This is a genomic window from Streptomyces sp. NRRL WC-3618 (assembly GCF_001280005.1).
Classification (GTDB): Bacteria; Actinomycetota; Actinomycetes; order Streptomycetales; family Streptomycetaceae; genus Streptomyces.
The window spans coordinates 1-55891 of the sequence record NZ_LGDW01000177.1 but is presented as its reverse complement, the minus strand read 5'-3'; the positions used below and the strand labels follow the sequence as shown (position 1 = coordinate 55891).

Genomic DNA, 55891 nt, shown 5'->3' with positions numbered 1-55891 from the left:
TCGGCCTTTCATCGAAAGACAGTTGATGGAGCGTCAGGCCCTCGCGTTCATTGAAGCCGACGCGCAGGCTCCAGTTCTGCCAGGTCAGCAGGTTGCCGTCGAGGGTGAAGCTGGGACCTTCGGGCTGGGTGATCTCGATCGGCTTGAGCGTGGTGCGCTGCGGGCCGGTCTGCTCGGCGTCGTCGAAGTTGCCCGGCTCGGTCGGGACCGGCAGCTGACGGTCGTCAACGATACGGATCACCTCGCGGCGGGTCAGGTCCACGAAAGCCACGAGGCCGTCCACCGGGTGTGCCCAGGGGTGGTCCTTGTCGTGGAACTGCTGGAAGCCCAGGACCCGTACGATCCGACGGCCCGCCTCGTCCGGATAGTCGTCGTACACGCCCGCCGACAGCGGAACGGTACGCACGCCGGCGGGATCGAGGCCGCGCCGTTCGAGTGCCTCGCACCACTCCGCGCTGTCCAGTGCGATCTTCTCGACCAGCTCGAATTCGGTGTCGATGATTGGCAGTTGCCCGTCGGTCTCTGGGTTGAGGACGGTCATCCGCTCCACGGTGGAGCGGGTCGCCGAGACGATCACGTCGTAGGAGGCGCCGCCCGTCAGGTCCAGCAGCAGGACGCGGAAGCAGCGGTCCACCGGGGCACCTGGAGTGAAGGCCAGCACGGCGGACTTGTCCGGCTCTTCCAGGCCGCAGAAGGCGAACCGAACGTTCTCCGTCAGCAGGCCGGCCACTGTCAGGGCCTCCTTGACCCGCCGGATCTCGTCCTCGGTGACGGGGCCCAGGGGGTGTGCGGCGTTCGTGCTCACGGTCGTGGTCGTGGTCATGACGGGTCTCCGTATCGGGGGGGGGAGTTCAGACGGCTTCGGCTTCGGGCACGGGCACGGGCACGGACACGGGTTGCGTGGCAGCTGTGGCTTCGGTGCGTCGGCTCCGCACGACCGAGAGCAGCGCGCCGATCGCGAAGAACACCGGGGGCACGGCTCCGATGGTCACCGCAAGGGCGGTCGAACCGCCGATCAGCAGGGGGAAGTTCACGGTCACCAGCCACAGGCACGAGCCCAGGCCCAGCAGCCCCAGGCCGGGCGCGAGCAGCGTCTGCCAGAGACGGCTGTCGAGCCGGGTGCGGCGGAAGAAGACGATGACCGAGAGGCAGGTCAGGCCCATGAGCAGCAGGGCACCCAGGGTCGCGGTGCCGGACATCCAGGCGAAGACCTGAGTGACCGGGTCCAGGCCCGAGGCCGCGCACACGGCCACCAGGACCACCGCGCTCGCCGACTGGAGCAGCGAGGCCGCGTGCGGGGATCCGTGCCTTTCGTGACGGCCGCCGCAGACGCGGGGCAGCAGACCGGAGTTGCCCAGGGCGAAGCCGTAACGGGCGAGCACGTTGTGGAAGGAGAGCAGGGCGGCGAACAGGCTGCTCAGCAGCAGGACCTGGGCGACATCGCCGGCGGCCGTGCCCAGATAGCGGGTGATCGTGGTGATCAGCATGCCGCTCGGATCCGCGCCGGCCGCCTCGACCGCCTGGGCCTCACCCCAGGCCGACACCACAGCCCAGCTGGACAGTGTGTAGAAGCCGCCGATCAGGAGCAACGACAGATAGGTCGCGCGCGGGATCGTGCGCTCCGGATCGCGGGCCTCGTCCCGGAAGACCGCGGTGGCCTCGAAACCGAGGTAACTGGCGATGGCGAAGACGATGCCGATACCCAGTGACCCGGACCCGATCCGCTCCGGCCGCAGGAACGCCGTCGACAGGCCGGACGGGCCGCCGCCGCGGACGGTGACCACCGCGTCCAGTGCGAGGACGATGCCCACCTCGCCCAGCAGCAGCACGCCGAGCACCTTGCCGCTCAGCTCGATGTTCCGGTAGCCGAGCACCCCCACGGCCGCCGCGGCGGCGCACGCCCACAGCCACCACGGCAGCGCCGGGCCGCCGTAATCGCGCACCAGCCCGTCCGCCACCACTCCCAGGTAGCCGTAGACCGCCAGTTGCACCAGGCTGTACGTGGCCAGGGCCAGATAGGCCGCGCCCTGTCCGGCGGTCCGGCCCAGCGCCTCCTGTATGTAGGTGTAGAAGGCGCCCGCTTGCGGCACATGGCGGCTCATGGCGCTGTATCCGACCGCGAAGAGCAGCAGGACGACGCAGCAGATCACGAAGGTGGCGGGGAAGGCGGCTCCGTCGCCCAGCAGGATGCCGAGCGGCACGACCCCGCTGACCGCGGTGAGCGGCGCGGCGGCGGCCACCACCATGAAGACGATCGAGCCGACGCCGAGGGAGCCGGTCAGGGCCGGAGCCCGGTCTGTGGACATGACACCTCCAGAAGGGGACGAGGGGGGTGCCGAAAGACTGGAAGGCCGTCGTTGCCGGGTGGTCACCCACACGTCAAACCCTCGCCACTCGCGTCAGGAAGACCACCGGCTCCGCTCTCGTACGCGGAGAATCACCAGCCCGGAATTCTCGTTCGCCGAAATGCGACAGTCATATGCCGGATACGTCCGGAGTCGCTGAGGCGGTCTACGGTGCCGCTCATGACGACATACCCGGAGCAGGTCGCGGCGGCTGCCGCCCAGGCGGCCGGCGTGCGCCCCGGACCCCGGCTGCCGGGTCTGGACCGGCGCAATCTCGGGCCGGTCCAGGTGTTCGCCCAGTCGGTGTCGGCCACGGCCCCTGCCGCCGCGATGGCCACCGCACCCGCGATGGCGGCGCTCAACGCCGGGCCCGGGGTCGTGTGGTCCTTCGTGGCCGCGACCGTCATCGCGCTGCTCATCGGATCGTGCGTCGGGCAGTTCACCCGGCGGATGGCGGCGGCCGGCTCGCTGTACAGCCTCGCCAGCAAGGGGCTGGGGCCCGCCGCCGGCTTCGCCTGCGGCGGCGCGCTCCTGGTCGGCTACGGACTGCTGGTCTCGGCGGCGCTCACGGGCTGCGCGGTGCACTTGCTGAAGCTGCTGGCCCGGATCGGGGCACCCGTGGCGTCCGGGGCAGCCGTGGCTGTCGTGATCGTTGTGCTGGGGCTCGCCGCGGCGTTCTTCGCGGTCCGGGGCATCCGGCTCTCGGCCCGGGTGGTCCTGCTCGTCGAAGGGGCGTCGATCACCCTGATCCTGGCGGTCTTCGGCCTGCTGCTCGGCCACGGCGTCTCCTGGCCGGCCGCCCCGCACCGTACGGAACCGGGTGGGGGTGGCATCGGCGGAGTGGCCGCGGGGGTACTGCCCGCGCTCGGGGCGTTCATCGGGTTCGAATCCGCGGCGGCCTTGGGGGTCGAGGCCCGCCGGCCCTTCCGGACCGTCCCCCGGGCGGTGCGGTGGACCGCGGGCGCGGCGGGGGCGATGTTCATCTGCGCGGCCGCCGTCCAGGTGCTGGGCTTCGCGGCCGTCCCCGAGGGCCTGGCAGGGCAGACGGACCCGCTCGGAGTGCTGGCCTCGGCCCAGCAACTGCCCTGGATCTCACCGCTGCTCGACGCGGGCATCGCCACCTCCTTCTTCGCCTGCGCCCTGGCGACCGCGAACGCCCTGGTGCGGGTGCTGTTCTCGATGGGCACCGAAGGCATCGCCCCGAGCGGACTGCGCCGTACACATCGCACCTACCGCACCCCGTACGTCGCCATCGCGATGGCGCTGCCGGTGACCACCGCGGTGCCGCTGACCGTCCTCGCCACGGGCACCCGCGCCGAGCGGGTGCTGGACCTGCTGCTCCAGGCATCGACGGTCGGCTACCTCGTCGCGTACCTGCTGGTCTGCCTGGCTGTGCCGTTCTTCCTGCGGGGCATCGGCGAGTCGACCCCCGGGCCGGTGGCCGCTGTGGTGGTCGTCGTGCCGGTGCTGGTGGCGGCACTCTGGGCATTCGCGGGTTCGGCGGCGGGGAGTTCGTACGCGGTGGTCTTCGCCGTACTGACCGGGGCGGGACTCCTCTGGTACGGGTGGCTGCGGCGGCGCCATCCCAGCCGGCTCGCGGGCATCGGCGTGTACGACGAGACCTCGTTCGCCGACCTCCTCGGCGGCGGCCCGGACCTGGCCCCGGACCGGCGAAGATGAACCCACTGCGTAACGCGCTGTCGGTCCTGGAGGAGGTGGCCGCCGCCGGCCCCGGAGTGACCGCCAAGGAGGTCTCCGCCGCCCTCGGGCTGGCGCCCGCGACCACCTACCGCCTGCTCAACCTGCTGGTCGCCGAGGAATACCTCGTCCGCCTTCCCGATCTGCGCGGCTTCGCCCTCGGCCGCCGTGCCGCCCGGCTTTCCGTACCGCAGGTGCCACGGCCGTGCACCGCTGCCCGCGCCGTGGTCACCGAACTGCGCCACCAGGTCCGCTGGGGCGTGCACCTGGCCACGTTCACCACCGGCCGCCTCGCCATTGCCGACCCCGACCCCGACCATCCGCCCACTGAGGAAGCCCTCTTGGCCCGCTATCCGCACGTCTCCTCACTCGGCAAACTGCTGCTCGCCGATCAGCCCGCCGCCCACCGCGCCGACGCACGGGAACTGCGGCGTTTCACCCCGCACACCATCACTGAACAAGCTGGCCTCGACCGCGAACTCTCAGCGGTGTCGGACGCCGCCGTCGCCCGCCAGCGCGGCGAACTCCGCCCGGACCGCGGCTGCCTCGCGGTCCCCGTACGCAGTCCCGCGACCGGCGTCCTCATCGCCGGACTCGCCCTTTGCGGTCCGCCCGACCGCATCGACGAACCCAACACCGGCCTGATCGCCCTCCTCCACGACCACGCCGCGCGGCTCGCCCCGCTGCTCTCGTGACGTCGCGGTTCCGCGCGCCGAATCGACAGCGGAGGAGAACGCGGCGGACGGACGGCGATCGCACATACGTACATGAAATACGTACTCCTACCGATGTGCCCCTGACAACTGTGCCGTTTCCTTGGGTTCATGACGACACCGAGCGTGAGAGCGCGGATGCCGAGGAGTGTCAGGCTGGCGGTGGTGGGGGTCTGGGTTCAGGCCGCGCTCAACCTGGCGGCGGGATTCCTGTTGCTGGCCGTCGTGAACGACGCGGTCGACCACGGTCAGGACGAAGGGGCGGGGCTTCTCCGGTTCGTGGCGGTGCTGTCGCTGCTGATCGCCGGGGCGCTGCTGCTGTGCGGCATGTTCGCGGGCAGTCGGTCGAACGGGCTGCGCGTCACGGTCATCGTCATCGAGGCGCTGAGCATGCTGAGCGGCGGGCTGGGGCTGCTCCAAGGGGGCGGCTTCTCGGTCGTCCCGGGCATCGTCTTCTCCCTCGCCGTGCTGCGGGGCTTCAGCTCCGCAGAGGCCAGGAACTGGTTCGACCAGTGAGGCGCGTACCCCGGGCGAATCGTTCCGCCCTGCCCGCTGTCGCCGCTCTCACCGTGGCCGTTCTGTTCGCCGGCGGCTGCTCGAGCGGCGACGACACCTCGCTTTCCGGGGATCCGTCCGAGAGCGCGACAGGGGTGTCCGAGTCGCCAACTCCCTCACCGACCCCGTCCCTCACTCCCGCGTATCCGACCGGAGCATCCGGCTGCCACTCCAACCAGGGGTGGACGACGGAGGAATCCACGGAATGGGTGCGGCGCTACGTCGACACGCCCGAGGACAACTACCAGGGAGGCGGGCTGAGGGTGGTCAGCCTGCCGGGATACAACGGCCCGCTCTGCCGGAAGATCACCGTGCAGATCGAGTTCTGGAAGCTGGTGTACGGAGTCGCGAACGGCGACGACGGCAATCGGCTGTCCGACGGCAGGAAACCCGACTACTACTTCGACATCAGCCGGGTGAAACGCGTCGAGCTCCATGTCGACGGGAGCGTCGACCAGACGATCGCCCTGCCCACGTCCCTCTACGCGACGGACCGCAGCCCCTGCGTGGGCACCCTCGTCTCGGTCACCGTGGGCAAGCCGCTGACGAGCAGGGAACTGCCCAAGGAGGTCGGGGTCAGCGGCTCGTCCCTCCAGCGCGACACGGTGGACTTCCGGTCGAAGCGGGTCGCCGACCACGAACTGACCGAGCCCTCGGCACCGCAGGTGTGCAGTCCGGACGGCAAGCCCACCGCCGACCCGGCCGATGTGCCCGCCCCGGGCTCCCAGCCGACGCGCCTCCTCCCGACCGACCTCTACCCGTCGCCCGACTACAGCTTCGACATCGACGACATCCTCCGCTCTCCCACGCCCTGAGCTTCCGCAGGGGACCTTGGGTGTGTTTCGAGCTGGTTTGGATTCTTACAGACATGCGATAGATAGCATCAACGGGCCCTGCCGCAAGGCTAGTTCGGCAGAGCCCCTCGACCTCACCATGGGGGAATCACATGCGTATACGCACTGCGGCCACCGCCCTTTCCGGCGCCCTCGTACTCTCGGCGCTCGTTCTTCCGGGTGCCGTCCAGGCGGCGGAGCGCCCTGAGGCGGCGACGGGTCTCAGAGCCTTCGCCTCGACGGGTGTCCTGCCGAAGGACGCGCTGGGCGGCACCACCTTCAAGAACGGGGTCGTCAACAAGGGCAAGGACGTCGTTCTCGGTGTGACGGGCAAGAAGGCCGTACCCGTCACGTTCACCGCCTTCGACAAGGAAGGCGTAGCCGTCACCCAGGCCGACCTGTGGCAGGGCACCGACAGTTCGAGCACCGACACCATCACCGGCGGCCTGCAGTCGGACGACAACCCCAGCTGCACGGAGACGCCGGTCCAGGACGGCTACAGCTACAGCTGCAAGACGGTCTTCAGCATCGACCCCGCGGTCGCCTTCAAGGACGGCAACGGCACCGCCGGGACCTGGAAACTCTTCCTCGGCGCCTACGACCTGTACGCGAACGCCAGTTACAACGACGACGTCGCCAGGACCAGGATCAAGCGCGCCGCCACGCTGACCGTCAACGCCTCCCCGGAGCCGGTGCGGCAGGGCAGGACCATCACGGTCACCGGCAAGCTGAACTACGCCAACTGGACCACGCACAAGTACGTGGGCTACGCGAACCAGCCGGTGCTGTTGCAGTTCCGCAAGAGGGGCGGCACCACCTACACCACCCTCAAGACGGTCAGGACCAGCAGGACCGGCACCTTGAGCACCACCACCAGGGCCGGCTCCGACGGCTTCTACCGCTTCGTCTTCGCCGGCACCACCACCACCGGCTCCGTGACCGCCGCCCCCGACTACATCGACGTCGTCAGGTAGGCGGGCCGGGTCGGTCCTCCTCCGCGCGGGCCTCCCCGAAACGGCTCCCGGGGCGGCGGCGGGCCATCAGCGTGGCCAGGGCGGTACGCGAGGAGACCCCGGTCTTGCGGAAGGCGCGGGAGACATGGGTCTCGACGGTACGCCGGCTGACGTAGAGCCGGTCGGCGATGGCCTGGCTGGTGAGCCCCTGCGCCACCAGCTCGGCTATCTCCAGCTCCCGGGCGGTCAGGGTGGCCAGCCGTCCGGAGAGTTCGGCGAGTTCGGGACGGTCCGGGGAGCCGTACGGGGCCTCGGAGCCGCCGCCGGGCGGACGGGTGGCGTCGGCGAGGCCGACCAGCATGCCGCTGCCGCCCGCCTCGGCGAGCCGACGTCCCCTGAGCCAGGCGTGCGTACCGCTGCGACCGCGGCCCGCCGCCGCTTCCAGCGGGGCGCCGAGCAGAAGGGAGTGGGCCTCCCAGAAGACCGCGCCGCAGCGGGCGCTCTCCGCCGCGGCCTCCGCGAACAGGTCCGCCGCCGCTGCCGTGTCCCCCTGGGCCAGCGGCAGATGGGCCGCGCTGCGCAGCGCGGAGGCCCGCTGCATCGGCAGCCCCAGTTGTTCCGCCTCCTTACGGGCCCGCTCGGCCCAGCCACGAGCCTCCCCGGTCTCGCCCGTCAGCAGCGCGGACGTGACCAGGATCTCCAGGTACAGCGGCCGCATCGAGGGCTGGATCCGCTGCAGTTCGGGGCCGCCGGCCTGGAGCATGGCGTCCCGGGCGCGGACCGGATCGCCGGCCATGAGCGCGGCCCAGCCGAAGATGCACCAGGCCGTGGAGGCCCACCAGTTGACCCCGGTACCGGCCGCGGCCACCGCTTCCTCCGCGACGGCGAGAGGGCGCGTATCGCCCGGCGGGCAGGCGGCGACGAGGGCCGAGGCCTTGCTCGCCAGCACGAACGCGAGCAACTGGTCGCTGCCGATACCGCGCGCTATGTCTTCGGCCTGGTCGGCGAGTTCCACCGCCGAGGAGACCCGGCAGGTCTGGACCCGGACATGGGACGCGCACAGCAGCAGATGGGGCACGACATAGAGCTGGCCGCTGCGGCGGGCGATGTCGAGGCCGCGCTCGGCGTGCCGCTCCGCGTCCGGGTACTGCTCCAGGAAGGCCTCCGCCCAGCCGAGCCGGGCCAGTGGTTCGCACAGGGCGGTGAGGTCGTTGTCGGGCAGGGAATCGACCAGGGCGGCGGCCTGCCGGGCGAGCCCGTGCGCCGCGGCCATGTTGCCCTCGTACGCCTCTCCCAGGGCGGCGACGGCGAGGACGCCCGCCTCTCCGATCTCGTCCCCCGTGGACCGGGCCGCCGCGAGGGCCGCCTCGACCTCGGTGCGCACCTGTGCGTACGAGGTGGCGCTGTCCAGGGGCGCGGCCGAGCCGAGCTCCAGGCCGAGCCGGACGACATGGCCCGGCGCGGGACCACGGGCCAGCTCGCGGCGCAACAGCGCGACGGCCTCGGTGCAGCGCCCCAGGTGACGTTCCACCAGTGCGCACAGGACGACCGCGCGCACTCTGAGGTCCTGGTCCTTGGCGGTGGTCGGGGCGCAGTGTGACCCCTGCTCGGTGGCGATCAGCTCCTGGAGCAGGTCGCGGCTCTCCCGCAGGCCACCGCACGCGGCCAGGGCGCGGGCCCGCCGCAGGGTCAACTCCCTTCGGCGGGCGGCGTGTTCGGGAGTGTGCGGCAGGTGGCGCAGGGCCACCTCGAGCCAGTGGGCGCAGCTCGCCGGGGCCGTTCGCGCGCTGCGTGCGGCGGCCTCGTCGAGCACGGCCACCGCTTCCGGGTCCCAGGCGGTCAGGGACTGTTCCACATGGTGGGCCCGCTCGGCGGCGGAGACACCGGCGCGGGCCAGCTCCTGCGCGGCGAGCCGGTGGATCTCGACGCGCCGTAAGAAGGGTGTGCTCTCGTGGACGAGGGTGCGGACGACCGGGTGCCGCAGGGTCAGCAGGCCCTGCGGGCCGGAGCGCAGCAGGTCGCGGCGGGCCAGGGCGTGGACGTCGTCGGTGAACGCGGCGCCGGAGCGGCCGGTCACCCGGCTCACCATCGCCGGGGTGGCGTGCTCGCCCAGGACCGCCACGGCCTCGACGATGCCGCGCCGGGAGGGGGCGAGCGCGGTCAGCTCGTCCAGCAGCAGCGTGCCGAGCCCGGGCGGCACCGAGGACTCGGGCGTCGTACCCCCGCGGTGGGCCTGAAGGAGGGTCAGGAAGTAGAACGGGTTGCCCTCGCTCGCGGCGTACAGCGCGGCGGTCTCGGCGGGCGGCAGGCCGGGGCCGGCCAGTTCGGCGCAGTCGCCCGCGCTCAGCGGCCGCAGTCCGAGTCTGACGACCGCGCCGGTGTCGAGCCCCCGGGTGAGCCTGGCGGCGAGGGACTCGGGGCTCTGACGGTCACGGCGGGTCACGGCCAGGACGACGGGGGCGTGCACGGGATGGCGTACGAGATGGTCCAGCAGCTCCTGCGACGCGGGATCCGCCCAGTGCAGGTCGTCCAGGGCCAGCAGCAGCCCGGACGGGGCGGCGAGCCGGGCGAGCAGGGCGGCCGTGGACCGGTGCAGTCCGAAACGGTCGACCGCGGCGCCGCTCTGCTGAAAGAGGGGCGCCACGGCGTCGGTCTCCTGGAAGCCGGCCGGCGCGTGCGGGTCGAGGTGGGCGAGCGCGTCGGTGAACACCTGGAACGGCATCTGCCGCTCGTACTCCGTGGCTCTGCCGCGCAGTACCGTCATTCCGCGTCGGCTCGCCCGCGCGCAGACCTCGCCGAGCAGCCGGCTCTTGCCGATGCCGGCCTCACCGGTGATGTCGACGAGCCGGGAACGGCTGCTGTCACGGGGCTCCGCGCCCCTCGCCGGGCCGCGTGCGTCGCGGGCCGCGCGGTCGAGCAGCTCGTCGAACAGGGCCAGTTCGAGGGACCGGCCCAGCAACGGAGTCCCGTGCCCGGCGTCCCCCATCGCCCCGTTCGCCCCCACAGTTGCCCCCTTGTGTCGATATCCCCCTCACACATCATTCACTTCTGGTGATCGTCGTAACCGCCGCGTCGGCGAACCGGAGGCTGGACGAGGCACGATCTCGACGACGCCGCCGAGGGCGCCCGTCAGAGCTGACGCAGTCCGGCCAGCACCCTCTCCATCAGTGCCAGGGTCGGGGCGTCGCCGGCGTCGGTCGCCGCCTCGTGGACGACGATCATCCCGCGATCCGCCAGGTCACCGAGGAGAACCTTGGCCACACCCAGCGGCACCGCGACGAGCGCCGCCACCTCGGCCACCGACATCGGTTCCCAGCACAGCTCGAGCACCGCGCGGTCCCACTGCGAGGCATCGACGGGGACACCGTTCGGATCGGTGGCGGTGACCAGGGTCTCGACCTCGAAATGGTGGTGCGACCTGGTCCGGCCGCCCGTCCACGCGTAGGCGCGGACGAATGAGGCCGGTGACCCCGGCGCCACGTGCCCGGCCTCCCAGGTGGCCGACTGGTGGTCCACCGGGGCAGCCGGCCCGTACGACTCGGGGGCGGGCGGCGGCGAGGCCGCGTCGCTCTCGTCGTACGCCGTGTCCTGCGGCGTGCCAGGCGTGTCGGAGGTCTTCCGCTTACGTCGTCCCGTGCCGAAGCTGAACGCGTTCATGACGTCGGCGAAGGTCTGTTCGTCCTCCGCTTCCGGATCTCTTCGAGGGCCGGACGGGCCTTCCCCGGTGCTCATGTTCTCCCCGTCCGGCTATCGGGCCGCAGTCTGCTGGAACTGCTGGAACTGCTGCAGTTCGGTACGGAGTTCCGGGGTCAGCATCTCGCCGACCTGGTCGACGAGCACGGTCATCTCGTAGGCGATCTGGCCGATTTCGCATTCCGGAGCCGCCAGGGCGACCAGGCACGAGCCGTCTCGGATCGACATCATGAGCATGTTGCCGTGCTCCATCTGGATCACCGTGCGCAGCGCGGTCCCGGTCTCCAGACAGTGGGCGGCAGCCTGGACCAGGCTGACGGCGCCCGCCGCGATGGTGGACAGCTGCTCGGCTCGATCGTCCGCCAGCTGGTCCGACGCGGTGAGCAGCAGTCCGTCGGCCGAGATCACGACGGCGTGCGCCACATTGGGCACTCGCTCCGTGAAGTTGGTGACCAGCCAGCCGAGCTGGCTCACCTCCGGGGAGTGGGTTGATGTCATGGGTTCGTCCTGCCCGTCGCCGATGGATTGTGCGTCTGATCGGGCTGCGCCCGACGGATGCCCGACTGGTAGCTGCTGAGGAAGCTGTGGGCGCGACTGGCGTTCCGGCTCGCAGCCGCCCCGTCCTCGGTGACGGGGGCGGGCGGCTCGGGCCGGGCCGGAGCGGACCGGGTACGCGGAACCCTCTTGGGCAGCCCGGACTCTGTGAGGCCGGCCGGCTGGTCGGGCTCCCGCACACCGTTCCCGGCCGGGCGTGGGACAGCAGGTGGCGCGGGGTGGCCTGTCGCCCTCGGGGCGCCGGGTGCCTCGGTCGAGGACGACGGGGCAGGTGGGGGCTCCTCCGTCGCGGCGCGCGGCGCCGGTGCGTTCACGCTGTTCCCGGTGCTGTGGGCTGCCGTCGCCGGTGCGGGGAGGTCGAACCACGGCGGTCCGGCGTGTGTTGGACGCGCGCCCTTGTCGGCCGGTACGGGCCTCGTCGCCGCGGCGGCGACGGCGAACGGCCGCTGCGGCGGGCGCGACGCGGCGGTCCCGCTGTCGGTCCGGCCGCCGTCCGTGCGGCCGCCGTCCCTCCAGCCGCCGCGCGTCCGCGTCGGAGCCATGGCAGAGGGGCGTTCAGCCATGATGCCCGGCTCGTCGGTGCGGGCCGGTGCCCGCGTCGTGACCAGCTTGGCCGGTACCAGCACTCGGGCCCGCAGTCCCCTGAGGCCGGGCTGCGAGCTCAGGTTGACGGCGATGCCGTGCCGACCGGCCAGGCGACCGACCACGAACAGTCCCAACTGCCGGGACGCGGGCGCATCCGTGCCGGCGTCCGTCGCCAGGCGCCGGTTCGCCTTGGCCAGTTCGCCCTCGCTCATCCCGATGCCCGCGTCCTCGATCTCGATCAGCAGCGAGCCGTCGGGCTGCCGGGCACCGCCGATGACGACCTCGGTGTGCGGTGGGGAGAACGCGGTGGCGTTGTCGAGCAGTTCGGCGACCAGCCGCCCCAGGTCACCGGCGATGTACCCGACCACCTCGACGGAAGGGCCGGGCTGCACGAGGACGCGCTGGTAGTGCTCGATCTCGGAGACGGCACCCCGCAGCACGGTGTCCAGCACCGCACCGTGGGAGGAGCGCACAAGGCTGCTGCCGCACAGGACCATCATGTTCTCGTTGTTGCGCCGCATGCGCGTCGCCAGGTGATCGAGCGTGAAGAGGCTGGCCAGTTGCTCCGGGTCCTGTTCGTGCCGCTCGAGCTGTTCCATCAGCAGCAGCAGCCGGTCCACCAGACTCTGGCTGCGCCGTGAGAGGTTGACCAGGGTGTTCCTGAGGTCACCGCGCAGCGCGGCCTGCTCCGCCGCCAGGCGCACGGCCTGCGAGTGCACCGTGTCGAACGCCCTGGCGAGCTGACCGAACTCCTCCGTGGTGTGGACGGGCACGATGTCGACGACGGCGTCCGCCTTCCGCCCCTCGCGCATGCTCTCGACCGCGGCGGGCAGCCGGCGTTCCGCCACATCGAGCGCCGTCGAGCGCAGGACGGACAGCGACCGCAGCAGATGCCTGCCGATCCCGAGTCCGATGGCGAGGGCGAGCAGGAGTGCGGCGAAGAGGATGACGGACGCCATGCCCGCGCGGTTGCTCGTCTGGTCCTGGAGCGTGGCCGACGATGTGCGCAGCTTGTGGAGGAAGCCGTCCGACACCTTGTCGACGAGCGCTCCGGTGGCCTTGGAGTCGCGGCTCCAGCTCTCGGCCGCGACAGGCAACGACAGGGTGGCCTTCTGCGTGGCGTTCTGCCGTGTGCCCGACGCGAGGGGCTCGGCCAGCACGGTGCTCACGACGTGCGCACGCCGGCTGACGGCGGGGCCGGCGACCGTCCGCTGGTATTCGCTCAGCTCCTTGGCGGTGGCCTGCGTCCGGAAGTCACCGAGCTTGTCCCGCAGCCGTACGTCGGCCTCCTGCAGCGCCTTGATGATCGCCGGGGCCGGCGGAGGGCGTCGGCCGGCCGCCTGGAGCAGGATCGCGTGCTCGAGGCGGATCTGCTCCTCGACAGCCTCCAGGTCGTACAACGCGGTGGCCGACCTGGCGAGTTGGGGGGTGCCGAACCCGCTGACGAGTGCCTGGTCCAGATTGAGCAGCCCCGTGATGATCGTGCCGTAGTCATTGAGCGTGGCCCAGGAACCGATGCGGCCGGACGCCACCTGTGCGCGCAGGGCGGGCAGTCGGTCCAGGAGGCCGGCGGCGTCGCGGTAACGATTCGCCGTGACGCCCGTGAGGGAGACTTCGTGCTTCCTGGTGGTGGCGACGGCGGTCCGGGCCTTGTCGAGACTCCGCGTCTGCTGCCGCAGACCGGCGTCGGCGGTGGTGTCGTCGGTGGCCTCGATGCTCAGCCGTTCGACGGACATGATGCGTTCCCGCTGCAGGGCGTCCAGCAGAGTCCGCAGCTCACCACGCATCTTGACCAGGCGTTGCATGTCCGCGTAGGAGCGGGCGCCCTTGACGTCGTCACGGATCTGCACGACGCCCAGGCCGACGGCGAGCAGGGCGGGTACGACCAGCACCGCCGCCAGCTTCACCAACAGCCGCCAGTTCCGCCATTGCACGAGCGAAGCCCACCGGGACGGCCGTACCGGGCGCGCGGCCGCATGCCTGGCCGCCGTCACGATATGAGCTCCGCACTCGGAACAGCTTGCTCGCAGATACCTGTCACGATGCTGTTTTCTCCCGGGTTTTCACCTGAGCAGGACGGGGACGCCCGGCAGCACAGGGTGGTGCCGGAGGGATGGCGTGACTGACTGCGGTGTCACGTCACGGTGGGCGAACCAAGGAGCAGGCATGTGCCCCGGGCAGGGGAGGATTGCATTTCACAAACTGCGGGACGGTTCGACCAAGGGCCCTCAACCGACCCGGCGACTTCGCGGGTGCGCCCAAGGAAATCCATTGTTCCGTCTCCCAGCTCTCGTATGCGAACCGATCCCCGCACGCCCTGTACCGACCTGTCAAGTGCTACGGGATCCAGGCGAGTTTAGGGCAGCAGGGCGAACGGCAACAATGCGGCCCGCCGCCCCGAGGTGCCAACGGACCAAACCGTTACGCACATGTTCTCCACATTCAGTGGTTCGGTCGGCGACGCCGTGCGCCCGCCGTCCCGTTCGGTAAACGTTGGTAAAAAGAAGATCAAGCCGCCTTCAGTTCGCAACCGCCGAGGGCATTGAATGGTCGAACGGTTCTCGGGGGCGCGTCAGGACACCCGTGTCGGTTCCGGCGCCCGCCGCGTGAGTCGTGGGGTGTTGGTTGACGGTGCGTCGCGTCTCACTACACTTTCCACCGCTCGGGGGCTCTGGCTTGCTCCTACCCCTCGCTCGCCGCAGGAGCGTCCACGCGTCGTCCTGCCGAATCCCAGGAAGAGGACCGTGACCAGACCGGCGGGGCCGCCCATCTTCGAAGCGCCCGAGCGGCCTGCCGGACGGGAGTTCATCGACCCCCGTCACGATGGCGAGCCCAACTACCCGGCGATTCAGCAGAGCGAGGAGTTCTCCCGGCTGCGCCGACGGCTCCGGTTGTTCGTCTTTCCGATGAGCGCGCTTTTCTTCTGCTGGTACATGACGTTCGTTCTGCTTTCCGCCTACGCCCACGAGTTCATGAGCCGGAAAGTCACCGGCGAAATCAACATGGGCACCATTCTCGGCCTGATGCAGTTCGCGTCCACGATCACGATCGTTCTGACTTACCGGCGATTCGCCCGGAAGAAACTTGATCCGGCAGTGGACAGGATCCACGAACTGGCAGGAGTCGACAGAGAATGACATGGCAGACAGCCGCCGGCGCGACCGGCAGCCCCATGCTCAATCTGAGCGTGTTCCTGGTATTCGTGGCCATCACTCTGTTCATCGTCTACAAGGTCACCAACAGGAACCAGACGGCATCCGACTACTACGCCGCGGGCAGCTCCTTCACCGGTGTGCAGAACGGCATAGCACTGTCCGGCGACTTCCTCTCCGCAGCTTCCTTCCTGGGGATTTCCGGGGCGATCGCCGTTCATGGCTACGACGGGTTCCTCTACTCCGTCGGCTGGCTGGTCGCCTGGCTGGTCGCCCTCCTGCTCATCGGGGAGAGGCTGCGCAACACCGGGCGGTTCACCGTGGGTGACGTGATGGCCTTCCGTATGAGGCAGCGCCCGGTGCGGGCCGCCGCGGCCAACGCCACCCTGGTGATCACGTTCTTCTACATGCTCGCCCAGATGGCCGGCGCCGGTGGACTGATGGCCCTGTTGCTGAACGTGCACACCAGGGGCGGGCAGGCGCTCCTCATCAGCGGCGTGGGCGTCGTCATGCTCCTCTACGTCCTGGTGGGCGGGATGAAGGGCACGACCTGGGTCCAGATCATCAAAGCCGTCCTTCTCCTGATCTGTGTGACTTTCATCAGTGTGTTCATCATCGGCAAGTTCGGATTCAGCTTCTCGGCCCTTCTGCGACAAGCCACGCAGAACAGTCCGTTGGGCGAACGACTGCTCGAACCGGGCAGTTTGTACGGCCATAACGCGACGAGCCAACTCGAGTTCGTCTCTCTGGCCCTGGCGTTGGTCCTCGGTATCTCCAGCCTGCCGCACGTGCTGATGCGGTTCTATACCGTGCCCAATGCCAAGGAGGCGCGCAGATCGGTGGTGTGGTGCTCCTGGTCGATGTTCACGTTCTACCTGGGAATCCTCGTCGTCGGTTACGGCGCCACAGCGCTGGTCGGTTCCGACGTGATCGTTCACGCCCCGGGCGGCGAAAACTCCGCAGCGCCTCTGCTCGCCTTCCGTATCGGCGGAGTTGTGCTTCTGGGCGTCGTTTCGGCGGTGGCCTTCGCGACGATTCTGGCGGTTGTGGCCGGTCTGACCCTGGCCGCTTCGGCGTCGTTCGCCCATGACGTCTACGCCAACGTGATACGGCGCGGTAAGGCCGATCCCCGGTCCGAGATCCGGGTGGCCCGACTGACAGCGATCGTGATCGGCCTCCTGGCCATCATCGGCGGCATCGTGGCCGACGGGCAGAACGTCGCCTTCCTCGTGTCGCTGGCCCTGGCGCTCGCCGCCTCCGCCAACCTGCCGACGATGCTCTACACGCTGTACTGGAAGCGCTTCAACACCTCGGGGACGCTGTGGAGCATCTACGGCGGTCTGGTGTCGTGCCTCGTGCTCATCGTCTTCTCACCGGCGGTCTCGGGCACCCCCACGTCGATCATCAAGGGCGTCGACTTCCACTGGTTCCCGCTCATGAACCCCGGCATCGTGTCGATCCCCCTCTCCTTCGTGTGCGGATACCTCGGCACCGTATTCAGCAAGCGCCCCGCGGATCCGGACAAGCAGGCGGAGATGGAGGTCCGGGCGCTGACCGGAATCGGTGCCCAGCTGTAGCCGCTGACCGCCGCTGTCGGTAGTGACGCGGGTCCGCCGGGTTCAGTCCGCGTCGGCGACGACGGAGCCGACGCGTTCGGCCAGGGTCGGGTCGCGGCGGACCAGGAGGGCGGCGTAGCCGACGGCGGCGACCAGGGCGGCCAGCGCCGCGTAGGGGAACCAGTTGTACGGAGCGGGCTGGCCCGGCTTGGCGAGGTAGTACAGCGGGACCAGGATCGCCAGGGTGCCGAGCGCGGGCAGCACCAGGTGCCGGACCACCCGGAACTCCTGCGGCCGGTACCTGCGGTAGTACAGCGGCAGGGCGATGTTGGAGGCCAGGTAGACCAGCAGGATCAGGATGGCGCCGAGGGTCGAGGACTCGGTGAAGAAGACCACCGGGTCCATCGAGCCGCCGCCGGATCCCAGCAGATGGCCCAGGCCCCAGCCGCCGATGATCAGCAGCGAGGTGGCGGCGAAGGTGATGATGGCGTTGTTCGGTGTGCGGCGAGTGGGGTGCACGTAGCCGAAGAAGGACGGGAGCAGTCCCTCGCGCCCGGCGTTGAACACCAGGCGGGCCTGGGAGTTGATGCCGGCGATCAGCACGCCGAGCGTGGAGGTCAGACCGCCCAGGTAGGTGAGGAACGCCAGCGCGCCGAGGGTGTGGTGGGCCACCGCGACGAAGGGGATCGGGGAGGCCCCGAGTCTGGTGACGTCGTAGTCGAAGCCGGTCACCGTGGCGTAGGCGAAGAGTACGTAGCTCACCGTCATGATCGCGATGGAGGAGAACACCGCGCGGCCGACGTTGCGCCGCGGATTCTCCGTCTCCTCGGCCAGCGCGGCCGAGTTCTCCCAGCCGACGAACAGGTACACCGCCAGGGGGAATCCCGCCGCCAGCCCCCTGAAGCCGTGGCTGATATGGCTGGGCAGGAACGGGTCGAGGGAGAGACGGCCGCGGTGTTCCACGAGTGCCGCGACCGAGACCACGAGCAGTACGAGCATCTCCACACCGAAGAAGTAGCCGGCCCACTTGGTGGAGACCACCACCCCGCGCAGCATCAGCCCCACGGCCAGCCCGGTGAGCAGCAAGGTCCAGATGATCCACGGCAGGTCCACGCCGGTGTAGTGGTACAGGGTGATCTGTACGAACCCGCCGGAGATGGCGATGACGGAGGCCATCGCGATGATGTAGCCCAGTCCCGCGAGCAGCGCGGTGGTCACCGCGCTGACCGGTCCGAAGGTCTTGCCCACGAAGGTGGTGAAGCTGCCCGCCGAGGGATGCGCCCGGGAGAACTCCGACAGTGTGTTGCCGAGCAGCGCGACCGCGATGCCCGCGGCGATGATGGTCAGCGGTGACGCCACGCCCGCGGTGGTGGCCAGGAAGGCGAAACCGAAGAAGAAGCTCATGGCCGGACCGACGTTGGCCATCGTGGCGGCGGCGATGTCCGCCATACCGAGGACGCCGCCACGCAACCGCTGCGGCGCGCCGCCGCCGGGACCCGGCGGGGGCAGGGGACCGGCTCCGGGGTCGGGCATGGCGGCTGCTCCTTGTGCGATGGGGCCTGATGGGTACGCGGGTTCTCGACGGTCGGGCGGCACGGACCGGGCGTCAGAGGTGCCGGGAACGCTGGTGTGCCTTCACCGCTCGCACGGCTGGATCGGTCGCACCCCGGCCCAGTTCGGCGAGCAGTTCGGCGTGGTAGTGGTTCTGCGCCCGTACCACCGCGGGTTGCGGTGCGGGCAGCAGCAGGCAGAGCCGGCCGAGCAGATCGGCGGCGAACTCGCGGATTCCGGCGCCGCCGAGCAACTCGGCGAGATCCAGGTGGAAGCGGGCCTCCAACTCGCCCAGGCGCGCCGGGTCGTCGGTCAGTTCCATCTCCTCGATCAGCGGCCGAAGCCCCTCCAGCCGCTCGGCCGGGACCTCACCCGAACTGTGCGCCACGAGACCGCATTCGAGCAGCAGATGGAAGGCGTCCAGCGAAGCCGCCTCCTCGGCGTCGTGCGTCACGGCGACGACGGTGTCCCAGTCCTGCGCGACGAAGGTGCCGCCCGCCCGTCCGCGCCGACGGTCGAGCAGGCCGTCCTGGCACATGCCCTCCAGCGCGCGACGTACGGTGATCTCGCTGATCCCCAGTTCCTCGGCGAGGACCCCGGCATCCGGGAGCCGGTCCCCGGGCCGCACGGAACGCAGGCGTACCCGCAGTGCGATCCTCGACCGGACGAGCTCGGATCCGCTCTGGCCCGAGCCGGGCAGGGCGCGGGCGTGTCCCACGCCGTTGACCGGCGTCGTCCGAGCCGGGCCCGGCTGGTTGTAGGGCCCGAACTTGCCCGCTGCGTTCACCACGACGCCACCCTAACGGCCTGCTGAACGCGGTCGCGGTCGGCGACGGCCGCGCTCCGGCGCGCCAGGTCGGGCCCGGTACGTGACCGGTGGTTCCCGGGACGGCGCCACGGTGTGGTGCATGAGGGCTCCCGGGGTGCGGGGAACGTCGGAGGAGGGTCCGAAGCAGCCCGGAACGGCCGGGCCACGGCGGTGACGCGGGTGTCACGCCGGGGGCGGCGGGCCGCGATGCAGGAAAAATTAGAGCAAGGTGAACAGTTAAACAAGACCCCGCTGTCGGCGGTCCCGGAGCCGGGGGAGAGGGGCGGTCCTGCGGCTGAGCCGTCATGGCCCTGAACAGGGGATTCGCACCTCGGCGGGCGCGTCCGCGGGGTGCGTGGACGGGGTGCGGGTGAGGGTCCGTGACGTATGGGCGCCCGGGGAGGGCGGCGCGCGGATGTCATCAGCTGGACGGCTGGACCTCTTGTTTTTTTTGATCGCCGTGAACTATTTTCCTGAACGTCACCGGCGGCCGATACGGCAGATACCGCCCGGCGGCCGTGGTCCACCATGCCCTCCCCGCGACCGTGATCGCCACCCCTTCGGCCCCGTTCCCGACCGGCACCCCACCCGCACCGCACGGCGGAATCCATACGGCCACCCCCGTCCGATCCCGTCGTAGCCTCCCCTGTCCCCGCCAGTCCCCTGGATGTCGAGATGACAACACGTCCCCCTGAGATCGCCCCCGACAAGCTGACCACCACCGAAAGCACCTCCGCGGGATCCGGCCTGCAGGCCGGGCTGAAGAACCGTCATCTGTCGATGATCGCCATCGGCGGTGTCATCGGCGCGGGCCTGTTCGTCGGCTCCGGCTCGGGCATCGCCGCCGCAGGGCCCGGCATCCTGGTGTCGTACGCACTCGTGGGCGCCCTGGTCGTGCTCGTGATGCGCATGCTGGGTGAGATGGCCGCCGCGAACCCGACCTCCGGCTCCTTCTCCGCCTACGCCGACCGCGCGCTCGGCCGCTGGGCCGGGTTCTCCATCGGCTGGCTGTACTGGTTCTTCTGGGTCGTCGTACTCGCTGTCGAGGCGACCGCCGGCGCGAAGATCCTGGAAGGCTGGATACCGGGTGTGCCGCAGTGGGCCTGGGCCCTGATCGTGATGATCGTGCTGACCGTCTCCAACCTCGCCTCGGTCTCCTCCTACGGCGAGTTCGAGTTCTGGTTCGCCGGGATCAAGGTCGTCGCGATCGCCGCGTTCATCGGGGTCGGTCTCCTGGCGGTCTTCGGGATCCTGCCGGGCACCCACAGCGACACCGCGGGGCTGTCCAACCTCACCGCGCACGGCGGCTTCCTGCCCAACGGACCCGGCACGATCCTCACCGGTGTGCTGATGGTGGTCTTCTCCTTCATGGGCAGCGAGATCGTCACGCTGGCGGCCGGCGAGTCCGAAGACCCCCAGCGCGCGGTCACCAAGGCCACCAACAGCGTCATCTGGCGGATCGGCGTGTTCTACCTCGGCTCGATCTTCATCGTGCTGACCCTGCTGCCCTGGAACTCCCCGGCCATCACCAAGGACGGCTCGTACGTCGCCGCCCTGAACTCCCTGGGCATCGCGCACGCCGGGCAGGTCATGAACTTCATCGTCCTCACCTCGGTGCTGTCCTGCCTGAACTCCGGCCTCTACACCGCCTCCCGCATGGCCTTCTCCCTCGGCCGCCGCGGTGACGCGCCCGCCGCGTTCGGCCGCACCAAGCGCAAGGGCGTACCGCAGGCCGCGATCCTCGCCTCGGTCGTCTTCGGCTTCGTCGCGGTGTTCTTCAACTACGCGTGGCCCGACACCGTCTTCCTGTTCCTGCTCAACTCCTCGGGTGCCATCGCCCTGTTCGTCTGGCTGGTCATCTGCTTCTCGCAGCTACGCATGCGGAAGATCATCGAGCGCGAGTCCCCGGAGAAGCTCGTCGTACGCATGTGGCTCTTCCCGTATCTGACCTGGGCCACCATCGCCGTGATCGTGTTCGTGCTCGGCTACATGCTCACCGACACCGCCTCCGGCGGCGGCCGGGACCAGGTGGTCCTGTCCACCCTGGTGGCCGGGGCCGTGGTCGCCTTCGCACTGATCCGCCAGCGGGCGAAAGCCCGACGGTAGGTGATCGTCGCCCCCTCGTAGGAGCCCTTGGCCCGCACCGGCCGCTCCTGCGAGGGGGCGACGCCGTTTCCGGCGTCGGGTCGCGAACGTCGGGTCGCGGCGCACAGGCATGCGTGCTGTCCTGGAATCAGCCGCCAGGAGTACACGCCTATGCGTCACATCCGGACTTCCGCCTTCGTGTCCACCCGGTCGCCCGCGCCGACCGGAGCGGGCGGAGGCCTGTTGCCGACGCGGGATCTCGCGACCGCCTGGTTCCTGATCGTGCTGATCGCGGTGCCCGCCTGGGCGCTGACGGTCGGGCAGGCCCAGGACATGGGGGTCGAGCCCGGCACGATGGGGATGGCGCTGCCGGTCTTCCTGCTGCTGTGGGTGACGATGATGGCGGCCATGATGCTGCCGTCCATGGCGCCGGTGGCCATCACATGGGTGCGCGGGATCGGCCGGCAGTCCTCCGGCTGGACGCGGACCCTGCGTACCGTCGAGTTCGTGGGCGGGTACCTGCTGGTGTGGACCGCCTTCGGACTGCTCGCCTACGCGGGCCTGGCCCTCACCGGCGGCCTGGTGGACGACCATCCGACCGCCGGGCGCTGGATCGGCGCGGTGACCTTCCTGCTCGCGGGCCTGTATCAGCTCGGCCCCCTCAAGTACGTCTGTCTGCGGCACTGCCGCGACCCCCTGAGCCAGCTGGTGCGCTACGCCGGGTTCCGGCAGCCGGCCCGTGACCTCCGGGTGGGGGTCCATCACGGCGCCTACTGCGTCGGCTGCTGCGCGGGGCTGATGGTCGTCCTGATCCCGCTCGGCGTGATGAACGTGGCGGCGATGGCCGCCCTGGCAGTGGTGGTCTTCGTGGAGAAGCTGTGGTCCCGTGGCCCGCTGCTCGCCCGGGTGGTGGGCGTCGCGTTTCTCGTGCTGGCCGCGCTCGCGCCGTTCCAGGACTGGCTGCTGCCGGGGCTACAGGGGTCGACGCCGTCGATGGGCGGCATGTGACTCACCAGCGCACAAGCGCACGGCCCGCTGGACCACCCAGCCCAGTTCCAGCCCAGTTCCAGCCCAGCTCCTCAGTCAGGACCGCTCCAGTCGAACGGGAAGTGTTTGCTCGACTTCCCCGAGCGGTCCCAGGAGAAGCCGAACGCGTCGGCGCGGTCGACGGTCGCCCGGCCCCAGGTGGCGACCTGGCCCGGCCCGACCTCGGCGCCCGGGGCGTTGTGGACCTGGACGCGTGCGCCCTCCGGAGCCGTCGGGCCGGTGAGCGCCTCGGCGGTGGCCGTGACCCGGCCGGGAATCTCCGCTCGCCAGGTGGCGAGGTCCTCGGCGATCTCCACGTGGATGGGGGCGAAGTCCATGCCACGCATCTCGGGGCTCAGCATCGCCCCGAACTGCGCCGGCCAGCCGCCCGCCTCACCACCGAAAATGGTCCCGAGCGCATCACGCTGCTGTTCGTCGGCGCGCTCGTCGAGGAAGACCGCGGCGTACGCGTCGCTGTGCTCGTCGGACCAGATGTTGCCCACGAAGGAGCCGAGCATCAGGACGTTGAGATCGTCGAGCCGCACGTCGCCGAAGGTTCCTTCGCGGATGTGCCAGACCAGCACGCCTTCGCAGTCGCCGTAGGTGGGGGGCTGCGCGAACGTACAGGGACACGGTATGGCGCACTTGCAGACATCGAACCAATCACCGGCCAGGCGCCAACGCGTACCGGTGGAGACCTGCTCTGTCATCTCGCTTCCCTCCTGGCCGGGCTCAGGGAGCCCACTCGGAGTGGCGAGACCACGTGTGCCGAGCCCGCCCGGGATCGCGACGCGCGGCCTCCCCTCCAGCTTGCACCTGATGTGCCCCTCGGGGGAAACCCGGCCGCCGCGTGTGCCGCGCCCGGGCCCTACTGAAGCGCGTGGACGGCGGCCGAGAACAGCGGGGGCAGCCGGGACGCCGCGGGGACGATGAGGCGGGCGGTGCCAGGTCGGCGGCCGGCGGCCAGCAGGGCCCCGGTCAGCAGCCGATGCCGCCGGGTCAGCCGGGCCCAGGCGCGCTCGTACGCCTCCGGTTGCCCGGCAGCCAGGCAGCGGACGGCGGCCCCGGCCGTCGCCAGCGCGAGGGCGACACCCTCGCCGGTGAGGGCGTCCAGGTAGCCCGCGGCGTCACCGACGAGCAGGACACGACCGGCGACTCTGCGCCGCACCCGCTGGCGCAGCGGTCCGGCGCCGCGTACCTCCGTCGTCGCCGGGCCGCGCAGCGACGCCGCGAGGGCCGGGAAGGCGGTCAGGTGGTCGTCGTACCCGCGACGGCTGCGGCTGAGGACCGCCACGCCCACCAGGTCGTCGCCGACCGGGGTCACATACGCCTCGCCGTGCCGCGACCAGTGGACCTCCACGAAGTCCGTCCACGGTTCGACGAGGTAGTGCCGGCGCAGTCCGTAGCGGCCGTGGGGGCGGCGCGGCAGCTCCAGACCCAGGGCGCGGCGCACCGGGGAGTGCAGGCCGTCGGCGGCGATCAGCCAGCGGGCCGTGGTTCCGGCGGCGGTGACGGTGTCCGCGTTCTGGCGCACCTCGCCGACCCTGCCCGGCAGCATGCGTACGCCGAGGCCGAGCGCGCGCTCGTGCAGCGCGGAGTGCAGCGTCGTACGGCGGACTCCCAGCCCGGTGCGGCCGCGGAAGGACGCTTCGGCGTGGGTGGCGCCGTCCACGTACCGGATGCCGCGCAGTTCGCGACCGGTGATCTCCTCGACGCCCAGGGCCCGCAGCGCGGCGACGCCACTGGGCATGAGGCCCTCTCCGCAGGCCTTGTCCACCGGCGAGGACCGGGGTTCGACGACGACGGCCTCCAGACCGGCGAGCGCGGCATGGATGGCGGCGGCCAGACCGGCCGGTCCTCCGCCGGCCACCAGTACGTCGATCACATCGGAGCCGGTGCGGTCGACGTGGTCGCGGCGGCGAGCGCCCGGTTCTCGCAGCGGATACGGACGCTGAGCAGGGCGGCGTTGAGCACCGTGAACGCCGTAGCGGTGATCCAGGCGGTGTGGACCAGGGGCAGGGCCAGGCCCTCGGCGACGACGGCCACGTAGTTCGGATGCCGCAGCCACCGCCACCGGTAGGGGCCGCCCGTCACCAGCGGCAGGCCGGGGACGACGATCACCCGGGTGTTCCAACGGGGCCCCAGGGCGTGGATGCACCACCACCGCAGCGCCTGGGCGGCCGCCAGCACGGCGAGCATCGGCCAGGCGAGAGCGGGCACGAAGGGCCGGTCGGCCAGCCACACCTCGGCCGGACAGGCGACCAGCAGGCCGGTGTGGAGGGCGACCATCGCCGGGTAGTGGCCCTGCCCGCTCACGGTCGCGCCCCGGGCGATACTCCACCGCTCGTTGCGGCGGGCGACGCCGAGTTCGGCGACGCGCTCGGCGGCGACGGCGGCCACCAGCAGTCCGTACCAGATCATGTGTCGAGTCCTTCGAGTCCTTCGAGTGCTGCCTGTGCTGCGTGTTCTTCTGCGGCGGTCCGAACTACCAGCGCAGCAGGACGAGTTCGGCGGCGAAGCCGGGGCCCATGGCCAGCAGTAGACCCGGCGTGCCCGGTGGTGGACGGCGTTCGGCCAGGGTGTCGCGCAGTACGTGGAGCACCGACGAGGAGGACAGGTTGCCCACGTCGGCCAGGTGACGCCAGGTCACATCGAGTGCGTCCTCGGGCAGGTCGAGGGCCTCGGTGACGGCCTCCAGGACCTTGGGGCCGCCGGGGTGGCACACCCAGGCGGTCACGTCCTTCGGCTTCAGTCCGTGGTCGCCGAGGAACCCCTCGACGTCGTCGGCGAGGTAACGGCGCACCACATCGGGGATCTGCGAGTCGAGGACCACCTGGAAGCCGGAGTCCTTGATGTCCCAGCCCATGACGCGGCCGGTGTCCGGATACAGGTGGCTGCGGCTGTCCACGATCGTCGGGCCGGAGGTCTCGTCCGCGCGGCCCGCGCCGCAGGCGACGACCGCGGCGGCGCCGTCCCCGAACAGCGCGGTGGCGACCAGGTTGGCCAGGGAGGCGTCGTCGCGCTGGAACGTGAGCGAACACAGCTCGACCGACAGCAGCACCGCCACCTGGTCGGGCCGGGCCAGCAGGTAGTCGTGCGTACGGGACAGGCCGGCGGCGCCCCCGGCACAGCCCAGGCCGAACAGGGGCAGCCGCTTGACGTCCGGCCGCAGTCCGAGGCGGCCGACCAGCCGTGCGTCGATCGAGGGCGTGGCGATGCCCGTGACGGAGGTGAAGATCAGCAGGTCCACGTCGGCCGGGGACAGACCGGCCGTGTGCAGGGCACCCCGGACGGCCTTGGCGCCCAGGTCGGTGGCGGCGGTGATGAAGACGTCGTTGGCGGCGCCGAACCCGTCCAGTTCTCCGTACCGTTCGAGGGGCAGCGTCATGTGGCGCGAGCGGACCTTCGCGCTGTGGTGCAGCCGGTCCAGGACCTGGCGGTCCGTGCCCTCGGGCAGGCAGGTGCGGGCCACCATGTCGGTGATCTCGGCCTGGGCGTGACGGTGTGGTGCGAGGGCACCGTGTACGGCAGCGATCCGCGTCATGTGGTTCCTGTCCGGTCACCAACTCGGGCGAGTTTGCTCAGCACCTGTTCCCTGGATCGTGGTTTCGACACCAGGGATAGCCCGTCCGGGTTCCTCCCTGGGGCGCGTGCTCCGGCCGGGTGCGGCGGGGCCGCCTAGGATCGGCCGGTGGGCACTCCTGAGCAGTCGACGGTCGGCGGGCCGGCGGTCAGTTGGGCCGTCCGGGTGGGCGGTCTGGCCGGGTCGTGTCACCCCGGGCCCGTCGTGGCCGTCACCGCGCTGATGGCCGCTCTGGCCGTCACCGCCGGCCAGAGCGCCGCGCGCGGTGTCCTGACCGCCGCCGCCGTGCTGACCGGGCAGTTGTCCGTCGGCTGGTGCAACGACGCGTTCGACGCGAGCCGGGACATCGAGACCGGCCGTCGGGGCAAACCCGTCGTCGACGGCACGGTCGGTGTGACGGAGGTGTGGGTGGCCGCGTATGCCGCGCTGGCGCTGTGTGTGCCGCTCTCGCTCGCCTGCGGCCTGTGGGCGGGCGCCGTTCACCTGGCCGGGGTGGCGGCGGCGTGGGCGTACGACCTGCGGCTCAAGGCGACGGCGTGGTCCTGGGCGCCGTACGCGCTGGGCTTCGCCGCGCTCCCGGCGTTCGTCGCGCTGGGGCTGCCGGGACAACCCTGGCCGGCCTGGTGGGTCGTCACCGCCGGGGCCCTGCTGGGAATCGGCGCCCATCTGGGCGACGTACTGCCGGACATCCGGGGGGATCTGGCGACCGGCGTACGGGGGTGGCCGCAGCGGCTTGGCCCGGACGGCACCCGGTTGCTGCTGCCGGTGCCGCTGGTGGCCGCGTCCGCGCTTCTGGTGCTGGGGCCCGCCGGACCACCCGGCCGAGGGGGAGCGGCGGCGCTCACCGTGGCCGTCCTGGTCGCGGTGGCGGGGGCGGTGCTGGGGCGCCGCCGGAAGCGGGCGGCGTTCGCGGCGGCGGTCACCGTGGCGGCGGTGGACGTCACCTTGCTGCTGCTGGGCGGCAGCGGGATCGCCTGACGGCGCCGCCTCGGACGGTACGGGACCCACGGACGGAAGAAGCGGCCACGGGAAATGCCCCGGGGCCGCGCCGGCGTCGGATGACGCCGCCACGGCCCCGGGGGGAACGGTTGGTCAGGAGTTGAACGGTGTGGATCCGTCGGCCGCGGCGATGCGCCACAGATGGTCGGCGGAGCCGTTGTCGTCCCACTGCAGGACCGGGGCCCCGGACGCGGTCGACATGTTCTGGACGCCCAGGACCATGCCGCTGTTCTTGTTGACGAGCTTGCAGTAGCCGCCGCCCGCGTCCACCACCGACCACAGGTGGTCGGAGCTGAGGTTGTCGCCCCACTGCAAAGCGATGGCGCCGGCCGTCTTGGAGGCGCCCTGGACGCCGAGGACCTGGCCGCTGTTGATGTTGAAGATCTTGTAGTAGCCGTTCTCGGCGGGGACGATCTTCCACTGGTGGTTGGCGGTGCTGTCAGCCGTCTGCTGCTGGGCGGCGCCACCGGGGGTGATCGCGGAGCCGGAGATGCCGAGCTCCAGGTTGCTGTTCTTGTTGATGATCTTCACGGCCGGAGTCTCCGGGTACCAGGACTCCAGCTCGGTGACGCCGACGAACTTGCCGGCCTGGGGAGTGAAGAGAACCCGGAACTGGGACGTCGTGACCGTCGGGAACGTCACCTCATTGGCGTCGTTGGCGACCGGCGCGGCCGGGCTCTTCGTCTGGTTCGGGACGTCCACCCACGAGCCGTTGTTCAGGTACTGCACGGTGTAGCTCGCCGGTACGCGGATGTTCGCGCCGTCGTCGTAGGTGTAGAACTTCACCTCGTTGATCTTCCGCGGCGCGCCGAAGTCGACGCCGAGGTGGTCGGTGGCGTTCGGCGAGCCGGAGTTGGTCCACCGGTCGTCGGGGGTCTTGTCGTAGCGGATCCAGCCGTCGGTGGCCCGCAGCGGGGCGTCGAAGGTGGTGGGCTTGCAGGTCTGCCCGCTGTGGCAGTGCGGACCGTTGGAGACGGTGTTGGTGTAGGAGGCGAAGGCCTTCGGGTACGGCTGGGTGATGGCCTTGGCGAACCAGTCCTGGTCGGCGGTCATCGGGTTGGCCGCCACGTTCATCATCCGCGGGGGCTGCGACGGGGTGACCGGGGCGGTCACGTTCACGGTGGTGGTGGCGGCGAGGGTCGCGGTCTGGAGGATGCGCACGCCGTCCTGGAAGACCTGCAGGCCGCTGCCCTTGCCGTAGTGGGTGCCGTCTTTGTCCCAGCGGATCGAGTAGGTGTGCCCGTGGTAGGGCAGGCTCTCCACCGCGTAGTAGTCCCAGCCCGCCGGGATCAGCGGCTTCAGGACCATCGTGTTGTCCGCCTGCGGCTTGATGCCCAGCAGGCCGGTGAGCACGAGGTCGTTGAAGCTGGAGTGGTTGTAGTTCTCGCTGAAGTTCTCTCCGTCGTAGATCCAGTCGCCGGTGTCACCGTTGGCGGCCTCGGCGACGTAGGGCTTGCCGTCCTTGTGCTGGAGGTCGGCGAACTGGGCCAGCATGGTCGCGTAGTTCTGCTTGGTGACGAAGTTCTGCGCCGGGTAGTCCTGGAGCAGGTTCGCCATGCCGGTGAGGATCTGGCTGGTCTGGAACGGCCAGCTCGGGCCGTTCCAGTGGCAGCAGTTGGCGTCGTCGCGCTTCTGGGTGGCGGGAATCGCCTGGTAGTTGAAGTAGGGGTTCGTCGCGATCCGGTCGAGCTCGGCGAAGCCCGTTCCCTTGGTGAACTTCAGCGTGTTGGCCCCGGCCTTCATCGGGACCTGCACGGTGACGGACTTCGACTCCGAGAAGTTCCCCCAGCTTCCGGTGGGGGCGTAGCTGACGGTGACCGGGTTCGCGGTGTCGCCGTTCACGACGACGTTGTGGGTCGACGTGCTGGTGGTGCCGTTGGCGTAGTGGACGGTCACGGGGTAGGTGCCGTCGGCGGGTGCGTTCACGGTGAAGGTGACGGCGCTGTCGGCGAAGTCGATCTGGCCGACGTACTTGCCGTTGGAGGCCGTCGACGAGTCGTGGAGGTTCGCATGAGTGACGGCGGCCTGCTCGGCCTCGTAGTCGTGCACCCGCTCCAGCGTCGTGGGCCCGAACGCCGCTCCGAACCGTTTGGGGTCCGTCAGGTACTTCCACGCCGTCGAGTACTGCGCGTCGGGCAGGTTGAACGCCCAGGGGGCGAAGCCCATCGCCTCACGCCAGGTCGTCCTGGTCTGCTTCAGGGTGCCGTTGGTGGTGTTCGTGTTGTAGACCTGCATGAAGAACTGGCGCTGCGGGTCCCAGAGCGAGTCCTGCACCCCGGCCTTGAGCGAGGCGGCCTTGTCGCTGTACGCGGTCGCGGTGGCGGTGTCCCCGGTCATGGTGGCGATCTTGCTGATCGCCTGGGCGGCGCCGAACATGTACGCGTTGATCGTGGGCCGGTAGCCGGGGCCGCCGCTGAACCAGTTGCTGCTGTGCATCGACGTCTCGGTGTACTCCGTGGCGTCGGACAGCGGGCTCTGGTAGTACAGGTCGTTGGTCGAGGCGGTGCCGTTCACCGTGATGTCGTTGCTGAAGTTGGAGTCCCACTTCTTGTACAGCGCGATGAGGTGCGGGAGATCGGCCTTGATCTCGGCCGCGTCACCGGTGACGAGGTAGCGCTGGTACGCGGCGCTCGTGATCCACTCACTGAAGCTTCGCACCCCGGGGTTGCCCGCGCCGCGCAGCCAGAAGTCCAGGTAGTCACCGGCGTAGTCCTGGTTGTGCAGCCAGCGCCCGTCCTGGATGTGGTAGCCGGTGGCGTCCGGGAGCGCGGTGTACGGGTTGCCGGCGTAGCCGATCGGCACGTCGTACTCGGTCGACACGTACCCCGTGCCCGGCACGGTGTAGCGGAGCGCGCGCTTGTAGGAGCTCCACCGGTAGTAGTAGACGTCGTCGATGTCGTTGTCGGGGGTGTCGACGAACGGGATGTTGTCCCTGTACCACTGCCGCTCGTCGAGCTGGTTGGCGGCGAGGATCGCGTCCTTGTCGAGCGCCACCGCGTTGGGGTCGTCGGCCGCCTGGGCTGCGGGCGCCCCCGGGCCGGAGGTCAGGAGGCTGATGGACAGCACGGAGGTGCAGAGGGCGGCGAGCGCGCGGCGCCTGGCTCTGAGGGGGTGACGCATCGAGGTGTCCTCCATCGGGCACTCATGCGGGATCTTGGAGTCGGGATCTCGAACGTTGTTCGCGATCTCGGGAAGCCGTGACGACCGAAATCGGGGGCGGGGGTCGAGAGGCCCGAAGCGGATGCCGGCGCCTCCGATGGAGGCGCCGGCACCCCGCTTTCAGGTCAGCTGGTGAGGCGGAAGGTGGCGTCGCCGCGGGCTGTCGTGGTGGTGATGGGGTCGAGGCGGAGTTCGTAGGCGTAGTGGCGGATGTAGCGGTCGGGGAAGTTGTACGACTGGAAGGACGACCAGGTGGGGTCGGCGAGTCCGGCGACCTTGTTGAAGGTGGCGTCGGCGGCGAACTGGGCGGTGCCGTCGTTGCGGACGAGCTGGAAGTCGTAGTTGGAGTGGCGCAGGAAGTACCCGGGGTTGTTGATCGACTCGAAGGAGACGGTGCCGGTGCCGGTCAGGCCGGTGCGCATCTGGAACCGGGAGTCGTCGACGGGGCTGACGTTGGGGTCGATGCGCACGTCGAAGTTGGTCTGCCGGACGTAGCGGTCCTGGAAGTTGTACGACTGGATGCGGTTGATCGGGGTGTTGGGGTAGCGGGCGAGGACGCGGTTCTCCTCGGCGGCCGTCAGGTTCATGATCCAGCCGTGGCGCTTCTTCGTGCCGCCCATGTTGTAGCTGGTGGACGCCTGCTTCTGGTACGAGGCGGGGTCGGACGGGTTGGTCGTGATGACCGGCATGTAGCCGCCGCCGCTGGCGTACTGGTCGAGGTAGAGCGCCCACTTGTTGGTGCCGTTGAACTTCATCCACATCGGGCCCTCGACCATCGCGCCGGTCAGGCCGACGCCGGAGAGGTTGCCGAGGTTGGTCCAGGTGCCGAGGATCGAGTTGCTGCCTTCGAGGGTGATCTGGCCGTCACCGGAGGCGCGCACGTAGCGGTAGTTGCCGACACCGGCCGGGATCTCGATGATCTGGGTGTCGATGATTTCCTGGGTGCCGGGGCGGTCGATGTAGATCTGCGGGGGGCTGACGGTGCGGAAGTCGCTGGTGTGGGAGTAGAAGATGCGGTGCTTCGTCGCGCCGTTCAGGGGCACGTTCGTCGCCCAGTACAGGACGTAGTCGTTGCTGGCCGGGTCCCAGATCGCCTCCGGCGCCCACGCGTTGCGGCCGTCGGGGATCGCGCCGGCGACGTTCAGCAGCCGCGGCTCCGACCAGGTGACCAGGTCGGTCGACTCCCACACCACGAGGTTGCGGCTGCCGTCGTTGATGGACTGACTCCACGTCTGCCCGCAGCCGATGCACAGGTCGGTCGCGATGATCCAGTACTTGCTGCCGTCGGGGGAACGCACGAACGCGGGATCGCGCACGCCCTTCGTGCCGACCGGGGAGCGCAGGACCATGCCGCCGCCGTTGAGGTCGTCCCAGTGCACGCCGTCCGTGCTGTGCGAAAGGTACATCTGCTGGTTGGTCGACCCGTCCCCGGTGAAGTGCACCATCAGGTAGCCGGGATCGGCGGCGGTGGCCTCCTCGGGTGCCGTCAGTGCTTGTGAGGCGAAGATGAGGCACGCGGCGAGCAATATCGCCGACAGCCGTGCGCGCAGCGCGGACATGTACGTCTCCTGTCGTTCTGTGAAGGCGGCCCAACGAGTGGAGAGGCGCGGTGGGGCGGCCCGGTCTCGGTGAAGGCGGGTGCGGACCCCGCCCCCGAGTGAGGGGAACGGCGAAGTGGGGCTGTATGTGGCGGAGCGGGACGCTCCGTGGGTTTCGCGTGGGTAAATTGTTCGAAAAACCGAACAACGTTCGTAAGGTCGGGCAGACGCTAAGCGTGGCAAGTGGTATGCGTCAATACCTCCGGCGTGGTCGGACTGGAGGTCTGGAAAGGCGGTTGAGCTCGCCCGACGCACGCCGACGCACCCCGACGCGGGCACCGCCTCGGCGCTGCCTGTGTGTTGCCTGTGTCAACAGGAGGTGAACCGGCGGTGGTTGACGCGCGCCGGTCGGTCTTGCGGTCGCCAGGCAAGCTGCCCCGCCCGTGGCCTTCGGGTCGAAGGGGGCCTGTGGCGGGCGTACTGGCCCGACAGCGGTCAGGCGAGGGTGAGGAAGAGCTTTTCGAGTTCCTCTTCGGACATGGGCGGGGCGCCGGCGGCGCTTTCGGCGAGGCACTGCCGCATGCCGCTCGCCACGATCTTGAATCCGGCCCGGTCCAGAGCGCGGGAGACGGCGGCGAGCTGGGTGACGACGTCCTTGCAGTCGCGGCCGGCCTCGATCATGGCGATGACGGCGGCCAACTGTCCCTGGGCCCGGCGCAGCCGGTTCAGTACGGGGCGCACGGCCCCTTCTTCCACCTGCACGAGATCCTCCTCCACTTGCCCCCTCCCTGCCAAGATACCCCAAGGGGTATATACCTCCTGTACCTCCTGTACCTCCTATATCGCCGCCTTGTGATCGCCTCTCCCCGCCGGGCGACGGGGACTGTGTGCCCGCCGTCGTGAGTCCCGGCCGGGCGTCGTCGCGGTGGCACGCCTGGCCTGCCGTATGCGCGCGGCCGTGACGCCGAGCACCATGGTGCCGAGCCCGGCCCAGGTGGCCGGGTGGGTCCAGACGCCGGTGTCGAGCTGCTGGGTGAGGACGAAGGCACCCATGACGACGACGAACCAGCCGAACGTCCTGCGCAGGGTGTCCTGCGGGATGCGGCCCGCGAAGCGGGCGCCGATGACGCTGCCCGCGACGGCCGCCGCCGTGACGCTCAGGGCGAGACTCCAGTCGATCCGCACGTCTGCGAGGTGTCCGGCCAGGCCTGCGAAGGAGTTCATCGCGATGACGAGGAGGGAGGTGCCGACTGCGCTGCTCATGGGCAGGCCGCCGAGGATCGCGAGCGCGGGCACGACGAGGAATCCGCCGCCCGAACCGACCAGGCCGGTGACGGCGCCGACGACCAGCCCCACGGCAGCGACGTGTTTCAGTGGGAGGTCCCGGTGCGGGGGCTGCGGGGACTGCGGCTCGCCGGGGCGGCGTGGCTTGCGGAGCATCGCGGCGGCCGTGGCGAGCATCATCGCGGCGAACGCGACCAGAAGCGCCGTGCCGGGGACGTACTCCGCGACCCGTCCTCCGCCGTAGGCGCCGACCATGCTGAACGCTCCGAAGAGGAGCCCGGTCCGCCAGCGCACCCGGTGGGCGCGGGCGTGCGGGATCAGCGCGGCCAGGCTGGTGACGCCGACGACGAACAGCGAGGTGGCGATGGCTTCCTTGGTGTCCTGTCCGGCCAGGTAGACCAGGATGGGCACGGTCAGGACCGAGCCGCCGCCGCCGAGGATGCCGAGATTGACACCGACGAGCAGGGACGCCGCGATCACAAGGGCGATCACGGCGTGCTCCGGAGCTCCGCGAGCACGGTGCGGACGTCGGTGCGCGGCCCACGGTTGTACGGGAGCCTGGACAGCAGGACGCCCATGGCGCACGAGTTGCTGAGCGCCGCGTAGGTCAGGCCGGCGCCGATCGCGGTGCCGATGAGGTGGGCGCCGGGCAGGAAGATCCCGGCCAGTCCGGTGACGAGGACGACCGAGCCGGCGACGAGCCGGACCTGGCGTTCCATGTCCCACCTCTCGGGGCCGCGGTTCGCAGGGGCTCCGGTCGCCTCCCAGGCGTTCATACCGCCGTCGAGGACACGGAGGTTCGACAGTCCGGCCTCGGCCAGGGCCTTCTCGGCCTGGGTGGCGCGGGCGCCGGAGCGGCAGACGAGCACGACCTCCTCGTCCAGGTGGGAGTCCAGGTGGGACAGGAGTTCGGCCCGGTGCTCGCGCAGGATGTCGAGGGGCACGTTGTGGGCGCCTGGGATGTGGGCCGTACGGAACTCGGCCGGCGTACGCACGTCCAGCAGACGTGGTCCGCGTCCTTCCCGGACGAGCTGGTGGAGGGCGGCGGGGGTGATCGACGAGGTCTGGGTCTGGGTGGACTTCTCGGCCATGGAGGGCTCCAATTTCAGGCCAGATTCTGGCCAGATGTAGGGAAGTGATACCCCGGGGGGTATTTATTGGCGCGTACGGGGCCCGGAACCCCGGGGCGGCTGGGTGGCCGCGGTTTCTCGGGCGTGGCTTCAGGCGTGGCGGGACCGGGGAGGTCAGGCGCCGGCGGGCTCGGTGGGCTCGGTGGGTTAGGCGGGTTCGGTGGGTTAGGCGGGTTCGGCGGACAGGGCCCAGGCGGCGTATCCGCCGAGGATGTCGGAGACGTCGGTGAAGCCGCGGTGGCGCAGCAGGCTCGCCGCGATCGACGACCGGTGGCCGCCGGCGCAGTGCAGCACGAGGGGCTGGTCGGCGGGGAGTTCGTCCGTGCGTGCGGGGAGTTCGCTCAGGGGGATGTGCAGCGCACCCTCGACGAAGCCCTTCGCGCCGCGCTCTGAGCAGGTGCGGACGTCGACGACGACGGGCGGGTGGGCGCCCGCGAGGGCGGTGCGCAGTTGCGCGGCGGTCACCCGGCTTGCGGGGGTGACCTCGTCGGCCAGCTCCCTGAGGGCGTCCTCGGGGTTGCGCAGATAGCCCACCGCGCGGTCGAAACCGATGCGGGCCAGCCGGGTGACGACCTCCTCCTCGCGGTTCTCCGGGGCCATGACGACCAGTTCGTCGGCCGGATCGAGGACGGTGCCGGCCTGCTCGGCGAAGCGTCCGTCGGCGGGGATGTTGACCGCGCCGCGCAGGTGGCCGTTCGCGAACTCCTGCGGGGAGCGGGCGTCGACCACGACGGCACCGCTCCGCCGCAGCTCGGCGAACTCGGCCGTCGACAACGGGCGCGGCGCGGTCGTCGCGTCGTACCGAAGGCGCTCCTTGCGGTTGAGTTCGGCGTCGTAGGCGAAGTAGCCGGGCGCGGCGGACTGGCCGGCCGTGACGAGTGCGACGAAGTCCTCGCGACTCATCGGCGCGCAGGCGTAGTTGGTGGCGCGCTGCTCGCCGATGGTGGACTGTCTCTCGGTGGAGAGGTTCTTGCCGCAGGCGGAGCCGGCCCCGTGGGCGGGGAAGACCCGCACCGCGTCGGGCAGGCTCATGAGCTTTCGCTGCACGCTGTCGTACAGCATCGCGCCGAGCTCATTCGCCGTCACGCCCACGGAGGCGAGCAGGTCGGGGCGGCCGACGTCGCCGATGAAGAGCGCGTCACCGGTCAGGACTCCGTACGGCACGGTGTCGCCGGCCCGCTCGTACACGAGGACGCTGATCGACTCGGGGGTGTGCCCCGGGGTCTCCATGATCTGGAGGGTGACGTCGCCGAGGCTGATGCGCTCGCCCTCCGCGAGCCCCCGGATGGGGTACTCGGTCTCGGCGCGGTGGCCGTAGGCGATCCAGGCGCCCGTGCTGTCGGCCAGCTCCAGGTGACCGGCGACGAAGTCGGCGTGGAAGTGGGTGTTGATGACGCCGACCACGGTGAAGCCGTGCGCGCGGGCGTCGGCCAGGTACTCGGAGACGTCGCGGCGCGGGTCGACGACCACGGCCTTGCCGGTCGTTTCGTCGGCGATCATGTACGACGCCTGGGAGAGGCAGTCGAGGTAGTACTGGCTGAAGAACACGGGCGGACCCTCCATCGGGAACGGGCACCCGGCCGGGTGCGGGGTCGGGGCAGGCGTATACCCCCCTGGGTATTTATGCTCCCGACCGTAGATGGGTCGCCCAGTAGAAGTCAATTACCCCCGGGGGTATGTGAGGTCACATGCGATTGCCCTGTGCGGGCGAGGCGTCAAAATACGGGTGGGGGTATATTGGTCTGCTGTTGCGGGACCGGAAGGTGTCGGGCGCCCTCACGGTCCGCTTCCGCCGCAGGCGGCCCGCGCCGCCCCTTTCGCTGCCCGCCCTAACGGACCGTGCTGCGTCCCACGACCGTGCCCGCCCGGTCCACGCAGATGACGTCCACGGCCACCGGAGCGCCCCGAAGTACGGCCAGCGCCTCGTCGCGGGCGGCCGTCGCCACCAGGTCGCCCAGCGGTACACCGGCCGCCTGGCACAGCTGGAGCGCGGCGAGCCCGGTGTTGGCGTCGGCGACACCGGCGGCCAGCGCCTCGTCCGCGCCGCCGCGCCGGGCCAGTTCGGCGAGGAAGCCCTTGTCCACCTGGGAGCGGCCCGAGTGCAGGTCGAGATGGCCGACGGCGAGCTTGGACAGCTTGGCGAAGCCGCCGCAGATCGTCAGCCGGTCCACGGGGTGGCGGCGGACGTACTTCAGCACGGCGCCCGCGAAGTCGCCCATGTCGAGCAGGGCGTCCAGGGGAAGCCCGTACTCGGCGACGACGGTCTTCTCCGACGTCGACCCGGTGCACCCGGCGACATGGGTACGGCCCGCCGCCCGTGCCACGTCCACACCCCGGCGGATCGAGTCGATCCACGCCGAGCACGAGTACGGGACCACGATCCCCGTCGTCCCCAGGATCGACAGCCCGCCGAGGATGCCGAGCCGGGGGTTCCAGGTGGAGCGGGCGATCTCCTCGCCGTGGTCGACGGAGACGGTGATCTCGACGTCGCCGGTGCCGCCGTGCAGCTCGGCGACCCGGGCGACGTGCTCGCGCATCATCCGGCGGGGGACCGGGTTGACGGCGGGTTCGCCGACCGGCAGGGGCAGGCCGGGGCGGGTGACCGTGCCGACGCCGGGACCCGCCCTGAAGACCACGCCGGACCCGGCGGGCAGTCTCCGTACCGTGGCCCGGACCAGTGCGCCGTGGGTGACGTCCGGGTCGTCGCCGGCGTCCTTCACGATGCCCGCCATCGCGTACCCGCCGGTCAGCTCCTCGGCCGCCAGCGCGAACGACGGCGTCTGCCCTTTCGGCAGAGTGATGGTCACGGGGTCGGGGAACTCACCGGACAGCAGGGCGGTGTACGCGGCGGTGGTGGCCGCGGTCGCGCAGGCGCCGGTGGTCCAGCCGGGCCGCAGGCCGGTGTGCTTGAGTTGGGCGCTGCGACCGCCCGCGGCCTCGGCGGCGCCCTGCGCTTCGCTGCTCATGAACGGATCCGGATCTCCATGCGCGTACTGATTCTGGGCGGAACGACGGAAGCCCGGCGTCTGGCCGAACTGCTGCACGGTACCCCTGGGCTGGCGGTGACGAGCTCGCTGGCCGGGCGGGTGGCCGGACCGAGGCTGCCCCCGGGGGCCGTGCGCGTCGGCGGTTTCGGCGGAGCCGAGGGGCTGGCCGCCTGGCTGCGCGAGCACGCTGTGGACGTACTCGTCGACGCCACGCACCCCTTCGCCCAGGCGATGAGTTTCCATGCGGCGCGGGCCGCCGCGACCGCCCACGTGCCCCTGCTCGCGCTGCGGCGCCCGGGCTGGGCCCCGGTCGAGGGCGACGTCTGGCACGAGGCCGGTTCGCTGGCGGTGGCCGCCGAACTGCTGCCCTCGCTCGGCCGACGGGTGTTCCTCACCACCGGCCGGATGGGACTGGGCGCCTTCGCGGCCCTGGACGACCTGTGGTTTCTCGTACGGTCCGTGGACGCGCCCGAGGGACCGGCTCCGGCCCGTATGGAGGTACTGCTCGACCGGGGGCCCTTCACGCTCGCGGGGGAGCGGGAGCTGCTGCTGCGCCACCGGGTCGACGTCGTCGTGACGAAGGACAGCGGAGGAGCGGCCACGGCACCGAAACTGACGGCGGCCCGCGAGGCGGGGGTGCCCGTGGTCGTGGTGCGCAGGCCGCCGGTGCCGGAAGGGGTGCCGGTGGTAGCCGGACCGGAGGAGGCCGTCGACTGGATCGGGGAGCAACTCCCGTAACCCCAGGGACTCCAGGGACCCCATGGGCCCCAGGGATGCCCGGGGCTCCACTTGCCCACTTTCCCCGATGCTGGCTGAATGCTGACCCCAGTTTTACTGCATGCGAATACTACCTGCAAACAACTTGCAGCAAGCTGAATGGCGTGGCTGAGAACAATCAATCGAGATGGCACCGCGTCCGTACGTCGATGACCCGCGAGGAGTGGGCGAGCCTCGGCGGGATGGCCGCGTTCATCCTGGCGCTGCACGTCATCGGCTGGTTCGTCCTCGTCGCGGTCGTCGCGCCCGAGCACTACAGCGTGGGCTCCAAGACCTTCGGCATCGGCATCGGCGTCACCGCCTACACCCTGGGTATGCGGCACGCCTTCGACGCCGACCATATCGCCGCCATCGACAACACCACCCGCAAGCTGATGAACGAGGGGCGACGGCCGCTGTCCGTCGGCTTCTGGTTCTCGCTCGGCCACTCCAGCATCGTCTTCGGGCTGACCTTCCTGCTCTCCCTGGGCGTGAAGGCGCTGGCGGGCCCGGTCCGCGACGGCGACTCCGCCCTGCACAGCATCACCGGGTGGATCGGTACGACCGTCTCCGGGACGTTTCTCTACCTCATCGCCGGTATCAACCTCGTGATCATGGCCGGGATCTGGAAGGTCTTCCGGCAGATGCGCTCCGGCCACTTCGACGAGGCCGCCCTGGAGGAGCAGCTGGACAAGCGGGGCTTCATGAACCGTCTCCTCGGGCGCCTGATGAAGTCGATCACCAAGCCGTGGCAGATGTACCCGCTGGGTCTCCTGTTCGGCCTCGGTTTCGACACGGCCACCGAGGTCGCCCTCCTCGTCCTGGCCGGCTCGGGAGCGGCCTCCGGGCTGCCCTGGTACGCGATCCTGTGCCTGCCGGTCCTGTTCGCCGCCGGCATGTCGCTGCTGGACACCATCGACGGCTCGTTCATGAACTTCGCCTACGGCTGGGCGTTCTCCAAGCCGGTCCGCAAGGTCTACTACAACCTCACCATCACCGGCCTGTCCGTCGCCGTCGCGCTCATCATCGGCACGGTCGAACTGCTGGGCCTGGTCGCCGAGAAGGCGGGGCTGCACGGCGTGTTCTGGGACTGGGTGTCCGGCCTCGACCTCAACATCATCGGCTACGTCATCGTCGCGCTGTTCTTCGCGACGTGGGCCGTGGCCCTGCTGGTGTGGAAGTTCGCCCGCATCGAAGAGAAGTGGACGGCGGGCCTCGCGGCCCCCGCCGAACAGGGCGCCGAATAGAACCGGCCACGACGCCACGACGCCACGCACGCACGCTCGCTCCTGCGGATGCGTGGTCGTCGCGGGGTTGGTGTTTCCGGCGCACGGCGCACGGCGCCCGGCTGCTCAGCGCGATGAGCGGCTCGGCGGCCTCGCCCGGCCCGCGCCCACCGAAGGGGGCGGGGGAACAGGACCGGCTGCGGCGCCCCGCACGCTGACTCCTGCGGACACATCGTCTCCGCGTCGCGTCGTCCCGGTCCGCGAGCTGCCGACGACCACGGCCGGTGCGCCCGTGGTAGTGGCCGGGTGAGGGTCGGCGACAACCACCCGCCGTCTCGGCAGGGTCAGTTGAGGGGCGTATCCGGGCCGGTTGCCCGAGCCGGACCGGGGCGCCGGCCCTAACTCCCCTACTCCTCTTCCTCGCTCGCGATCGCGTTGAGCGCGGCGGCGGCCATGGCGCTGCCCCCGCGGCGGCCGCGCACGACCAGGTACTCCAGGCCGTACGGGTTCGTGGCCAGCGCCTCCTTGGACTCCGCGGCGCCGACGAAGCCGACCGGTACGCCGATGACGGCCGCCGGACGGGGCGCCCCCGCCTCGAGCATCTCCAGGAGGCGGAAGAGGGCCGTGGGCGCGTTGCCGACCGCCACCACGGCGCCCTCCAGACGGTCCCGCCACAGCTCCAGCGCGGCGGCACTGCGCGTGGTGCCCAGCTTCTCCGCCAGTTCCGGCACGGAGGGGTCGGAGAGCGTGCAGAGCACCTCGTTGCCGGCGGGCAGCCGCCTGGGGGTCACGCCGCTGGCCACCATCCGTACGTCGGTGAAGATCGGCGCTCCGGCGCGCAAGGCCTCGCGGGCGTGGGTCACGACGGCGGGCGTGTAGGCCAGGTCCCGCACGAGGTCGACCATCCCGCAGGCGTGGATCATCCGCACCGCGACCTGGCTGACGTCGGCGGGCAGACCCGCGAGATCCGCCTCGGCGCGGATGGTGGCAAAGGACTGGCGGTAGATGGCCGCGCCGTCCTTCTCGTACTCGAACACCGTGCTCCTCCTGGTCGGGGGCAGCCGTGCGGCCGTCCGCGGCGGCGAGCATACCCACCGTCCCTCCGGCACGGAGTCCGCTCACGTGGACGGGGAGAGCTGTGCGCGCACCCATGCGGGATCGGGGTTGACGTGCGGCCGGCCCGCGACCACGACGGTCGGCACGGTCTCGTCGCCGTCGTTGGCCGCCCTCACCGCCGTCGCCCCGGCCGGGTCGCGCCAGATGTCGACCCAGTGCAGCTGGTGGGCGCTGCGGCCCAAGCGGATCCGCAGGCGCAGGCAGTACTGGCAGCCGGCCCGCCAGTAGACGATCGGGCGTCCGTCGACCGCGCTGCGGCGCTGTGCCTCCAGCGCACTGACCGACCGTGGGAACGCCAGCGGCGAGTTCAGCCCCGCGAGCAGGACGAACAGCAGCAGTAGGGGAACGGCGGCGCCGAAAGCCCCCCTGACCACCGATGCGGTCGCGATGAGCGAGCCGCTGACCAGGAGCAACGTCGGCAAGATCCATGCGCGCATCATGATGACGCAGGCTATGGGTTGGCCGATTCGCGTACTCGGGGGATTCGGCGGATTGACGGGCCGTAAGTCCCCGGTCCCCAGTCCCCAGTCCCGGGCCCGGGTCCTGGCACCGCTACGGCGGTACCGGGACCCGGGGCTTCGGGTCACCCGGGCGGCGTCAGATCGTGCCGCTCTCCCACCACCACTCCCTGCCGAGGTCGGCCCTGCTGTCGACGTGCTGGTGGTCGACGGTGTACTTCTCCAGCCCGGAGAAGCCGCAGGTCTCCGCCTTCTGGTAGACGGTTTTGGTGGCCACGCCGGGCACGTCGAGGTCGGCCGCGGTGCCGTACATGTGCTGGCTGTCGGTGGCGCCGCCGATCTCGGCGTTGTGGGCGATGCTGCGGAAACCGGAGTTGACGGTGATCGGCTTGTCGCCCAGCTTCTTGCGCAGCGCCTCCAGCTTGTACATGCAGCGGCGCGCGTTCTCCTTCGCCGTCGCCGCGCTCACCTTGCCGCCGTTGAAGTTGCCGCTCGACTGGTCCACGAACTCACTCCAGTTGAAGTGGAGCGTGGAACCGTCCGACTGCTCCAGCGCGTTGAGCTTCGCCTGCGTGTTGGGCCCGGCGCTGCCGTCGGCGGTGAGACCGTACGCGGCCTGGAACCGCTTCACAGCCGCGGCGGTGCCGGGACCGAAGTCCCCGTCGATGCCGACCCGGCTGTGGCTCGCGCTGTCCGCGGCCCAGCCCGCGACCCGGATCTGCAGCTCGGTCACGTCGGCGCCGCTGTCACCCTGGTTCATGGTGCGCGACCACGAATAGGCCTGTGCGGTGCCGGAGAACAGCAGCTGACCGAACGCCACGCCGGCGCCGGCGGCGAGTGAGCCACGCAGCATCGTGCGGCGGTCGATGGGCCGGAGGAAGGAAGTCATCGTCGTCCTGTCTTTCTGTTGTGGTCGGCCGTCAGTAGGAGATCTGGAACGTCACGTTCTGCGCGTCGGTGTCGTAGGCGTGCACGCGCAGGACGAAGCGGGTGCCGTCCCGGACGTCGGTGGCGACGGTCGCCCACTCGGTGCCGTGGGTGGAGTACGTGTCGTCGTTGTTGCACCTGGACGTGTGGTCGACGAACACCACACAGGCGTCCAGGAGCACCCGTGGATCGTTCGTCCTCAGCCGCATGTTGATGTCCCTGCACCGCGAGGACGTGGTGAAGGTGCCGTACTCCTTGACAGCCGCCTGGTAGCGGTACGTCAGGGTCTTCGCACCGTCGTTGCAGCTGACGGCGGCGGCCGAGGTCTGGGCGGCGGCGGGCGCGACGCCCGCTCCCAGCAGCGCGGCCGTGGTGAACAGGGCCGAGACGAACGCCTTGCTGCGGATCATGGTGGTCTCCGTTCGTGTGAGGGGTCCGGCGAGGAGGCGGGCCGGGGTCAGCGGTTGGCCAGCCGGTCCAGTTCCGCCTTGGTGCCGTTGAACACGTCGCCGGTCGCCGGAGCCTGGACGCCCGGGAAGATCGCGGCGTCGGTGTACTGCCACATCGCCCAGGTCGTCGAGCCGTTCGGCAGCGGCGGCTGGGTGATCGACTGGCGGTAGTCGGCGAGTTGGAGCGGATACCGGGCGAACGCGGTGGTCGAACCGAGGCAGGCGTCCAGGAACGACTTCTGCGTGTAGATGATCGGCGTACGGTCGAAGGCGGCCTCCACCCGGTCGAGCCAGACCTTGGCGTCGCCCACCGTGCCGAACGTGGGGCAGCGTCCGCTGCCGTCGTCCATGCGCTCCAGGTCGAACACCGGCGGCAGGTCGCCCGCCCGCTGCCCCGTGTAGCCCGTCGCCCGCACGGCGGCGATGAACCGGTCGGCCTGCGCCCCGCCCGTGTCCGCCGCCGTGCCCGTGTAGAAGTGGTACGGCGAGACGGCCAGCCCCGCCGCCCTGGCTCCCTGGAGGTCGGCGGTGAGGAAGGCGTCGGTGACGTTCAGACCCCGGGTGGCCTTGACCGTCGCGAACTCGACCCCCGACGCCCGTACGGCCTTCCAGTCGATCGGCGCGCCGCCGGGGTGCTGGTACTTGGCCGTGTCCAGGCCGTCGATCGGGTAGCCGGCGGGGCGCGGTGGCGTGCAGTACGCGTTACGGCTGGACCAGTCCACCAGCTTCGCCCAGGTGTTGGGGCCCACCGTGCCGTCGGCGCTGAGGTTGGCGCAGTGCTGGAGCTCGATGACCCGGGACTCCGTACCGCCGCCGAAGTCGCCGTCGATCGTCAGCGGCGGGTAGTGGAAGGGCTCCATGGCCAGGTTCAGCCGGCACTGCACCTCCTTGACCTCGTCGCTCTTCGCGCCCTTCTTCAGCGTCGGGCGCGCGTCGGTGTGGCCGCACAGGGTCGCCTGGGCCGTGCTCGACGTGCCCTGGGTCGCGCAGGTGTGCGGCTCGGCGGCCCAGGTGTTCAGCGCCGCCCAGGTCTGCGGGCCGAGCACACCGTCCACGCCGAGTCCGGCGCACCGCTGGAACTCCTTGACCCGGGTCTCCGTCGCCGGCCCGAACGTGCCGTCCGCCGCGATCGGCGTGTACCGGCTCGGTTTCGTCGCCAGATCGAGCTGGCACTGCGCCTCGATAACCGCCGGGTCCCCCGTCGATCCCTGCCGCAGTGTGGGCTGCGCGCTCGTGTGCCCGCAGACCGCGACCGCGGTGGCCGCGGCCGGTGCCGCCTGTGCCGCCATGGACCCGACCATGGGCAGGACCGCTGCCACGGCGAGGGTCAGACCCCGCAGAAGCGTCCTTCGTCCCATCTGGTGTTCTCCCTCAGGTGAGTGACCGGGAATCCCCGGCCGCTGCTCATGCTGGCAGCGGGCGTCCCGTGGCAGATTCCCTCGCGGCGGATTGGGATGCCGGGACGCTCATACGCCTGTGACCTGCGGGAACAGCTCCTTCTTGGGATGCGCACGGGACACGGATGCCGCCCGCCGCGCCGCGAACCGAGAAATTCGCGAAACTGCGGCAACCTTTCGGGGCGCCGCGGCGACTGGGGTCCGGAAGCTTCTCAACCGGAGCCTCGCACTGAACACACGCACTCCCGAACCAGGTAAGGACCTCTGCCGTGGCGTCCCGATCTCAGCGTCGTTCCCCGCGCCGTTCCCCGCGCCGATCTCCCCGTCGGCTGCGGGGCGCTCTCGTCTGCGCCGCCGCGGCCGCCGTCGCGCTGGTCATATCCCTGGTCGTGGCTTTCCGCCCCGACCACCAGGCCGCCGACGGACAGGAAGTGGCCGCGTCCGCCGCCGGTGTCCGGGCGAAGGCCCCGGCCACGACCCCGAATGCGACGCCGTCCCCGGCGAAGCCCTCGGCCGGCGGGTCCCCGTCCCCGACGGCCACCCCGACCCCTACGGCTTCGAAGAGCAAGCCGAAGCCCAAGCCCAAGGCCACGCCCAAGCCGACCCCCAAGCCCCCGGTCACGAGCGGCGGAGGCACCGCCACCGCCGCCGACCGGCCGGCCTCGGGTGCGGCGCCGTTGGGGGGACAGATCCAGCCCGGCACCACCTACAAGGGCGTCGCCACCTGGTACGACACCGACGGCAACGGCGCCTGCCTGTTCGGACCGAGCTCCGACGTCATGACCGCCGCGATGAACACCAGGGACTACGAGACGTCCAAGGCGTGCGGGGCGTACGTCCGGGTCCGCGCGGCGAACGGCGCCTCCGTCACGGTCCGGATCACCAACCTGTGCCCCGGGGCCTGCCGCCCCGGTCAACTCGACCTCAGCCCCCAGGCTTTCGCCAAGCTCGCCGCCCCCGTGACCGGCCAGATCCCGATCACGTGGACCCTGGTGAGCCCCGCCAAGGCCGACCCGATCTCGATCCGCTACAAGGACGGGTCCAGCAAGTACTGGTGCGCCATCCAGGTGATCGGTCACCGCAATCCGGTGGCGCGCCTCGAAGTCCGTACGGGCAGTGGCTGGGTCCGGCTGGCGCGCACCGGCTACAACTACTTCCTCTCCGAGAAGGGCACCGGCTGCGGTGGCCCGATCAGGATCAGCGACATCTACGGGGAGCGGGTGACCACCGACGCGCTTCCGGTACGAGCCATGGTCGTACAGCCCACCCGCGTCCAGTTCGCCGCACACTGACCGTCCGTCTGCGCGCGTGGGCCGCTCAGCGGCCCAACGCCCGCAGTACGGCCCCCAGTTGACGCAGGGGCTCGGCGCCGACGATCCGCAGGACGACGGTGTCGGCGCCGGCCGCCGACAGCGCGCCGATGTCCTCGGCGGCCTCCGGGGCGCTGCCGGACACGGTGAACACGTCCTCCTGCGGGCGGCCCAGCCAGCCGCCGTGGCCCTCGGTGTGCGGGTGCAGGGTCCGTGCGACCTCGCCGGGGTCGTCGCCCACGCAGGCGAAGGCCAGCACCGTCAGGGTGTGTTCGGGACCGGCGCCGCCCTTCGCGGTCAGCGCCCGGGTGTGCTCCAGGTCGCGCGGGCCGTGCCCTTCGGCGATCAGGGTGCCGTCCGCGACCCGGCCGGACAGCTCCAGCGAGCGGGCTCGCACCACCCCCGCGACCACGGGCGGCGGTTCGGTGGGCGGGTGCACCAACTGGACGCCGTCCAGGCGCACTTCACGCCCCTCCAGCTCGACCCGCTCCCCGCGCAGCAGGGCACGTACGGAGGTGATCGTCTCCTCCAGCAGGGCCAGCGGTGAACGGGGCGCGACGCCGACCGAGGTCATCCACTCTCGCACCCCATGACCTATCCCGGCCACCAGCCGGCCCGGGAACACCCGGGCCAGCGTGGCGAGTTCCATCGCGAGCAGCGCCGGGCTGCGCAACGGAGCCGGTGTGATCCCGATGCCCACCCGCAGCCGCTCCGTCGCGCCCAGCGCCACGGCGGCCGCCGACACGCCGCCGTTCCAGCCGAGGTCCTCGACCACCCACAGATCGTCCACGCCGAGTGCCTCGGCCTGCCGCGCGAAGCCGGGCAGCCCTTCCGGGGCCCAGTCGCGGTCGTACATCACGCCGATCCGTAGGTTCGTCATGGCCTCGAACCTACGTGAGCCCGGCTGTGCTGGGGCGGGGTGGGGCGGGGCGGGGCAGCAGCGGGCCGCGTTCTCGATGGGACGAGAGTGGCCATTCAAGCCGATCTGCGACTGCATGTCGCCATGAATGTGAAGGATTCGTGACGGACTCGTGTGTGTGCCGGATGCTGATTCGGGCTCCGGCCCGGGGCCCCGCACCACCGACCGGCACACTCATTCGTCGCGCCTGCCAGAAGGAGCACCATGAGGAAGTTCCTGCGCCAGGGCATCGTCGGCCTCTCCGCCGCCGCCTCGCTCGCCCTGCTGCCGACAGCCGTCACCCCCGCCCAGGCTGCCCCGTCCGCCACCCCCGCCCAGGCTGCCCCGTCCGCCACCCCTGCCCAGGCTGCACCCTCCGCCATCGCGTCAGGGATGACCTGGACCGTACTCGCCGGGGGAGCCGCGAACGGCACCGTCAGGGTGGGGGCGGACTCCGCGACCGATCCGTACAACGGCGACACCCCGGCCACCGCCACGCTGCCGCTGCTGTGCCTGCGAGTCACCGGCAGCGCCGTACCCAGCGGGATCACCCCGGACTTCTACGCGGGCTGGGCTCGCGGCACCGTCGCCGCCACGCCCCCGGTCCAGGGCAAAGCGCTGACCAGCCTCTCCGTCGCGAACAACCTCTGCGTCCAGTACTACGGAACCGGCTGGCGCGTGGCCGAGTTCCATGACGGCCGCTACGGCAGCAACCTGGAGTCGAGCGGCGGCTGGTCGTTCTGGGCCCACGGCTACGTCCCTGGGAACACGCGCTTCTGGGCGACCATCAACGACCAGCCCGCGAACCCCTGGAACTGAGTCACGAGCCAGGCAGTCACACTCCCGGGTGACCGGGGGTGTGACTGCCTGGCTCTCGGCGCGGAAGACCGCCGCGTCAGGACCTCAGGACCTGCTGAACGTCAGCCGTGCACCTCAGCCGTGAACCTCAGCCCTTGACCGGCTTGCCCCGGCCCCAGCCCCAGGCGAGACGGTCGGCGCCGGACTGGTTGGTGGTGGCCAGCCAGGGGCGGTCGGTGGTGCCCGTCAGGGTCTGGATCGAGTACATGTCGTCGGTGCGCAGGCCGGGCCAGTACACAGAGCCCATCCGCAGCTCGCGGAAGGTGTCGGTGACGGCCTGCATGTAGTTGATGAAGTTGTTGTCGGGGGTCTTCTTGTTGTAGTCGAGGCCCGTGGTCATGAAGGCCCCGAACTCGTCCGCGACGGTCCGGTTGGCGCACTTGCCGATGCGCACCTTCAGGTCGGCCACCCACTGGTCGTAGGTCGCGTAGTCCTTCCAGAAGCCGTAGTGGTGCAGCGACAGGTAGGTGCCCCTCAGGCGCGGGTCGGCGCAGACGGACGTGACGTGGTCGTTGTAGCCGGCGCCGCTGACGAACACCTGCTTGCGCGGCACGGACTTGTAGGTCGCGAGCCACTTCGCCGCGATGTCGGCCCACTGGGTGTCGGTGTAGCCGTGGGGCTCGTTCATCGGCTCGAAGTAGACGTGGCTGTCCTTGTTGTAGGCCTTGACGACCCTGTTCCACATGGGCCAGTAGGTGGCCGTGTCGTCGATGAAGCCGTCCTTCTGGGCGCCGGTGCCCTCCCAGTAGGAGACGATCACCTTGAAGCCCTTGTCGGACGCCGCGTCGATGACCCCGCGGTACGACTTCCAGTAGGAGCCGTTGACCGTGTACGGGTTGATCGGCAGCCGCACGGTGTTGGCGCCGAGGTTCGCGCGGAACGCCGAGATGATCCGGCTCGCCTTGTTGTAGGTCTGGCGGTAGCTGTCGTGGGTCGACAGGCCGGACAGCTGAAGCAGGTCGTCGGCGAAGTTGTCGCGCGGGTCGGCCCAGTTGACACCCTTGAACTGGGTCGTGTCCTTGCCCGGCGCGCCGTGGGCGAAGGCCGGGGCCGGGGCCGGGGCAGGGGTGGAGGCGGATGCGGGACTGGCGGCTACCGCCGTACCGCTGGTCGCGGCGATCGCGAGCGCCACGAGGGCGGCGCGCAGCCGGTGAGAGGGGCGATCGCCGCCGAGGACGTTGCGCATCAACTTGCCCTTTCGCATGCCGGACAGAGTCCGAGGGGAGCGCGATGTTTACGTAAACATCGCAGCGCCGGAATCGTGGCACCCGCCTCGGGGATCGTCAAGGTTTCCGACAGGTAACACGTCCGCCGGATGCCGGCCACGCCCGTGCGCCACGCCGGTACGCCACACCTCGCGCCGGCCTGGCCGAAAGCCAACGCCCCATGTTTGAGGGCTATTTGACGCCCGTAGACTCGCACGGTGACAAAGGTGACACGGGACGACGTCGCCAGGCTCGCCGGAACTTCCAGCGCGGTTGTCAGTTACGTCGTCAACAACGGCCCCCGTCCGGTTTCCGCGGAGAAACGCAGACGCGTTCTCGAAGCCGTCAGAGAACTCGGATACCGGCCCGACCGGGTGGCCCAGGCCATGGCCAGCCGTCGTACGGACCTGCTGGGGCTGATCGTTCCGGACGCCCGGCAGCCGTATTTCGGAGAAATCACCCACGCGTTGGAACGTGCCGCCGCCGATCGCGGAAAAATGGTGCTCGTCGGCAACTCCGATTACCAGGAGAAGCGCGAACTCTGTTACCTGCACGCCTTTTTGGGGATGCGAGTGTCGGCGCTGATCCTGGTCGGACTGGGGCTCGGCGACCGTATCGCCGCCGAGCTCGACACGATGGACACCCGGGTCGTGCTGATGCATGAACGGTCCGCGTCCCTACGGAAGTTCGCCGTCGTCACGGACGACGTCGAGGGTGCCCGGCTCGCCACCCGGCACCTCCTTGGGCACGGTCACACCGCCGTGGCCTGCGTCGGCGGGCCGGAGTCGGGTTCCCTGGCCGGCGGTCCCGTCGCCGACCATGTCGAGGGCTGGCGCAAGGCGATGGCGGACGCCGGCCGCCCCACGGAGGGGCTCCTGCTGCGCGCCCCCTACAACCGGTACGACACCTACGAGGCAGCCCTGCGCCTGCTCGCCGCCCCCGCCCGGCCGACCGCCGTGTTCTGCTCGACCGACGACCAGGCCATCGGCCTGCTGCGGGCGGCCCGTGAACTGGGCGTCGACGTACCGGGCGACCTCGCGGTGGTGGGCTTCGACGACGTCAAGGAGGCGGCGATGACCGACCCGCCGCTGACGACAGTCGCCTCCGACCGCGAGGCGATGGCCCGTACGGCCGTGGACATCGCCCTCGACCCGCAACCGGCCGCGATGACACCGGGCGGCGCGGACCGCGCCAGGCGCTTCCCGTCCCGCCTGGTCGTCAGGGCGTCGTGCGGGTGTCCGACGCCGTCCCCACCCCTTGCGTAACCTATCGAGTCTCGATAGATTCCCATCGCGATTCGATGGGGTGATGGGGAAAGGCGGGTGGGTCATGGGAAAGCTGACCGTGCGTGCGCTGAGCGCCCTGCTCGTGGTGGTGTTCGTCGGCACCGTGCTCGTGCAGGCGTTGATGCTGTGGACGCTGGTCAGCGGGAACGACCCGGAGGACGGGTCGCTGCCCCTGACCGCGCTGCGCGTGATCACGATCCTGGGCATGGCGTCGGCGCAGATCGCCGTGGTCTGCGTGGGGCGGCTGGTGACGATGGTGCGACGCGGAACCGTGTTCTCCCACGCCGCCTTCCGGTACGTGGACGGTGTGATCGGCGCGATCGTGGCGGCCGCCCTCCTGTGGTTCACGGTCACGGCCCTCAACGCGCCGGGCCAGCGGGAGGACCCGGGCGTCACCGTCATCATGGGCGGGGTCGGCCTGGCCATCCTGGGTGTCGCGCTCATCGTGCTCGTACTGCGGATGCTGCTCGCCCAGGCGGTCGCGCGCGACGTCGAAGCGGCCCAGATGCAAGCCGAGTTGGCCGAGGTGATCTGATGGCGATCGCCGTCGACATCGACGTGATGCTGGCCCGGCGGAAGATGTCCGTGGGTGAGCTCGCGGAGCGCGTGGGGATCACTCCCGCCAACCTGGCGGTACTCAAGAACGGCCGCGCCAAGGCGGTGCGCTTCGCGACGCTCGCCGCGCTCTGCGAGGTGCTCGAATGCCAGCCGGGCGACCTGCTGCGCTGGGAGGCCGAGGACGCCGCGGGCGAATGACGTGCCCTCCCGAGATCATTGGAGTGCGCTTCCGGCTCCGGCGGGTGAACGTTTTCCGACGCAGCCGCGTCGTACCGGGTGGGGCGTGTCCGGCGGACACGCCCCACGCGCATCAGCCGGTACTCGTTCACTCATTCACTCGTTCGCTTGTTCAGGGGGATCACCATGGCTTCGGTCCGATTGCTGTCGTCCGTCGTGCTGGCCGGGGGGCTGATGTGCGCGGCTGCCGGCTGTGCGGATTCCGGGTCCTCGGGACAGGGCTCGTCGACGCCCTCGCCCACCCCCTCGTCCTCGTTCTCGTCGTTCGGGGAGTCCTGGAAGGAACCCGCCTCGTACGTCTACACGTTGACGTCGAGCGAGGGGGAGCGCAGCCTGCTCGGCACGTTCCGCGTGACGGTCCGGGACGGCAAGGTGGCCAAGGCCGTCGGGCTCGACGAGAGCGCGCGGGGCGCCGTGGAGCGCGCGCCCGAGGACGTGCCCACCATCAAGGGGCTGCTGGGCGAACTGGCCCGGGCGCGCGAGGAGGGCGCGGACACGGCGGAGGCGGAGTACGCGCCCGACGGGCACCCCGTACGGATCACCCTGGACCCGGAGAAGAACACGGTCGACGACGAGGAGTCGTACGTCATCAGCGGCTACAAGCCGCAGCCGGAGCCTACGGGAAACAGGGCCTAGCTCTGGGCGCTGTGGTCGTTCAGATCCTCGAACGAGCCGCCGACCTTCTGGCGCAGCGACTCCTGGAGCTTCGGGGGCGCGGTGATGACCCACTTGTTGCCGACCAGGTACCTGCCGCCGTAGACGGCCGCGCTGTCCAGCCAGATGCGCTTGTACCTCTCCTGAGGGAACGTCGTGATCAGGTAGTCGCCGTCGGCGGTGTGGCAGACACCCTCGCGCAGCTCCTCCGCGTCGGTGCGGATCGTCACCTCGCAGCCCGTCAGCTTGGCGATCACCTCGACCTTGGCCGGCGCGACCACGGCGGCCACCGGAGCGGGCGGCATGGACTCCGACGCCTTCTTCCCGGTGTCCGGGCGCGTGTCCGACGTACAGGCCGTGGCCAGGGGGAGGGCGACGGCCGTCAGGAGCGCGGCGAGGGCGACGCCCCTGCGGGAGGACGATCGCTGGGGGTGCTGCTGGGACACGGAGCTGCTCCAGGTCGGGCGGTACGGCGGACGTACGACTCGCCAGAAGGTACGGACGGGCAAGGGGTCACGTTCACAGCCAGCCGTTGCGCTTGAAACCGCGGTGGACGAAGAAGCAGGCGGCGCCGATGACGGACAGGACGAGCGGGTAGCCGTAGCGCCAGTGCAGTTCGGGCATGTGCTGGAAATTCATGCCGTAGATCCCGCAGACCATCGTCGGTACGGCGACGATCGCGGCCCACGCCGTGATCTTCCGCATGTCCTCGTTCTGGCCGACGGTGACCTGCGCGAGGTGGGCCTGGAGGATCGAGTCGAGCAGGGCGTCGAAGGCGTGGATCTGCTCGGTCGCCCGGATCAGATGGTCGGATACGTCCCGGAAGTAGGCCTGTATCGACGGCTCGACGGCGGGCATCGGCTCGGTGGCCAGCTGCTGGAGGGGACGGCCGAGCGGCACCACCGCCCGCTTCAGCTCAAGGAGTTCGCGCTTGAGCTGGTAGATACGGCCGGCGTCGGCGGTGCGCGGGCTCTGCGGGGAGAAGACGTCCGACTCCACCTGGTCCAGGTCGTCCTGGAAGGAGTCCGTGACGTTCAGGTAGTCGTCGACGACGTGGTCGGCGATGGCGTGCAGCACCGCGGCCGGACCCTTGCGGAGCTGCTCCGGGTCCCCCTCCAGGTCCTCGCGCAGGGGCCCCAGGGAGCCGTGCCGGCCGTGCCGGACGGTGACGACGAAGTCGGGGCCGGCGAAGACCATGATCTCGCCGGTGGTGACGACCTCGCTGGTCGCGGTGAGCTCCTCGTGCTCGACGTAGCAGACCGTCTTGAACACGGCGAACAGGACATCGCCGTACCGCTCCACCTTGGGCCGCTGATGGGCCTGGACGGCGTCCTCGACGGCGAGCGGGTGCAGCCCGAACAGTGCGGCGACGCGGGCGAACTCCGTCTCGGAGGGTTCGTGCAGCCCGAGCCAGACGAAGCCCCGGTCGTGCTTGCGCACGCGGGCGACGGCCTCCTCGATGGTGGGGGCGGTGGGCCGGCGCACACCCTCGCGGTAGATGACGCAGTTGACGACGGTCGTGCCGAGCGGCGAGCGGGCGGGATGACTGAGATCCACCCGCCGCCGCCCACGCCGAGCAAGGCGGGCCACTTTACGCAGGCTGCCGACCATCGACATGCGGTTCTCTCCTTCTCCGGGTCCGGCCAGTGTGCCAGGCGGGGGCAAGGGGACGGTTCGGGGAGGTTCCGGTGGGATCTCGCACCGGCCGTCCCTGCCCATACCCGGGGCCGCGCCGCTCATACCCCGCTACGGCCCTTGTCCGAGCTCATGGACCGGCCGGTCCCAATTGATCTACTGACGCAGGTAATCCAGAAACGTTGCGGCATCGACGCCCGGCGCGTGGTCGCGCAGGAGCGCGGCGAGTCGTTCGTGATACGCGGGCGGCCAGATCTCGTAGTCGTCCTCGTCGTCGGAACGATTGGCTCTCTCCACGACGTAGGCCTCGGTGAAGCAGGTCAGCAGGGTGACGAAGTCGGCCGGCGTGGGCGCAACCCAGTACGGCTTCCATGAGCCCGCACCGTGGATCGCGATGCCGACACGGGTACCCGCAGTCGCCGTGTCCGCAATGAACGGATCTGCCGAGTGGTCCGCGATGACCACCCACTCGTCCGGCCACTCGTCCAGACGGTGCCCATCGTGGCCATGCCGGCGGTGGCAGGACTGGTAGTGCGTCAGATCCCTGCCCGGGGTGTCGAGGGGGCCGGCCACCCTGTACAGGCTCCACATCTCCGCTGACAGGGGCAGATCCCGAGCTACCAGCTGAAGATCGGCAACCGAACATGGTCCGAACGCTGCGTCGACAGCCGCCCTCTGGGGCATTTCGCTCAACATCATGACCGCCGAACCGAGCGAGTCTTCGGACGGCGGCCCCCAGTTGCGTGCCGAGCCCCGGGAATCGGTTGCTCCGCGCGGACCTTGCGCGCGGGGCTGGTGCCGTGCGTGCGCCGGTCGGATACTGGCTGGACCGGGGGTGGGCCATGTCGGGTGTGATGCCGGGACCCAGTACGACGGTGAGTGAGCGGGATCTGCCACGGTTGTTCCATGACAGCGACCGGTCGGCGCTGGCCCGGCAGGGGGAGTCGTTTCGCGCTGTCCGTACCCAGCTCGTCACCCTGCTGTTCGCCACCGGGGCCGCCATGTTCGCCGAACGCCTCGACAGCCATGTCCTGGCCGCACTGGCCGCCCTGCTGTACGCGCTCACCATCGGTATCGGCCTGCGCATCGCCCGCCGCCGCGCCCGCGCCCACTGGCGGGCGCACCGGGATGTCGCCGAGTTGCTCAAGTCGCTGGCCTGGCAGTACATGGTGCACGGTGGGCCCTTCCACTCCGGCGTTGTGGATCCCGACGGGCTGTTCGGGGAGCGGCTCGAAGGGCGGCTCGCGGAACTGAGGAAGGTGGGGTGGGTCGACCCCCGCGACGGGGTCCGGGGCCGTGGGGCGGCGCAGATCACCCCCGCCATGCGCGCCGTACGTGCCAAGCCCTTCGAGGCGCGGCGGGACATCTATCTCCGCGACCGGCTCCTCGAACAGTTCGTCTGGCATCGCAACAAGGCGGCGCAGACCCATCGGGCCTCCGTCCAGTGGTCCTCCGTCACCGCCGTGCTGACCCTGCTCGCGCTGCTCGCCGCCGTGCTCAGGGCCGTCGGGCTGATCGGCGGCTGGGACTTCACCGGGCTGTTCAGTGCCGCCGCCGCGGCCGGTGTGGCCTGGCAGGAGGTGCGGCGGCACCGGCCGCTGGCGTACGCGTACGCCCTGGTGAAGCAGGACCTCGAGATGCTGCGGGTCACGATGTCCACGACGGTGACCGAGTCGGGCTGGGCGCAGGCGGTGAAGGACGCCGAACGGCTGGTCTCGCCGCAGTACACCGACTGGGTCGTCCGGTTCGGGAGCTGAGGCGGTGTCCCCAAGTCACGTGCGCAGTACCCCCGGCCGCCACAGCACCGTCACCGGAACCCCCGTGCGCCGGGCGTACGCCACGATGTCCCCGGTGCCGCCGAGCCCCCGCGCGGGCTGCCCGTCCCACACCGCCACCAGCCGGTCCGCGTGGTCGACGATCCAGCGGCCCGCCGCGAAGTAGGCCTCCTCGGGTGTCGCCTCGACGGGCAGGTTCACGCGGGTGCAGGAGCCGAGGAGGCGTCGGTACGCGGCCCGGGTGTCCGCGTCGCCGAGGTGGGCCTCGTAGTCCATACCGGGGATCACCGCCGTGACGGGGATGCCGAGGTCCAGGGCGAGGTCGGCGAACAACTGGTCGGCCCCGGCCGCGAGGCTGCTCAGCGCCTCCAGTTCCTCGTCGCGCCGTAACTGCCGCCGGATGCCCGTGCGTACGGACGGCAGGACGGCGGCGGGGATCGAGCGGTGCCCGGTCACGCCGACGCGCGTGCGGACGCGCGACCCGAGGCGCGTGCCCATGCCGGTGTCCCTGCCCGTGCCGACGCGTGTGCCCTCGCGCGTGTCGATGTCCGTCACTGGATGCCCTCCGCCGTCCACGGTCCGTGACCTCCCTACAGGGTGCCGTCTCCGAGCGGTGCCTGCCAGATCGCCGTCGTGCCCGGGCCTGCGCCCGTTGTGGCGCCCCGGCTGTCGCCATCGTCGTAGACCGTCAGGCGTACGGCGTCGCGGCCGTCCGGCAGGGCCGTCGTCGCGTCGACGGTGATCTCGACGCGGGTGACACCGGGGCGGCGTACGGCGTCGGCGAGCGTGCGGCGCAGGGCGATGAGGAGCTGGGCGGCGACGGGGGAGGGGACCCGGTGTTCGACGGCGCCGGTGAAGCGGGCTTCTCGGCGAGGTACAGCCGCCCGAACTCCTCCTCGGTGCCCGCCTCTTCTGCTCGCCCTTTCTTCGAAACGAGGATCGGTACGCCGATGACGGGGATGCCCGCGCGTTCGGCGCGCCCCAGATCGGCCTTGCGGATCTCCACAAGGCCGTCCTGTCCGGGGTCGGTCATCCCGAGTCCCGCGTACCGGGCGCCGGTCAACTCGGCCGCGCCGTCCACGATGTGCTGGAGGGTGGTGCGCAGTTCGAGATCGGTACCGATGCCGAGCACGGCCTTGAGACGGGGCGGCAGTGGGGGAAGGGGCGGAGGCGTCTCCTCCGGCACAGGACGGGGGGCGGGCCCGGTCGGGTGGCCGGCCTCAGGTGGCCAGCGGATCCAGCACCATCGGCTCGATCTTGCCCTCGAGCATGTACCCGAGGCCCTGCACCGCGCACACGTCCGGCCGCTCGGCGATGTGCACCGGCATGCCCGTGGCTTCCCGCAGCATCTGGTCGAACCCGGGGAGCAGCGCGCTGCCGCCGACCATCATGATGCCGCGGTCGGCGAGGTCGGCCACCAGGTCGGGCGGGCAGTCCCGCAGCACCTTGCCGATCCCGTCGAGTACGGCGGTCAGCGGCGTCTGGATGGCGTCGCGCACGGCGGCGGTGTCGACCTGGACGGAGCGGGCGAGGCCGGTGGCGACGTCCCGTCCGTGGATCTCGGTGGACGACGGGCCGTGCGCGGTGAGCCCGTTGCCGGAGAGGGCGAGCTGCAGCGGTCGTACGGACTGGCTGGGCAGCATCAGCTCGTGCTGGTGGCGCAGGTGCTGCACGATCGCGTGGTCGACGGCCTCGCCCCCGACCGGGATCCGCTCGGCGGTCACGATCGAGCCGAGGGAGAGAACGGCGAGCTGGGTGGCGGCGGCGCCGCACACCATGACCATGGTCGCCTCGGGCCGTTCGACGGGCAGTCCGCAGCCCACGGCGGCGGCGACGAGCGTGTCGACAAGCTCGACGCGCCGCGCACCGAGCCCGACGAGCGTCTCGATGGCCGCGCGCTGCGCGAGCGGGTCGGCGTCGTGCGGGTAGCAGGCGGCGGCCCGCAGGAAGGGTTTGCGGCGCAGCGTCCGGCGCACCTTGTCGCCGATCAGGGCCCGCAGCATGCGCTGCGCCATCTCGATGTCGACGACGGTCCCTCCGGACACGGGCCGCACGACCCGGATGTAGTGGGGCGTACGTCCCGTCATCTTCTCGGCGAACTCCCCGACCGCGATCAGCGCACCGGTCCTGGTGTTGACGGCGGCGACGGACGGCTGGTCGACGACGATCCCGGCACCCTTGACGTAGACGCGGGTCCGCGCGGCCCCGAGGTCGACGGCGAAATGGCAGCGGCGCATCTGTTCCAGACTGACGGTCATGGCAGATCCTCCCGAGAGCGCAGACCGTACGGGCCGCGCCGGTCGGCGGGCCTCCACTGGCATCGTGCGGGGAGTGGGGGAGGGGGCGCCTGTTGTGGGG

General features: G+C 70.6%; 51 protein-coding genes (1 of these 51 cut by a window edge). 19 read left to right on the top strand and 32 right to left on the bottom strand.

Going from position 1 to position 55891, the window contains the following annotated elements:
• Both ADL01_RS18235 and ADL01_RS18230 read right to left on the bottom strand, forming a co-directional pair.
• Positions 1-823 carry the beginning of a primary-amine oxidase gene (locus ADL01_RS18235; protein ID WP_053743062.1) on the bottom strand. It extends 1112 nt beyond the left edge of the window, so 823 of the gene's 1935 nt are visible here — the first part of the coding sequence; it begins with the start codon at positions 821-823; the stop codon falls past the left edge of the window.
• A 28-nt stretch (positions 824-851) separates the two neighbouring features.
• Positions 852-2306, bottom strand: coding sequence for an APC family permease (locus ADL01_RS18230; protein WP_053743061.1), 1455 nt, complete (start codon positions 2304-2306; stop codon positions 852-854).
• Positions 2307-2525: 219 nt separating this feature from the next.
• On the opposite strand from ADL01_RS18230, the gene ADL01_RS18225 reads away from it, so the two are divergent.
• The 5 genes from ADL01_RS18225 (at position 2526) to ADL01_RS18205 (ending at position 7118) form a co-directional block, all read left to right on the top strand.
• On the top strand, positions 2526-4025 hold the full coding sequence (locus tag ADL01_RS18225) for an APC family permease (protein WP_078960597.1): 1500 nt from the start codon (positions 2526-2528) through the stop codon (positions 4023-4025).
• On the top strand, positions 4022-4738 hold the full coding sequence (locus tag ADL01_RS18220) for an IclR family transcriptional regulator (RefSeq protein WP_053743060.1): 717 nt from the start codon (positions 4022-4024) through the stop codon (positions 4736-4738). Before ADL01_RS18225 ends, ADL01_RS18220 begins: the two co-directional genes overlap by 4 nt.
• Positions 4739-4867: 129 nt before the next feature.
• On the top strand, positions 4868-5272 hold the full coding sequence (locus tag ADL01_RS18215) for a hypothetical protein (RefSeq protein WP_234354693.1): 405 nt from the start codon (positions 4868-4870) through the stop codon (positions 5270-5272).
• The gene (locus tag ADL01_RS18210; RefSeq protein WP_234354692.1) at positions 5269-6126 is read left to right on the top strand and encodes a hypothetical protein; all 858 of its coding nucleotides are present in this window, start codon (positions 5269-5271) and stop codon (positions 6124-6126) included. Before ADL01_RS18215 ends, ADL01_RS18210 begins: the two co-directional genes overlap by 4 nt.
• Positions 6127-6257: 131 nt before the next feature.
• Positions 6258-7118 carry a hypothetical protein gene (locus tag ADL01_RS18205; protein ID WP_053743058.1) on the top strand — a complete coding sequence of 287 codons (861 nt, stop codon included), beginning with the start codon at positions 6258-6260 and terminating at the stop codon, positions 7116-7118.
• Here ADL01_RS18205 and ADL01_RS18200 read toward each other — a convergent pair.
• The 4 genes from ADL01_RS18200 to ADL01_RS18185 form a co-directional block, all read right to left on the bottom strand.
• The gene (locus ADL01_RS18200) at positions 7111-10056 is read right to left on the bottom strand and encodes a helix-turn-helix transcriptional regulator (protein WP_053743101.1); all 2946 of its coding nucleotides are present in this window, start codon (positions 10054-10056) and stop codon (positions 7111-7113) included. The two genes, ADL01_RS18205 and ADL01_RS18200, sit on opposite strands and share 8 nt — an antisense overlap.
• A gap of 170 nt (positions 10057-10226) precedes the next feature.
• Positions 10227-10829 (bottom strand): DUF742 domain-containing protein, encoded by a 603-nt coding sequence (locus ADL01_RS18195; protein ID WP_053743057.1) that lies wholly within the window; start codon positions 10827-10829, stop codon positions 10227-10229.
• 15 nt (positions 10830-10844) lie between these two features.
• Positions 10845-11288, bottom strand: a complete 444-nt coding sequence (locus ADL01_RS18190) for a roadblock/LC7 domain-containing protein (RefSeq protein ID WP_053743056.1) — start codon at positions 11286-11288, stop codon at positions 10845-10847.
• Positions 11285-13864, bottom strand: coding sequence for a nitrate- and nitrite sensing domain-containing protein (locus ADL01_RS18185; protein WP_159049563.1), 2580 nt, complete (start codon positions 13862-13864; stop codon positions 11285-11287). The genes ADL01_RS18190 and ADL01_RS18185 overlap by 4 nt, the downstream gene beginning before the upstream one ends.
• 810 nt (positions 13865-14674) lie before the next feature.
• Between ADL01_RS18185 and ADL01_RS42135 the strand changes: the two genes are divergently transcribed.
• Positions 14675-15067 carry a DUF485 domain-containing protein gene (locus ADL01_RS42135; RefSeq protein WP_234354691.1) on the top strand — a complete coding sequence of 131 codons (393 nt, stop codon included), beginning with the start codon at positions 14675-14677 and terminating at the stop codon, positions 15065-15067.
• A complete protein-coding gene (locus ADL01_RS18175) occupies positions 15064-16659 on the top strand; it encodes a cation acetate symporter (protein WP_053743054.1) in 1596 nt (531 codons plus the stop codon). Before ADL01_RS42135 ends, ADL01_RS18175 begins: the two co-directional genes overlap by 4 nt.
• A gap of 42 nt (positions 16660-16701) precedes the next feature.
• On the opposite strand, the gene ADL01_RS18170 is transcribed toward ADL01_RS18175, so the two are convergent.
• Together ADL01_RS18170 and ADL01_RS18165 are read right to left on the bottom strand one after the other, a co-directional pair.
• On the bottom strand, positions 16702-18171 hold the full coding sequence (locus ADL01_RS18170) for an APC family permease (RefSeq protein ID WP_053743053.1): 1470 nt from the start codon (positions 18169-18171) through the stop codon (positions 16702-16704).
• 73 nt (positions 18172-18244) lie between these two features.
• Positions 18245-18979, bottom strand: coding sequence for a FadR/GntR family transcriptional regulator (locus ADL01_RS18165; protein WP_053743052.1), 735 nt, complete (start codon positions 18977-18979; stop codon positions 18245-18247).
• Between the two features lie 693 nt (positions 18980-19672).
• On the opposite strand from ADL01_RS18165, the gene ADL01_RS18160 reads away from it, so the two are divergent.
• Both ADL01_RS18160 and ADL01_RS18155 read left to right on the top strand, forming a co-directional pair.
• Positions 19673-21103 (top strand): amino acid permease, encoded by a 1431-nt coding sequence (locus ADL01_RS18160; RefSeq protein WP_199834857.1) that lies wholly within the window; start codon positions 19673-19675, stop codon positions 21101-21103.
• 150 nt (positions 21104-21253) lie between these two features.
• Complete coding sequence (locus ADL01_RS18155) at positions 21254-22090, top strand: DUF2182 domain-containing protein (RefSeq protein WP_053743051.1); 837 nt, start codon at positions 21254-21256, stop codon at positions 22088-22090.
• A gap of 71 nt (positions 22091-22161) precedes the next feature.
• On the opposite strand, the gene ADL01_RS18150 is transcribed toward ADL01_RS18155, so the two are convergent.
• The 4 genes from ADL01_RS18150 to ADL01_RS18135 form a co-directional block, all read right to left on the bottom strand.
• Positions 22162-22818 (bottom strand): DUF1326 domain-containing protein, encoded by a 657-nt coding sequence (locus ADL01_RS18150; protein WP_053743050.1) that lies wholly within the window; start codon positions 22816-22818, stop codon positions 22162-22164.
• A 158-nt stretch (positions 22819-22976) separates the two neighbouring features.
• Positions 22977-23993 (bottom strand): NAD(P)/FAD-dependent oxidoreductase, encoded by a 1017-nt coding sequence (locus ADL01_RS18145; protein ID WP_053743049.1) that lies wholly within the window; start codon positions 23991-23993, stop codon positions 22977-22979.
• Entirely contained in the window at positions 23990-24529 is a 540-nt protein-coding gene (locus ADL01_RS18140) for an isoprenylcysteine carboxyl methyltransferase family protein (RefSeq protein WP_053743048.1), read from the bottom strand. The genes ADL01_RS18145 and ADL01_RS18140 overlap by 4 nt, the downstream gene beginning before the upstream one ends.
• 64 nt (positions 24530-24593) lie before the next feature.
• Positions 24594-25652: a type III polyketide synthase gene (locus ADL01_RS18135; protein WP_053743047.1), complete on the bottom strand. Its 1059-nt coding sequence runs from the start codon at positions 25650-25652 to the stop codon at positions 24594-24596.
• Positions 25653-25799: 147 nt separating this feature from the next.
• On the opposite strand from ADL01_RS18135, the gene ADL01_RS18130 reads away from it, so the two are divergent.
• Positions 25800-26669 carry a UbiA family prenyltransferase gene (locus ADL01_RS18130; protein WP_053743046.1) on the top strand — a complete coding sequence of 290 codons (870 nt, stop codon included), beginning with the start codon at positions 25800-25802 and terminating at the stop codon, positions 26667-26669.
• A 114-nt stretch (positions 26670-26783) separates the two neighbouring features.
• Here the strand turns inward: ADL01_RS18130 and ADL01_RS18125 are convergent, their stop codons facing one another.
• The 7 genes from ADL01_RS18125 to ADL01_RS18095 all read right to left on the bottom strand — a co-directional run bounded on the left by ADL01_RS18125 (position 26784) and on the right by ADL01_RS18095 (position 36767).
• A complete protein-coding gene (locus ADL01_RS18125) occupies positions 26784-29810 on the bottom strand; it encodes an MGH1-like glycoside hydrolase domain-containing protein (RefSeq protein WP_053743098.1) in 3027 nt (1008 codons plus the stop codon).
• A 164-nt stretch (positions 29811-29974) separates the two neighbouring features.
• Positions 29975-31408 (bottom strand): glycoside hydrolase family 43 protein, encoded by a 1434-nt coding sequence (locus ADL01_RS18120; protein WP_053743045.1) that lies wholly within the window; start codon positions 31406-31408, stop codon positions 29975-29977.
• A 474-nt stretch (positions 31409-31882) separates the two neighbouring features.
• Positions 31883-32149: a metal-sensitive transcriptional regulator gene (locus tag ADL01_RS18115; protein WP_053743097.1), complete on the bottom strand. Its 267-nt coding sequence runs from the start codon at positions 32147-32149 to the stop codon at positions 31883-31885.
• A 75-nt stretch (positions 32150-32224) separates the two neighbouring features.
• A complete protein-coding gene (locus tag ADL01_RS18110) occupies positions 32225-33163 on the bottom strand; it encodes a sulfite exporter TauE/SafE family protein (protein WP_078960595.1) in 939 nt (312 codons plus the stop codon).
• Entirely contained in the window at positions 33160-33762 is a 603-nt protein-coding gene (locus tag ADL01_RS18105; protein ID WP_053743044.1) for a rhodanese-like domain-containing protein, read from the bottom strand. The genes ADL01_RS18110 and ADL01_RS18105 overlap by 4 nt, the downstream gene beginning before the upstream one ends.
• Positions 33763-33966: 204 nt before the next feature.
• Positions 33967-35349, bottom strand: a complete 1383-nt coding sequence (locus ADL01_RS18100) for an MBL fold metallo-hydrolase (protein WP_053743043.1) — start codon at positions 35347-35349, stop codon at positions 33967-33969.
• Between the two features lie 281 nt (positions 35350-35630).
• Positions 35631-36767 carry a cobalt-precorrin-5B (C(1))-methyltransferase gene (locus ADL01_RS18095; protein WP_053743042.1) on the bottom strand — a complete coding sequence of 379 codons (1137 nt, stop codon included), beginning with the start codon at positions 36765-36767 and terminating at the stop codon, positions 35631-35633.
• An 18-nt stretch (positions 36768-36785) separates the two neighbouring features.
• On the opposite strand from ADL01_RS18095, the gene ADL01_RS18090 reads away from it, so the two are divergent.
• Together ADL01_RS18090 and ADL01_RS18085 are read left to right on the top strand one after the other, a co-directional pair.
• Positions 36786-37526, top strand: coding sequence for a cobalt-precorrin-6A reductase (locus ADL01_RS18090; RefSeq protein ID WP_053743096.1), 741 nt, complete (start codon positions 36786-36788; stop codon positions 37524-37526).
• 188 nt (positions 37527-37714) lie between these two features.
• Complete coding sequence (locus ADL01_RS18085; RefSeq protein WP_053743041.1) at positions 37715-38791, top strand: HoxN/HupN/NixA family nickel/cobalt transporter; 1077 nt, start codon at positions 37715-37717, stop codon at positions 38789-38791.
• Between the two features lie 386 nt (positions 38792-39177).
• On the opposite strand, the gene ADL01_RS18080 is transcribed toward ADL01_RS18085, so the two are convergent.
• The 5 genes from ADL01_RS18080 to ADL01_RS18060 form a co-directional block, all read right to left on the bottom strand.
• Positions 39178-39807 carry a precorrin-8X methylmutase gene (locus ADL01_RS18080; protein ID WP_053743040.1) on the bottom strand — a complete coding sequence of 210 codons (630 nt, stop codon included), beginning with the start codon at positions 39805-39807 and terminating at the stop codon, positions 39178-39180.
• Between the two features lie 81 nt (positions 39808-39888).
• A complete protein-coding gene (locus tag ADL01_RS18075; RefSeq protein WP_053743039.1) occupies positions 39889-40326 on the bottom strand; it encodes a glutaredoxin domain-containing protein in 438 nt (145 codons plus the stop codon).
• A 157-nt stretch (positions 40327-40483) separates the two neighbouring features.
• Entirely contained in the window at positions 40484-41233 is a 750-nt protein-coding gene (locus tag ADL01_RS47515) for a D-Ala-D-Ala carboxypeptidase family metallohydrolase (protein ID WP_053743038.1), read from the bottom strand.
• A 31-nt stretch (positions 41234-41264) separates the two neighbouring features.
• The gene (locus ADL01_RS18065; RefSeq protein ID WP_053743037.1) at positions 41265-41681 is read right to left on the bottom strand and encodes a hypothetical protein; all 417 of its coding nucleotides are present in this window, start codon (positions 41679-41681) and stop codon (positions 41265-41267) included.
• A gap of 47 nt (positions 41682-41728) precedes the next feature.
• Positions 41729-43078: a GH25 family lysozyme gene (locus ADL01_RS18060; RefSeq protein WP_078960594.1), complete on the bottom strand. Its 1350-nt coding sequence runs from the start codon at positions 43076-43078 to the stop codon at positions 41729-41731.
• A 308-nt stretch (positions 43079-43386) separates the two neighbouring features.
• Here ADL01_RS18060 and ADL01_RS18055 point away from each other — a divergent pair, with 308 nt between their 5' ends.
• Positions 43387-44409 (top strand): expansin EXLX1 family cellulose-binding protein, encoded by a 1023-nt coding sequence (locus tag ADL01_RS18055; RefSeq protein ID WP_053743036.1) that lies wholly within the window; start codon positions 43387-43389, stop codon positions 44407-44409.
• Positions 44410-44434: 25 nt separating this feature from the next.
• Here the strand turns inward: ADL01_RS18055 and ADL01_RS18050 are convergent, their stop codons facing one another.
• Positions 44435-45307: an LLM class flavin-dependent oxidoreductase gene (locus tag ADL01_RS18050; protein WP_053743035.1), complete on the bottom strand. Its 873-nt coding sequence runs from the start codon at positions 45305-45307 to the stop codon at positions 44435-44437.
• 243 nt (positions 45308-45550) lie between these two features.
• Here ADL01_RS18050 and ADL01_RS18045 point away from each other — a divergent pair, with 243 nt between their 5' ends.
• Positions 45551-46144 (top strand): hypothetical protein, encoded by a 594-nt coding sequence (locus ADL01_RS18045; protein WP_053743034.1) that lies wholly within the window; start codon positions 45551-45553, stop codon positions 46142-46144.
• A gap of 127 nt (positions 46145-46271) precedes the next feature.
• Here the strand turns inward: ADL01_RS18045 and ADL01_RS18040 are convergent, their stop codons facing one another.
• On the bottom strand, positions 46272-47387 hold the full coding sequence (locus ADL01_RS18040; RefSeq protein WP_199834856.1) for a glycoside hydrolase family 5 protein: 1116 nt from the start codon (positions 47385-47387) through the stop codon (positions 46272-46274).
• 219 nt (positions 47388-47606) lie between these two features.
• On the opposite strand from ADL01_RS18040, the gene ADL01_RS18035 reads away from it, so the two are divergent.
• From ADL01_RS18035 to ADL01_RS18020, 4 genes are all read left to right on the top strand, one after another.
• Entirely contained in the window at positions 47607-48653 is a 1047-nt protein-coding gene (locus ADL01_RS18035) for a LacI family DNA-binding transcriptional regulator (protein WP_053743033.1), read from the top strand.
• Positions 48654-48717: 64 nt separating this feature from the next.
• On the top strand, positions 48718-49209 hold the full coding sequence (locus ADL01_RS18030) for a DUF2975 domain-containing protein (protein ID WP_053743032.1): 492 nt from the start codon (positions 48718-48720) through the stop codon (positions 49207-49209).
• Positions 49209-49430 (top strand): helix-turn-helix domain-containing protein, encoded by a 222-nt coding sequence (locus ADL01_RS18025; protein WP_053743031.1) that lies wholly within the window; start codon positions 49209-49211, stop codon positions 49428-49430. The genes ADL01_RS18030 and ADL01_RS18025 overlap by 1 nt, the downstream gene beginning before the upstream one ends.
• Before the next feature lie 165 nt (positions 49431-49595).
• Positions 49596-50105: a DUF6174 domain-containing protein gene (locus ADL01_RS18020; RefSeq protein ID WP_053743030.1), complete on the top strand. Its 510-nt coding sequence runs from the start codon at positions 49596-49598 to the stop codon at positions 50103-50105.
• Here the strand turns inward: ADL01_RS18020 and ADL01_RS18015 are convergent.
• The 3 genes from ADL01_RS18015 to ADL01_RS18005 form a co-directional block, all read right to left on the bottom strand.
• On the bottom strand, positions 50102-50569 hold the full coding sequence (locus ADL01_RS18015; RefSeq protein ID WP_053743029.1) for a hypothetical protein: 468 nt from the start codon (positions 50567-50569) through the stop codon (positions 50102-50104). The two genes, ADL01_RS18020 and ADL01_RS18015, sit on opposite strands and share 4 nt — an antisense overlap.
• Positions 50570-50642: 73 nt before the next feature.
• Positions 50643-51740, bottom strand: coding sequence for a magnesium and cobalt transport protein CorA (locus ADL01_RS18010; RefSeq protein WP_053743028.1), 1098 nt, complete (start codon positions 51738-51740; stop codon positions 50643-50645).
• A gap of 174 nt (positions 51741-51914) precedes the next feature.
• Entirely contained in the window at positions 51915-52331 is a 417-nt protein-coding gene (locus tag ADL01_RS18005; RefSeq protein WP_159049562.1) for a hypothetical protein, read from the bottom strand.
• Between the two features lie 281 nt (positions 52332-52612).
• Here ADL01_RS18005 and ADL01_RS18000 point away from each other — a divergent pair, with 281 nt between their 5' ends.
• Positions 52613-53515 (top strand): DUF4231 domain-containing protein, encoded by a 903-nt coding sequence (locus ADL01_RS18000; protein WP_053743093.1) that lies wholly within the window; start codon positions 52613-52615, stop codon positions 53513-53515.
• 15 nt (positions 53516-53530) lie between these two features.
• Here ADL01_RS18000 and ADL01_RS17995 read toward each other — a convergent pair whose 3' ends face one another.
• The 3 genes from ADL01_RS17995 to ADL01_RS17985 all read right to left on the bottom strand — a co-directional run bounded on the left by ADL01_RS17995 (position 53531) and on the right by ADL01_RS17985 (position 55791).
• Positions 53531-54031: a hypothetical protein gene (locus tag ADL01_RS17995; RefSeq protein ID WP_053743092.1), complete on the bottom strand. Its 501-nt coding sequence runs from the start codon at positions 54029-54031 to the stop codon at positions 53531-53533.
• 190 nt (positions 54032-54221) lie between these two features.
• Positions 54222-54665, bottom strand: a complete 444-nt coding sequence (locus ADL01_RS47795) for a hypothetical protein (protein ID WP_199834855.1) — start codon at positions 54663-54665, stop codon at positions 54222-54224.
• A gap of 88 nt (positions 54666-54753) precedes the next feature.
• On the bottom strand, positions 54754-55791 hold the full coding sequence (locus ADL01_RS17985) for a rod shape-determining protein (protein ID WP_053743025.1): 1038 nt from the start codon (positions 55789-55791) through the stop codon (positions 54754-54756).
• Between the last annotated feature and the right edge of the window lie 100 nt (positions 55792-55891).

Excerpts from the sequence above, each read along its gene's own strand:
- ADL01_RS18140 (WP_053743048.1), bottom strand. The coding sequence starts at position 24,529 with ATGATCTGGTACGGACTGCTGGTGGCCGCCGTCGCCGCCGAGCGCGTC.
- ADL01_RS17985 (WP_053743025.1), bottom strand. The coding sequence starts at position 55,791 with ATGACCGTCAGTCTGGAACAGATGCGCCGCTGCCATTTCGCCGTCGAC.
- ADL01_RS18170 (WP_053743053.1), bottom strand. The coding sequence starts at position 18,171 with ATGCCCGACCCCGGAGCCGGTCCCCTGCCCCCGCCGGGTCCCGGCGGC.
- ADL01_RS18075 (WP_053743039.1), bottom strand. The coding sequence starts at position 40,326 with ATGATGCGCGCATGGATCTTGCCGACGTTGCTCCTGGTCAGCGGCTCG.
- ADL01_RS17995 (WP_053743092.1), bottom strand. The coding sequence starts at position 54,031 with ATGGGCACGCGCCTCGGGTCGCGCGTCCGCACGCGCGTCGGCGTGACC.
- ADL01_RS18195 (WP_053743057.1), bottom strand. The coding sequence starts at position 10,829 with ATGAGCACCGGGGAAGGCCCGTCCGGCCCTCGAAGAGATCCGGAAGCG.
- ADL01_RS18000 (WP_053743093.1), top strand. The coding sequence starts at position 52,613 with ATGCCGGGACCCAGTACGACGGTGAGTGAGCGGGATCTGCCACGGTTG.
- ADL01_RS18045 (WP_053743034.1), top strand. The coding sequence starts at position 45,551 with ATGAGGAAGTTCCTGCGCCAGGGCATCGTCGGCCTCTCCGCCGCCGCC.
- ADL01_RS18135 (WP_053743047.1), bottom strand. The coding sequence starts at position 25,652 with ATGACGCGGATCGCTGCCGTACACGGTGCCCTCGCACCACACCGTCAC.
- ADL01_RS18215 (WP_234354693.1), top strand. The coding sequence starts at position 4,868 with ATGACGACACCGAGCGTGAGAGCGCGGATGCCGAGGAGTGTCAGGCTG.
- ADL01_RS18085 (WP_053743041.1), top strand. The coding sequence starts at position 37,715 with ATGACCCGCGAGGAGTGGGCGAGCCTCGGCGGGATGGCCGCGTTCATC.
- ADL01_RS18225 (WP_078960597.1), top strand. The coding sequence starts at position 2,526 with ATGACGACATACCCGGAGCAGGTCGCGGCGGCTGCCGCCCAGGCGGCC.
- ADL01_RS18120 (WP_053743045.1), bottom strand. The coding sequence starts at position 31,408 with ATGTCCGCGCTGCGCGCACGGCTGTCGGCGATATTGCTCGCCGCGTGC.
- ADL01_RS18190 (WP_053743056.1), bottom strand. The coding sequence starts at position 11,288 with ATGACATCAACCCACTCCCCGGAGGTGAGCCAGCTCGGCTGGCTGGTC.
- ADL01_RS18025 (WP_053743031.1), top strand. The coding sequence starts at position 49,209 with ATGGCGATCGCCGTCGACATCGACGTGATGCTGGCCCGGCGGAAGATG.
- ADL01_RS18175 (WP_053743054.1), top strand. The coding sequence starts at position 15,064 with ATGACATGGCAGACAGCCGCCGGCGCGACCGGCAGCCCCATGCTCAAT.
- ADL01_RS18205 (WP_053743058.1), top strand. The coding sequence starts at position 6,258 with ATGCGTATACGCACTGCGGCCACCGCCCTTTCCGGCGCCCTCGTACTC.
- ADL01_RS18220 (WP_053743060.1), top strand. The coding sequence starts at position 4,022 with ATGAACCCACTGCGTAACGCGCTGTCGGTCCTGGAGGAGGTGGCCGCC.
- ADL01_RS18020 (WP_053743030.1), top strand. The coding sequence starts at position 49,596 with ATGGCTTCGGTCCGATTGCTGTCGTCCGTCGTGCTGGCCGGGGGGCTG.
- ADL01_RS18095 (WP_053743042.1), bottom strand. The coding sequence starts at position 36,767 with ATGAGCAGCGAAGCGCAGGGCGCCGCCGAGGCCGCGGGCGGTCGCAGC.
- ADL01_RS18090 (WP_053743096.1), top strand. The coding sequence starts at position 36,786 with ATGCGCGTACTGATTCTGGGCGGAACGACGGAAGCCCGGCGTCTGGCC.
- ADL01_RS18160 (WP_199834857.1), top strand. The coding sequence starts at position 19,673 with ATGACAACACGTCCCCCTGAGATCGCCCCCGACAAGCTGACCACCACC.
- ADL01_RS18050 (WP_053743035.1), bottom strand. The coding sequence starts at position 45,307 with ATGACGAACCTACGGATCGGCGTGATGTACGACCGCGACTGGGCCCCG.
- ADL01_RS18150 (WP_053743050.1), bottom strand. The coding sequence starts at position 22,818 with ATGACAGAGCAGGTCTCCACCGGTACGCGTTGGCGCCTGGCCGGTGAT.
- ADL01_RS18125 (WP_053743098.1), bottom strand. The coding sequence starts at position 29,810 with ATGCGTCACCCCCTCAGAGCCAGGCGCCGCGCGCTCGCCGCCCTCTGC.
- ADL01_RS18065 (WP_053743037.1), bottom strand. The coding sequence starts at position 41,681 with ATGATCCGCAGCAAGGCGTTCGTCTCGGCCCTGTTCACCACGGCCGCG.
- ADL01_RS18010 (WP_053743028.1), bottom strand. The coding sequence starts at position 51,740 with ATGTCGATGGTCGGCAGCCTGCGTAAAGTGGCCCGCCTTGCTCGGCGT.
- ADL01_RS18030 (WP_053743032.1), top strand. The coding sequence starts at position 48,718 with ATGGGAAAGCTGACCGTGCGTGCGCTGAGCGCCCTGCTCGTGGTGGTG.
- ADL01_RS18040 (WP_199834856.1), bottom strand. The coding sequence starts at position 47,387 with ATGCGAAAGGGCAAGTTGATGCGCAACGTCCTCGGCGGCGATCGCCCC.
- ADL01_RS18105 (WP_053743044.1), bottom strand. The coding sequence starts at position 33,762 with ATGGCCGAGAAGTCCACCCAGACCCAGACCTCGTCGATCACCCCCGCC.
- ADL01_RS47515 (WP_053743038.1), bottom strand. The coding sequence starts at position 41,233 with ATGACTTCCTTCCTCCGGCCCATCGACCGCCGCACGATGCTGCGTGGC.
- ADL01_RS18155 (WP_053743051.1), top strand. The coding sequence starts at position 21,254 with ATGCGTCACATCCGGACTTCCGCCTTCGTGTCCACCCGGTCGCCCGCG.
- ADL01_RS18060 (WP_078960594.1), bottom strand. The coding sequence starts at position 43,078 with ATGGGACGAAGGACGCTTCTGCGGGGTCTGACCCTCGCCGTGGCAGCG.
- ADL01_RS18230 (WP_053743061.1), bottom strand. The coding sequence starts at position 2,306 with ATGTCCACAGACCGGGCTCCGGCCCTGACCGGCTCCCTCGGCGTCGGC.